We start from the raw sequence: 57671 nt of genomic DNA on the forward strand, positions 1-57671 counted from the left end.
GCGGTGCCTTCGTCGATCGTTCCCGCTTTCGAGCCGCCAGTGACGCGTCTACTCGCCCCATAAATGGGACTCACCCTTCGGGCCAGCACAAGTGCTGTTCAAAAACGTTTCTGACGTTTTTGTCCGACGCGGCACAGGCTTTCGCGGCGTCCATGCCGCTCACTCGGCGGTAACGCTCACCTCAGCGCAATTTTTACGCCGGGCAAACCTGCCCGAAACCATCGAATCAATTCAGCATAAAACGATGAAAAAACAACAATGCTGATGCTTGTTTGAAAATAAGAAGGCCAGAATCAACGTTCTGGCCTTCTTCACAAGAGAATTAATACAGCAGCGAATAGAGCTGCCGACGGTAGCGGGCGGCGAGGGCGTCGCTGGTGCCGAGGGCGGCCATGATGTCCATCAGCGTTTTACGTGCGCTACCGTTAGCGACAGCCAGATCTTTCTTCAGGAATCCCATCAACAGTTCAAGCGCTTCTTCATTACGGCTGACCTGATGTAGTTGCAGGGCCAGCTGTACCGCCAGATCCGCATTTTGCGGGTCAGCATCCAACTGCTGCTGCAAATGCTGGATTTCTGGCGTATCTGCTGCCTGTTTCAGCAACTCAATCTGAGCAACGAGGCTGTGATAGCGAGTGTCTTGATCCTGCAAAGGAATGGCGGCCAACACGGCTTCGGCATCTTCACTGCGTTTAATTTGAATCTGCACTTCGGCCAGCATCAGGCCGATGTCGCTGCGCTGCTGGCTGAGTTGCCAGGCGTCTTTCAGCAACTGCATTGCTTCCGGCAGTTTGTCTTCCTGTATCAGCTGCTGTGCCTGTGCGACTTTTAGCTCCTCTTCTTTCGGCAGTGCGCGTTTCAGCAGCTCACGAACCGCTTCTTCCGGCTGTGGGCCTTGAAAACCGTCTAACGGTTGCCCGTCTTTAAACAGATAAACGGTTGGGATTGAGCGCAGACCAAACTGCGCGGCTACGCGCTGCTCGGCATCACAGTCAACCTTCGCCAGAACAAACTGTCCTGCGTATTCCTGCGCCAGCTTGTCCAGCACCGGCTCCAGTTCCACACAGTGCTGGCTACGCGCCGACCAGAAGTAAAACAGGACGGGCAGTGTCGCGGAGTGTTCCAAAACCTGATTTAGGTTGGATTCGTTAACGTCAACGATAGTCGCTTGTTGTTCTAACATGAGTATTCTCTCTTACTTCTTGAATTCGTTTGATCTTTAGATGGGGCCTGTTGGTGTGACTTACAAGCCTCGTGCAGAGGTGAGTGCGCAATACGTCACCTTCTGCTGCCTTATCCTCGTAATACCTTATCCAGCAGACACCCCGGTAGCAGACGACGCAGCCAGGTTAAGGCGTGAGCCACCAGCGTCACGGGATAGCGTAATTTAGGCCGTGAACTTTCTAGCGCATGATGGAGTTTCGGCAGTATCGCTTCCGGCGGCAGCGTGAAGCGTTTGGCGATACCGGGATTGGTGACCGGTTTGTCCGTCTGCGTTTGTGCCACGTTATCAGTAAAGCGTGTGCTAATCGGGCCGGGTTCGATCAGGCTGACGCACAGCCCGCTGCCGTGCAGCTCCATGCGCAAGGCATCCGACCAGGCTTCCAGTGCGTATTTGCTGGCGGCATACGCGCCGCGTCCCGGCGTGGACACCAGTCCCATGACCGAACTGGTCTGGATGATGCGGCCTTCGCCGTGCGGCAGCATCGCGGGCAATAGCAACTGCGTGAGTTGATGCGTACCGAACAGATTGCTGGAAAACTGCTGTTCGAGCTGCTGGCGTGAAATCGTATTCAGTGGCCCATACAGGCCGTATCCGGCGTTATTAAACAAGCCATACAGACGGTTATCGGTCAGTCTGATCACGTCCGCAGCGGCCTGTTCAACGCTGGTACTGTCATCCAGATCGAGCGTAATCGCTTCCAGACCCAACGCAGTCAGACGCGCGACATCCTCTGCGCGACGGCAGGCCGCAATCACGCGATAACCGCGTTTTTGCAAATCCTGCGCGGCAATCAGGCCAATGCCGCTGGAGCAACCGGTAATGAAGACCGTTTTTTGCATAACTTTACCTAATTCAAAAGCCTATTTATTAAGACTCATGGTTAACTAAGGGTTCCAGCTGCTTCGCCATCCATTCTGCGATAAACGGTTGGGCATCACGGGTTGGATGGATGCCATCTTCCATGATCCACTCCGGTTTAAGATACACCTGCTCCATAAAGAAAGGCAGCAGAGGAAGCGCAAACTGCTCCGCGAGTTTGGGGTAAATGTTGCTGAATGACTCGGTGTAGCGGCGGCCATAGTTGGTTGGCAAACGAACCTGCATCAGCAGAGGCTTAGCGTTAGCCTGTTTGACTAGCGTAATGATTTTCGCCAGATCCTGCTCGATATTGGGTGCCGGAAACCCCCGAAGCCCGTCATTGCCGCCCAGTTCAATCAACACCCAACGCGGCTGATGTTGTTTCAGTAAGGCAGGAAGTCGCGCCAGCCCCTGTGCGGTGGTGTCGCCGCTAATGCTGGCGTTAACCACGGCGATGCCCTTTTTCTGCGTCTGCCACTGCGTGTTCAGCAGCGTTGGCCAGGCGTTAGCGGCCGGCATCTGGTAGCCCGCACTGAGGCTATCACCCAGAATTAATAATGTATCAGCGGCGAAAGCGCGTACGCTGCATAATCCCAGAAGCAAAAGGACGAAAACATGTTTGCGAAGACCAGCCCAGCGAGTGCTACGCCAAGCAAAACTGCGCACGTAGAAAACATTCTTGAAGTTCATCATCTTAGTAAGCACGTTGGTCAGGGAGAGAATCGGCTTTCCATCCTTACCGGAGTTGAGCTCATTGTCAAACCTGCGCAGACAATTGCCCTGATTGGCGAATCCGGTTCGGGGAAGTCAACGTTGCTGGGGATTCTGGCCGGTTTGGATGATGGCACAGAAGGTGACGTTAGCCTGATGGGCAAATCGCTGAACGCGCTGGACGAAGAAGGTCGGGCGGCACTGCGAGCCCAACATGTCGGTTTTGTCTTCCAGTCTTTCATGCTGGTGCCGACGCTGAACGCGCTGGAGAACGTGCAATTACCCGCGTTACTGCGCGGTGAAAGCGACAGCCACAGCCGCGGGCAGGCCGAACAGCTTTTACAGCAGCTCGGGCTGGGTGAGCGCTTACATCATCTTCCCGCCCAGCTTTCTGGCGGTGAACAGCAGCGTGTGGCTTTGGCACGTGCGTTCAGCGGCCGTCCTAACGTGTTGTTTGCCGATGAGCCAACTGGGAATTTGGATCGTAAAACGGGTGAGCGCATCGTTGATTTGCTGTTTTCCCTCAATCGCGATTATGCCACCACGTTGATTCTGGTGACGCACGATGAGCAACTGGCGGCACGCTGCGAGCGACGTCTGCGGTTAGTCGACGGCAAACTTAGGGAGGACGCATGATCTGGCGGTGGTTCTGGCGCGAATGGCGCTCTCCTTCCTTACTGATTGTCTGGCTGGCGTTAACGCTGGCGGTGGCCTGCGTGCTGGCGCTGGGTACGATCAGCGACCGTATGGAAAAAGGGCTCAGTCAGCAGAGTCGTGATTTTCTGGCGGGTGACCGCGTGCTGCGTGCTTCTCGGCCTGTCGCGGAAACCTGGCTTCTGGATGCGCAGCAGCGCGGGCTGACGCTCAGCCGGCAGATCTCCTTTATGACCATGACGTTCGCGGGCGATACGCCACAGCTGGCGCAGGTTAAGGCTACCGACCAGCGCTATCCGCTGTATGGCGATTTGCAGACGCGTCCTGAGGGGCTGCATGCCGAAGCGGGAACGGTGCTGGTGGCTCCGCGCCTGCTGGCCTTACTTGGGTTGAAAGTCGGTGACATGCTGGACGTCGGGGATACCTCGTTGCGTATCAGCGGTGAGCTGATTCAGGAGCCGGATTCCGGTTTTAACCCGTTCGAAACCGCGCCGCGCATTCTGATGAATCTGGACGATGTCGAGAAAACGGGAGCGATTCAGCCGGGTGGCCGCATTACCTGGCGCTACATGTTTTCCGGCAATGAAAAACAAATTAGTGAGTTCAGCAATTTCATCAAGCAACAGCTCAAGCCCGATCAGCGCTGGTATGGCATGGAAGATTCTGAAGGTGCGCTGAGCCAGTCGTTAAAACGGTCACAGCAGTTCCTGTTGTTGTCGGCGCTGCTCACGCTGCTGTTGTCTATCGCCGCCGTTGCGGTGGCGATGGGGCATTACTGCCGCAGCCGCTATGATTTGGTCGCTATCCTGAAAACATTAGGAGCAGGCAAACAAGCGCTGAGGCGCTTAATCATCGGCCAATGGCTCTCTGTGCTCGGGCTGGCGGCGGTTTGCGGTAGCGTGCTTGGACTAGGGTTTGAAGCGCTGTTGATGAAAATGCTGGCACCGGTGCTACCTGCCGCACTGCCAGCCTCTGGGCTATGGCCGTGGGTATGGGCGTTGGGATCGCTGGTGTTGATCTCGCTGTTGGTTGGGCTGCGGCCGTATCGACTGCTGCTGGCGACACAGCCGCTGCGCGTGTTGCGTCAGGATGTGGTGGCGAACGTGTGGCCGCTGCGCTACTACCTGCCGATTGTTGTACTTATTGTCGTCGGCCTGCTGGCCGTGTTATCTGGCGGCGGCGTGTTGCTGTGGTCGCTGCTCGGCGGTGTGGCAGTGCTGTCGCTACTGCTGGGTGTTATCGGTTGGGGCGGGCTGCTGCTGTTACGGCGTTTGACGGTTAAACGACTGGCGTTGCGTCTGGCTATTAATCGCCTGTTGCGTCAGCCGTGGTCGACGCTCAGCCAACTGGCCGCGTTCTCGCTGTCCTTCATGCTATTGGCGCTGCTGTTAGTGATGCGTGGTGATTTGCTGGATCGCTGGCAGCAGCAGTTGCCTCCGGGTAGCCCGAACTATTTCCTGCTGAACATTACGGCAGAACAGGTGCCGCAGGTGAGGGATTTTCTCTCTCAGCATAACGTGATGCCGGAGCAGTTCTTCCCGATTATTCGTGCGCGGCTGACGGAGATTAATCAACAGATCGCGACGGAAGTGATCCATGAGGACGATCCCGGCGGCAACACGGTAAACCGTGAATTGAACCTGACCTGGATGAACGGGATTCCACCGCACAACGTGCTGGTGGAAGGGGAAGCGCCGAAGGCGGGCGAAGTCTCGATGGAAGCGAAAGAAGCCAAAGAGATGGGCATCAAGATTGGTGATACGTTGACCTTTACCGGCGACACGCAGCCGTTTAGCGCGACGGTAACCAGTTTCCGTCAGGTGGATTGGGAAAGTCTGCGTCCGAATTTCTTCTTTATTTTCCCCGTGGGGGCGTTGGACAACCAGCCACAGTCTTGGCTGACCAGCTTCCGTTACGATGGCGATGAGAAGATGATTACCCAATTGAATCGTCAGTTCCCGACGGTGAGCGTGATGGATATCGGCAGTATTCTGCGTCAGGTGGGTCAAGTCTTGCAGCAGGTCAGTCGTGCGCTGGAGATTATGGTCATACTGGTGCTGTTCTGCGGTGTGTTGCTGTTACTAGCACAGATTCAGGTCGGGATGCGTCAACGGCGTCAGGAGTTGATGGTGTACCGGACGCTGGGGGCGGGATTACGCTTGCTGCGCACTACGCTGTGGTGTGAATTCGCGGTACTGGGGCTGGTGGCGGGAACGGCGGCAGCAATTGGTGCAGAATCGGCTCTGTGGCTGTTGCAGCGTAAGGTCTTTAACTTTGCCTGGGAACCGAATGTCGCGATGTGGATAACGCTTCCGTTAATCGCGGCGTTCCTCCTCTCGCTCTGCGGTGGCTGGCTGGGTGTGAGGCTACTACGCGGTAAAGCGCTATTCCGGCAGTTCTCTGGATAACGCATCGCATACCGCCATACTTCAAGCTGCATAGGCGTTGGTTTTGTTACCTGGCCCATTCGTGGGCCTTATCCTAAAGGGGTAAAGCTTTGCGTTATTCAAAACGTTAATGTTTTGCCCTGCACTTCGAATTATTTAGAATATATAACGTCAAACGCTCGATATTAGCGATGCGCTGATTTCGTGGCTAGAGCTAATTATTTCAGGCCGGTTTTATTTTAAAGTAGCGGTATTATCGTTGGCAGAAATAATAACGACGAAAGTGTAATTCTTATAAATTCGCCTCTTTTTATTTATCAAACGGGAATGCTTTTTATTTGAGGATCATAAGATTCTGCGATAAATGACGCCCATGAAATAATAATGATTATTATTTCCTTCCGATAGTGCTTTCCGTGTGTCAACACCAGTGAGATAACTGAAGCGATCTTACTCATGTTTTTATGAATAATAAATTTTTGATGATTAAAAAATGATGTAAATCAATTCGATATTATGTGCAAGGAGTAATCAGTATTGCCATTAAGTTTGTAGTGAGGTGCTCACTGGCTAACTGAAGGTATGTAAGAATAATGACTGAAGAAAATAAAATGTTTTTCCGTGAGGGTGTCAATCGTCGTGATTTCATGAAGCTGTGCGCTGCGCTGGCTGCCACCATGGGGCTGAGCAGTCGAGCGGCTGCTGATATCGCTTCCTCTGTGAGCGCTTCTGCTCGGCCACCCGTTATCTGGATTGGAGCACAGGAGTGTACTGGCTGTACGGAGTCTTTATTACGGGCGACTCACCCGACTATTGAGAGTCTGCTGTTAAACGTTATCTCTATGGAATATCACGAAGTGCTTTCGGCGGCGTTTGGTGAGCAGGCGGAGGAAAATAAACACCACGCTATTGAGAAATACAAAGGCCAGTATGTGCTGGTCGTGGATGGATCTATCCCTATAAAGGATGGTGGAATCTACTGCATGGTGGCCGGTAAGCCGATAGTTGACCACATTCGTGACGCGGCGCAACACGCGGCAGCGATCATCGCGATTGGGTCTTGCTCCGCATGGGGTGGGGTTCCTGCAAGCGGTGTTAATCCTACCGGTGCGGTCAGTTTGCAGGAAATCTTGCCTGATAAAACGGTCATCAACATCCCTGGTTGTCCCCCTAATCCGCATAACTTCTTGGCTACCGTCGCCCACATCATTACCTACCAGCGTCCCCCTGCGCTTGATGCGAAAAACCGCCCTGAGTTTGCCTACGCCCGTCTGATTCATGAGAATTGCGAGCGCCGTCCGCATTTCGATGCGGGGCGTTTTGCCAAACAGTTCGGTGATGACGGCCATCGGCAGGGCTGGTGTCTGTACCACCTCGGCTGCAAGGGGCCGGAAACGTATGGTAACTGCCCGACTCTGGAGTTCTGCGATGTCGGTGGTGGCATATGGCCAGTCGGGATCGGTCATCCGTGTTATGGCTGCAATGAGCAAGGTATCGGTTTTACCAAAGGGATAGCTCAACTGGCCAACGTCGAAAACCCCACGCCGCGTAATGCCAAACCAGACGTGATGAGTAAGGAAGGGGGAAATGTCAGCCTGAGCACGGTCGGGTTGCTTGGCGGTGTTGTGGGGCTGGTGGCTGGCGTCAGTTTGATGACGGTGAAAGAGCTGGGGCGGCAACAGAAGATGAATCGTAACGATGGTGATCAGCCCTCGCGCAAGGAGTGAGCCGTGGACAGACGTAATTTTCTAAAACTGGCTACTGGCGGGGTGATGACGGTCGGCATCGCCCCCTCTGCGTTGGCTAAAGCAGAGAACAAGCCGCCAATTCCGAACTCGCTTGGCATGCTGTATGACTCAACGCTGTGCGTGGGGTGTCAGGCATGCGTCAGCCAGTGTCAGCGCATCAACCACAGTGATGCACCGCATGGTGCGACATACGCCTACGCGGGTACGGAACCGATGTGGTCTAACAACGATAAGCTCAGCCCCTACACCAACAACATTATTCAGGTGTGGAGTGATGGGAGCGGCGTACATAAAGACCAGACGGAAAATGGTTACGCCTATATCAAAAAACAGTGCATGCACTGTGTGGATCCCAATTGTGTATCCGTCTGCCCGGTGCAAGCATTACGCAAAGACGCCCATACAGGCATCGTGCATTACGATCCCGATGTGTGTACCGGTTGCCGTTACTGCATCGTGGGGTGCCCGTTTAATGTGCCGAAATATGACTATGACGACCCGTTCGGAAAAATTCACAAGTGTGAGCTTTGCAATCAGAAGGGCGTTGAGCGGTTGGATAACGGAGGGTTGCCGGGGTGTGTTGAAGTCTGCCCGACGGGGGCGGTGATTTTCGGCACGCGGGAGCAACTGCTGGATGAAGCTAAAATGCGCCTTGCAGGGAAAACAGGCGAGCCTTACCGGTTCCCACGCCAGACATTGCAGGGGAACGACCGGTACGAACATCCTCTTCCACATTACCAGCAGCATGTATACGGCGAGTTGGAGGGGGGCGGAACACAGGTGCTGGTGTTGACTGGCGTACCGTTTGAAAACTTAGGGTTGCCACTGCTGGATAGCCTATCAACGGGGGCGCGTTCCGAACATGTACAGCACTCCTTGTATAAAGGCATGGTTCTGCCGTTTGCTGCACTGGCCGGGATCACTTTCCTGGTGCAGCGCAACATGGGTAAGCACGATCAGGACGAAAAAGAGGATGAACATGACGATGCATAAAACGAGCCCCCTAGGCGGGCGGCTGGTGAGTTGGCCCGTGATGTTGCTGGCACCTTTCATTGTGTTGTGCCTGTTATTGATCGTGAAAAGGCTGGTGCTGGGGATTGGTTCCGTTTCCGATTTAAATGGTGGCTATCCATGGGGTATCTGGATTGCTTTCGATCTGTTGGTCGGAACCGGTCTGGCGTGTGGTGGCTGGGCGTTGGCCTGGGCTGTCTATGTTTTTAACCGCGGTGAATATCATCCATTGGTGCGTCCTGCGCTGCTGGCTAGTCTGTTCGGTTACTCACTCGGCGGGTTATCCATCACGATCGACGTGGGGCGTTACTGGAATCTGCCTTACTTCTTCATTCCCGGCCATTTCAATACGTCGTCAGTGCTTTTTGAAACGGCAGTGTGTATGACGATATACATCGGCGTGATGGTGTTGGAGTTTGCTCCGACGCTGTTAGAGCGCTTGGGGTGGAAGGTCTCACTCAGGCGTTTGAATAAGCTGATGTTTTTTGTTATTGCGCTGGGGGCTTTGCTACCATCAATGCATCAGTCGTCTATGGGGTCGCTGATGATTGCCGCGGGTATCAAGGTGCACCCGCTATGGCAAAGCTACGAAATGCTGCCGCTGTTTTCGCTGTTAACCGCTGCTATTTTGGGATTCTCAATTGTGATTTTTGAAGGATCTCTGGTTCAGGCGGGGCTTAGGGGAAAAAGTGTTCAGGAGACACCGTTATTCACTCGGTTGACCCGCACCATCGATATTCTGCTGTTGTTGTTTATTGTACTGCGCTTCGGGGAGCTTATTGCGCGCGACAAGACCGCGTATTTGTGGCACATCGATCGTTTCGCCCTTTCATTCTGGGTGGAAATACTGCTGCTGGCGATCCCTCTGCTGCTTTTTCGTCGGAAGAATAATCGTCGCGACCCTCGCTTGTTGTTTATCGGTGCGCTGTGCATGGTCTTCGGTGCAGCGTTCTGGCGTCTGAATTATTCCCTATTGAGTTACAACCCAGGCAACGGCTACGGCTATTTCCCAACATTCAGCGAGCTGCTGATATCCATCGGTTTTGTGGCAATAGAAGTCTGTGCCTACATCCTGTTGATCCGGTTGTTGCCAGTGTTGCCTGTGCATCAACACAAAAATGAAAATAAATCGTTAGAGGTAGAGCATGAGCCAACGCATCACCATTGATCCCGTCACCCGTATTGAAGGGCATCTGCGCATCGATTGCGAAATTGAAGACGGCAAAGTGGTTAAAGCCTGGTCATCCGGCACCATGTGGCGCGGTATGGAGGAGATAGTCAAAGGCAACGATCCGCGCGATGCGTGGATGATTGTGCAACGTATTTGCGGGGTGTGTACCACCATTCATGCGTTGGCTTCTGTGCGGGCGGTGGAAAATGCGCTGGGGATGGAAGTGCCGATCAACGCCCAATATATCCGTAACATCATCGCGGCGGCGCACAGTATTCATGACCATATCGTGCACTTCTACCAACTTTCTGCGCTGGATTGGGTTGATGTCACTTCTGCACTACAGGCCGACCCGAAAAAAGCCGCCGATCTGCTAAAAGGCCTGTCAAACTGGCCGCTGAACAGTGAAGCGGAATTTGCTCAGGTGCAGCAGAAGATTAAAAATCTGGTCGGTAGCGGTCAGCTCGGTATTTTCGCTAATGGCTATTGGGGACACCCGGCGATGTCGTTGCCGCCGGAGATTAACCTGATTGCCGTCGCTCACTATTTGCAGGCGCTGGAGTGTCAGCGTGACGCCAACCGGATAGTCGCGATTCTGGGGGGAAAAACACCGCATATTCAGAATCTGGCCGTTGGCGGCGTGGCAAACCCTATCAATCTTGATTCACCGGGCGTGCTGAATCTGGAACGCCTGATGTATCTGAAATCCTTTATCGATCGTCTTGGTGATTTCATCGAACAGGTTTATCTGGTCGACACTGCGGTTATTGCTGCTCATTATCCTGAGTGGTTCACCATGGGGCGAGGAGCCGACTGTTATCTCTGTGTGCCGGAACTGCCTGTCGATCGTAAAAGTGAGACGTTCCTGATGCCGGGCGGGTTTCTGGATAATGGAAAATTTCGTCCGATAAACAATCCGCATGATGAATACCTGCTCAAGGGGATCGAGGAAAGTGGCAAACATGCCTGGTATCAGGATGATCAGCCGCTGGCTCCTTGGGAGGGGTTGACCCGCCCGAATTACACCGGCTGGCAGGATGACGGTAAATATTCCTGGGTGAAATCGCCAACCTTCTACGGCAACGCGGTAGAAATGGGGCCTTTGGCGTGGCTGCTGTGTAATCTGCGAGCTGGCTATCAGCCCGCACAGCATTATTTCACACGCGCCAATGATATTTACAAAGCGCTAACCGGTAACGTAATGACGGAGGAGCAACTGCCATCAACGTTGGGCCGGGTTTTAGGGCGCACCGTGCATGCCTGCGTGCTGCATGACACGCTGGCACAGCAGTGGCAGGCGCTGGTAACGAATATCGGCAATGGCGATCATGAAACGTTTATTCCCCCCAACATCCCAGAGCAAGGTGAATTCCGCGGTGTGGGCTTTATTGAAGCACCGCGCGGTGCGCTGTCGCACTGGGTGGTTATTAAAGATGGAAAAATAGCCAACTATCAGGCGGTTGTGCCTTCAACGTGGAATGCGGGGCCGCGCAATTTTAACAATGAGCCAGGCCCTTATGAACGCTCTCTGGTGGGGACACCGGTGGCAGACCCGTACAAACCGCTGGAAGTCGTGAGAACGATTCATTCGTTCGATCCCTGTATGTCCTGCGCCGTGCATCTTGTCGATACATCAGGTCAGGAAGTGACCAAGGTTCGGGTGCTGTGATGAGCATTCTGGTGCTGGGGATTGGCAACCTGCTGCTGGGCGATGAGGCCGTGGGGGTTCGTATTATTGAAGCGCTTGAGCAGCGCTACCGTTTGCCGGAGCACGTCGAGGTGTTGGATGGTGGCACGTCAGGCATGGAATTGATGGACGTAATGGCAAACCGCGATCACCTGATTGTGGCCGATGCGGTTCTGGCTGATAGCCCACCGGGCAGTGTCGTGGAACTGCATGATGAGGAAATCCCCGCGTTCTTTACCCGCAAAGTGTCGCCCCATCAGCTCGGGCTTTCCGATGTACTGATGGCGCTACGGCTGACGGAGGAATTCCCACGCCGGTTGACGCTGGTGGGCGTTGTGCCTGCATCGCTTGAACCCGGTATCGGCCTGACAGCCTTGGCCAGTCGGGCGATTGAGCCTGCGCTGGCTCAGGTTCTGGCGGCGTTGCAGTCTAGCGGCGTGGTCGCCGAACTGCGGGAGGCGTCTGATGCCGGATTTTGTTAACGGGTTTCAGCACAATCCAGCCGCACAGTTAGAAACGGCTTTTCAGGCGATCGCGGAGAGGGAAATGCAGTCTTTGCCTTTTTTTCAGCCTCAGATTCCGGTGTCCGCGTGTGGATTTCAACTGTTTGAGCACCAGTGGATTGGCTGTATGTTGACGCCTTGGATGCTGAGCTTACTGGTATTGCCCGGCCCGGATCAGTGCTGGCTACGACGGACTGTCGGGGAATCGCTGGGGCTGAGCCTGCCTTGCGGCGATATCCGTTTTACTGTGGGTTATGTTGACGGATGTGGACAATATCTGGCCTCATCTCTGATGTCGCCGTTGAATAAAACCTTGACGGCGGAATCGATGCTGTCGCTGGCAGAACAAACCGTTCGTATGGCACTTTCCTTACCTGTGGTGGACGGAAATATGCCCGCCAGTCGAGGACGTAGGGCATTTTTTCATCTCTCGTAGGCGTGCATAAATCAGTAAAAACGCTGGCGGATGACGCCAGCGTTTTCACGATGTGCGTGCTAACAAATACGCGGTAAAGGTTCCGCATGAGGAAGATCTAGCGTGCGCTTCACGCTGTAAAGCCCGGTTATGCGTACACCTTTCCGTTCAGTTACTTCGCCAATCAACGCCGCATCACATCCCAATGGGTGTTGATGTAGGGCTTCCATCACGGCGGACGCAGATTCTCGGCGGGTAATAATGACCAGTTTACCCTCATTGGCGAAATTTAGCGGATCCAGTCCCAGCAGTTCGCACACGCCGCGGACAACGGGTTTTACTGGCAGCTGTGCCTCGATAATGTCCATTCCATACCCGCTGCTGGCCGCAAATTCATGTAGCACGGCATTCACGCCACCGCGCGTGGCATCGCGTAGCGCTTTGACGCCGGGTATCGGTAGCAGCGTTTGAATCAGGGGGGTTAACACCGCACAGTCGCTGGCTAGCTCACCTTCCAGACCAAGCTGTTCGCGCAGATTGAGAATCGTCGCCCCGTGATCGCCCAGCGTTCCGCTGACGATAATGACATCGCCTTTGTCGATCTGATTGGTTCCCCAGCACACCTGATGGGGAATGGCACCGATGCCAGCGGTGTTAATGAAAATCTTATCCGCCGCGCCGCGTGGAACCACTTTGGTGTCGCCGGTGACGATATCTATACCTGCTTCCTGAGCGGTTTGCGCCATGCTGCGCACGATAGTTTCCAGCATCTCCAGACTTAATCCCTCTTCGAGGATAAAGCCGCAGGAGAGCCAGCGTGGTCGCGCACCGCTAACGGCAATATCATTGGCTGTGCCACAGATTGCCAGTTTTCCAATATTCCCACCGGGAAAGAATAACGGATCAATGACATAGCTGTCGGTAGAGAAAGCCAGCCGGTCGCCGCTGGCAGTGAGCTCTGCCAGCGATAAGCGTGCCGCATCTTCTTGCTCTGCGAGCCATGGATTAGAGAAGGCCTCTATAAACAGGCTGGAAATCAACTGTTGCATTGCTCGGCCGCCGCTGCCATGGGCGAGGGTAATGGTTTTCATCATGCAGTCTCCTGTGCGCGATATTGATACCAGGCGGCGCACGCGCCCTCGGAAGAAACCATCAGCGCACCGAAGGCACTTTGTGGCGTGCAGATTGTGCCGAAGAGCGAACATTGGTGGGGTTTACAGCGCCCGGTTAATACGTCTCCACAGCATGCCCGCGGATCGTCACTGGTTTCTTGCGGCTGTAGGCGAAAATAACGTTCCGCATCGAACTGCTGGTAATCTGGGGTTAATGTCACGCCGGATTCACCAATAATCCCCAAACCACGCCATTCGGCGTCACCTTTCAGCATGAAAACATCCGCTATCGCTTTTTGCGCTAGCGTGTTGCCTGCATCTGGCACCACACGGCGGTACTGATTTTCAATATCAGGTTGACCGGCGAGTTTTTGCTCGATCAACATGAGAACACTTTGCAGCAGGTCAACCGGTTCAAATCCTGCTATGACCAACGGTCGCTGGAATTCAGTGGCGATAAACTGGTAAGCATCAACCCCGATTACCATGCTGACATGTCCCGGCGCGATAAAAGCGTCAATGCTGTTATCCGGCTGTAACAGCAGGCTGCGTAGGGTGGGGATGATAGTAATGTGCTGACAAAAAAGGTAAAAATTGTCGACGCCATCGGCCTTGGCTTGTTGCAGGGTGAGTGCGGTTGCTGGCATGGTGGTTTCAAACCCCAGGGCGAAAAATACCACTTTGCGCTGCGGATTATCGCGAGCCAGTTTTAGTGCATCCAGAGGGGAGTAAACCACGCGGATGTCTGCTCCGTGGGCGCGGGCATCCAGTAAAGAGCCATTTTTCCCCGGAACACGGATGGCGTCACCGAAGGTACAAAAAAGCGTTTCTGGATGGCTGGCTATCTCAAGGCAGTTGTCGATACGCCCCATCGGCAGGACGCACACCGGGCAGCCTGGGCCGTGAATAAATTCAATATTTTCCGGCAACAGTTGATCAATACCAAAGCGGTATATCGCGTGCGTATGGCCTCCGCAGACCTCCATAATGCGCAATGGACGCTGTTTGGTATAAGAAAGCATCGGGGCCCGCTGGTTAAGGTGGGCAATAAGCGCCATCACTTTCTCGGGATCGCGGTATTCATCGACAAGATGCATTAGCGCTGATCCTCACCGTACAGCAACACGCCGACATCCGGTTCGACGCCAAACATCTTTTGTAATATCTCCAGCGTGTTGAGGGCTTCCTGTTCGTCAATCACGCTCATGGCGAAGCCGACATGTACCAATACCCACTGATCAATTCGTGACTGGCCATCGTCGTCATATGCACCGACTAATAACATGTTCACTTCGCGGCGAATGCCGCAAACATCGACCCATGCAGCACTGTCGCCGATAAGCTCTTTTACCTGACCGGGAACGCCTATGCACATTGTTGTTGCGCCTCCAGCCACGTTAACCACTGCTCTATACCGTCCCCTTTGGTGGCGGAAACCAGCAGGATTTCAATATCCGGGTTAACCTCACGGGCGTAGTCCAGACATTTTTCAACGTCAAAATCGAGATACGGTAGCAAATCCACTTTGTTCAGTAGCATCAGGGAGGCTGCCGCAAACATATGTGGATATTTTAGCGGCTTGTCTTCTCCTTCCGTGACGGAAAGTACCACCACCTTGTGACGTTCGCCCAGATCGAAACTTGCAGGGCACACCAGATTGCCAACGTTTTCGATAAACAGTATCCCACTATTCGCCAGCGGCAGACGCTGCATGGCGTCATGGATCATTTGTGCATCCAGATGGCAGCCTTTTCCCGTGTTTACCTGAATGGCAGGCGTACCGGTTTCGCGTATCCGGGCGGCATCGTTACTGGTTTGTTGGTCGCCTTCAATAACGGCACATTCCGCGCGACCACGCAGGCGCAGCAGCGTTTCCGTCAAGAGCGTGGTTTTGCCGGAACCGGGGCTGGATACCAGATTGAGCACCAACTGCTGTCTGGCGGAAAACTGCGTGCGATTGTGGGCGGCGATCTGGTTGTTTTTATCAAGAACATCGATTTCTATTTGCAGCATTCGGCGCTGCGTCATTCCCGGTGCGTGAGTTCCCGCTTCTCCATGTCCGTAGTGCAAATCACCCGAACGGGTTTCCTTAGGCATAAAAGAGGGCGTTTTCAGTCCGGTAATCTTTATGGCTGGATGCACGGCTGGTGCAAAAGGGGCGCTGCGAAAAGCGGAATGGGGATTATGTTCATCCCCTTCGATATAGCGGTTACCTTCGCCGCAACCACAGGTTGTACACATATTAAATCTCCTGTTCTATTTCCATGCGTTTGAGCTGGATGCCATCGTCTGCCACAATTCGCAGGTTATCGCCCTGACATTGCGGGCAGCGACGTACCTGGATGGTTAACAGCGTGACAGACTGTTGGCAGTCGTAACACCAGCACTCAGCTTCCTGCTGGTGGAGGTGGAGCTGGCATCCTTCCGCCAGTGTGCGGCGACATACCATGCCAAAACAAAAATCGAGGGAGCTGGTTTCAACGCAAGAAAAAGCGCCAATCTCCAGCCAGACTGCAGTGACCTTTTTGGCCCCGTGTTGCTGGGCTTGCTGTTCAATAATTTCGATGGCGCGCTGACAAAGCGTGAGTTCATGCATTAATGTCTCCGAAGCAAAACCATACCGCCGTAAACGGTATGCCATACTTGTCCGGCTGCTTTTTCTGCTTTAAGAAGTTCTATTTTCTCAGCTACTGAAAGCCTTTTTTTTGATGCTGTCGGGTATTGTGATGAGATTTCGCCCAAATCTTTCCAACTGTGGGATGGAAAGTAAGGCGAATAAGAGACTCATGGTCAAAGAGGTATGTGGGAAGGTTGCTTTTGACGGCATTCTATTATTGCTCATCAATATAAGGATGTGCAGTATGTGAGGATTTAATTATATTCTCGGTAATATGCATCGATGATTTCATAATAAATGAGTTTTTTATGACTGGTTGGTATATATGCTTCATGTTTAAGGTCTATGAAAATTCAATATTATCGTCGCGCCGGTGTATTATTCTCTATGATTATAAAAAATTAATATATCGATGGTTATAGAAATAACGCTATGATATATAGCGAATGACATTATCCTACTTCTAAGGCAGAGTAATATTTCTTAGTGAATGTTTTATTAATAATTATTTATCATGCTATGTGTGTTACTACACGAAAATGTAGGCGCTAAGCGTGAGGAAATAAAAATATTGTGTCAGATCAAAGTACCGGGTACTGTCGATTTTATTATTTTTACACCCCTTTATAATTAGTGCATCTTAATTCGGAAGTGGTAGCTAAATCCCCGATGATTTCACTAAATACTTCCCGAGTTGCTGGCACCTGGGATATCCGGCGAGAGAAACTGGTCGATATCGCGGAGGCGTTACTCCGCCAGCAGGATCCACTCTCCGTTTTATCGGTTCTGGCAGCCCTATCCTCTGAATTCGTTTTCTTCCAGTCGGTTACGTTGTCGTTGCCCAGCTATGGTGTCTGGCAGCAGGATGTCACGCAGGAAACCCCGCCGCAGGGCGAGTGTTGTTCCGGTGGCGGACACTGTACGATGCCGCTAAACAGTACCAGCCCGTTGCAGGGGGAATTGAGTTTTATTCGTTCCCGTGGTGGACATTTTACGCCAGAAGAGCTTGGTTTTCTGCGTCAGGTGGCCTGCCTTGCTGGCGGAGTGCTTTCCCATATTTGCCACAACAAAACCTTGCTGGATGAGTCCCAGCAGATGCGCCATCAGCGCGATCATTTCCGCATTCTGGTCGATATTACGAACTCGGTGCTATCTCATCTGGATATGGATGCGCTGGTGCAGGAAGTTTCGCGGGAGATCCACCGTTTTTTTGGCGTTCAGTATATTGCGATGGCGCTCAGCAACAGTGAAAAACCTGCTGATTTCCGCCTATGGTCGACCTATTATGCCCCAGAGTCCCCGGTATCCCGCCATCAGTGTACGTTTCCTCGTGCGAAATCGTTAACTGAGCACGTTCTACAAAGCCACGAGGTCGTCGTGCTCAATCTTGACGACGATCGCTGCCAACAGGCTCGCGATACTTTTTTTGATGAATTGCGTTCCCGCCAGTTGTCTACGGTGTGTCTGTTGCCGCTTTCTTTCAATAGTGAGCCGTTAGGTGTGCTGGTTCTGGCCTATGAGCAAGCGGATTTTTTTCATGACAATCATCTGAATCTGTTGCAGCAAATAGCGGCTCGTATCGGCATCGCTGTGGATAACGCCGATGCTTACGGTCAGATTTCGCGTCTGAAAGATACCTTAAAGAATGAAAATATCTGGCTCAATGCGCGTATTCAGAACACGGATGCCGAGGGCGATATCATATATCAAAGCGCTCAGATGCGGTCGGTATTGGAGCAAATGAGTATGGTGGCGACGAGCGACAGTACCGTACTGATCCTCGGGGAAACCGGTACGGGTAAAGAGCTGATTGCACGGGCTATTCATAAGATGAGCTATCGGCACAAAGGGTCGATGGTCAAAATGAACTGCGCCGCCGTGCCTTCAGGTCTGTTGGAAAGCGATCTGTTTGGGCATGAAAAAGGGGCATTTACCGGGGCTTCCACGGTTCATATCGGGCGTTTTGAAATGGCGGAAGGCGGCTCGCTGTTTTTGGATGAAATTGGCGATATGCCGCTTGAGCTTCAGCCCAAGCTGTTGCGGGTGCTACAGGAGAGGGAAATCGAGCGACTGGGTAGTAATAAGGTCATCCCAGTAGATGTACGCCTGATTGCCGCAACCAATCGCGACCTGAAGCAGATGTCGATGGATCGCGAATTCAGAAGCGATTTGTATTACCGGCTGAATGTTTTCCCGATCTCTATTCCGCCGCTACGCGAACGGCCTGAAGATATTCCTCTGCTGGCGAAATTCTTTGTCCAGAAAATTGCGCATAGAATGAAACGTAGCATAGACAACATTCCGGCGCAGGCGCTGCGCCAGCTCTGCCAGTACCCCTGGCCGGGAAATGTGCGCGAGCTGGAAAATGTCATCGAAAGGGCGGTGATCCTGACCCGAGGTTCAACGCTGAATTTGCAGATGCACGAGCTGAATGTGTCTGTACCGTCGGTATCGGTGAAAGAGAATAAAATTGCTCTGACACCGCCGCCGGAAAACGATGAGAATGAACGTCAGCGCATCATCCAAGTGCTGCGAGAAACCAACGGCGTGGTGGCTGGGCCACGTGGTGCGGCCCTGCGGTTAGGGCTGAAACGCACCACGCTGCTTTCGCGTATGCAGCGGCTAGGGATTTCGATATACGATTTATAACAGTCTGACGGGTAAATTGCCGGAGCGTTGCTCCGGCATCGTGTTAGCAGGCTAGGCTTCTTCAACCGTGAGCTGCGCAAACGGGCCGTTACCTTCCCATTCAGGCAGTTTCCGATACACGGTTTCCACTGCCTGTTTGATTTTTTCCGTCATCGGGTAACAGAACCCAACAATATCTGGCTGAATCCCCAGAAAAATGACGTCTGGAACCGTCTCTTTTAACCGCTCGATTAAAAAGTTAAGCGGCATGTTGTGCGTGCTCATCATAAACATTTCGGCAATGTCGTCTGGATCGATAAGACGTATGTCGCCCGGCATTAACCCCATATCGGCAGCATCCACAATGAGTACCCGATCGGGGTGTAATGCCTGAATGTGATGCGTCATATCTTCCGGCGTGGCACCGCCATCAATGGGAATCCAGCCCGTAATCGGGCCGGCCGCCATCATTTCCGCAAGCAGCGGGCCGGCACCGTCGTCACCCATCATTTTGTTACCGACGGTCAGAAGGATATCAGGTGTGGTATTGGTCATCGGTTCATCCTACTTTATTGGCAATCTGTTTTTTTACGATGAGATAAATAGCAGGCTCTTGCTGAATTTCTGCCAGCAGACGCAGTAGTGTGGTACTCCAGGTTTGAAACGGCTCCAACTGCCCGGTTTGCGCCAACGGGGCCAGCGCGTGGGCCAGCATGTCGACGTGCGTGCTATCGATATAAATTTCTCCGAAGGTCAACAGACCGTTCATTTTGCGCTGTGCGTCTCCGGTGCCGAGCATGGCTGTCCACTGCGGATAGCGATCGAGATCGCAGGTCAGCTCGGCTTTCAGGCAATCGATCACGCCGACATGATGGCCAATCGCCAGTGAGTAATACATCACCTGCTGGGGCTGTTCGGGTACGGATTCGCTGTCGAGAAATTTCTGGCGCAGCGACCAAAAGATAACCTGATCTTCAGACATTCGGTGCCTCCCGCAATAGCTGCATCAGGCACTGTACGATTTCACGCAGGCGCGGGTCGTTTTCCTCGCTGAGCCAGACATCCAGTTTTTTGGCGGCAGTGGAGAGATCGGAACCCGCTAGCAGATTCAGTAACCGATCGCTGATTTCGCGGCCTTTCCGATATCCAGCCAGTCGACGGGCCTCCCGCTCAACCATAACGCGTGTCGCCAGCGGTATGGTGGGCAGCAGAGTTTCCGCACGCTCTCCCGGCAACTGAATGTGGTCTTGTCCTTTCAGTTTTTGCTCCAACAGGCCGAGTGCTACGGCAAAGCCGTGGATCGTCGCGGCGGGTGTCGGCGGGCAGCCAGGGATCCAGACATCGATAGGGACAATGCTTTCACTGCCGCCCCATACGCAATACAGGTCGTGGAAAATTCCACCGCCGCAGCCGCACGCCCCGTAGGAGATACAAATTTTAGGGTCCGGCGCAGATTCATAGGCTCGTATGGCTGGAACCCGCATTGCGCGGGTGACCGCGCCAGTAAACAGTAAGATATCGGCGTGACGCGGCGAGGCTACCACTTTGATACCGAAACGTTCGGCATCAAAGAGGGGCGTAATCGCGGCGAAGATTTCGATTTCGCAACCGTTACAGCCACCACAGTCAACGCGGTAGACGTAAGCCGAACGCTGAATATCTTTCAGCAAACGACCTTTCAACTGGGCAGCCTGCTCATCGAGGGTAATGGGTTGGCTGACATGATGGTTTATTTTCATTTCTGGCTGGCTCATTTTGCCTCTCCAATGTGATAACTCAGATTGGTGCGACCGTGATGATTCAGACTTTGTTCACGTTTGCAGGCCGGACAGGTTTCAAACTGGGGTCGCATTTCTTCTATGCTCTCAGCATCAATACCTGAATGGGCCAGCAGCGCCATGGCATATTCCACCGATTTCTCTGCGGCGAAGGGCTGACGGCACACTCGGCACTTCAGCAGAGTAAAGGTGGCTCGGGTGTATAAGTCCGGCTTGTGGGTTACGGCCAGTTCAAAATCTGCTGATAGCTGAATTGCGCGGGTCGGGCACACTTCTTCGCAGCGGCCGCAAAAGATGCAGCGCCCAAGAAACAGCTGCCAGGTGCGGGCACCTGTCTCAATGTCGGTTTCCATGGTCAGCGCGTTGGCTGGGCAGGCGATGGTGCAGGCACCGCAGGCGATGCATTGCTGGGCGTCGTATTCCGGTTTACCGCGAAATCCAGGGCAAACCTCCAGAGGCGCAAACGGGTATTTGACGGTGACATCGCCAGCCTGCCAGATGGTTTTAAATAATTTCAGCATCATTCATCCCTCATTTCAGCGGCGAATTCTTACGCTCAATGCTGTAACGCTCGATCTCTTTGTAAGGCACCGTAGTGGATTTGCGTTTTTTAATGTCCACCAGCGTAACGCGGTCGGTGCATGAATAGCAGGGATCGAGACTACCGATAATAAGCGGCGCATCGGATATGGTGTTACCGCGCAGCATATAGCGCAGTACCGGCCAGTTGGCGTAAGTTGCCGCGCGGCAGCGCCAGCGGAACAGTTTCTGGTTGTCGCCTAGCATGCTCCAGTGAACGTCTTCTCCGCGTGGGGCTTCGGTATAGCCCAGTGCGAACTTATACGGTCGGTAGGTAAATCCTTCGGTTAACAGGGGACCTTCCGGCAGGTGATCCAGACCGAACTCCACCATGGACAAAGATTCCAGCGTCTCTTGCACCCGTACCATTACGCGGGAGAACACATCGCAGCCGTCCAGTGTGAACAGCGTTTTCGGCAGTGCGCTGTAGCCTGCGTAATCATGGTCGAAACGCATATCGCGGGCAAAACCACTGCCGCGAATCATCGGGCCAACCGGGCTGTAGTCACGCGCGATCTTACGATCCAGCAGGCCGATGCCTTGGGTACGTTGCTCCATATTGGGTGTGTTGAGCAGCATATCGACCAGTTGGGTCACTTCGGCCCGCATTTCCTGGACCAGTTTTATCCCTTTCTGGCGCTGTTCTTTCAGGATGTCACGGCGGATACCGCCGATCAAATTGAGTCCGTAGGTTTTCCGCGCGCCAGTTAGCAACTCCGCCAGTGCCATGGATTTCTCTCTGACTCGGAAGAACTGCATAAACCCAGTATCGAAGCCAATAAAGTGGCTGGACAACCCGATATTGAGCAGGTGGCTGTGCAGGCGCTCCACTTCCAGCAATATACTGCGGATAGCGTGAGCGCGCGGTGGCACGTAGATGCCCAGAGCGTTCTCCACCGAGGAGGTATAAGCCACGCTGTGCGCGAAACCACAGATCCCACATACCCGATCAGACAGGAAAGTCACTTCGTTATAGCCCATGCGGGTTTCCGCCAGTTTTTCCATGCCGCGGTGGACATAGAATAGGCGGTAGTCCGCATCGACAATACGTTCTCCGTCAACAAAGAGGCGGAAGTGGCCCGGTTCATCGGAGGTAATGTGCAGCGGACCGACGGGGACGATCCGTGCCTCGCTGCCGCCTTCGTTTTTAAACTGATAGGTTTCAGTTTGAGTCGTTGGCTCTGGGCGTAGTCGATAGTCCATGGTGTCTTTACGCAGCGGGTAGAGATCGTCGGGCCAGTCATCCGGCAGCACCAGACGGCGCTCATCCGGTAGCCCTACGGGTATCAGGCCGTACATGTCTCGAATTTCGCGCTCCCCCCAGACGGCGGCGGGAACTCGCGGTGTGACGGAGGGGAATTCCAGCGTCAGGGGATCCACATACGCCTTAACCACGATCCAGCACTTCTCCCCCTGTTCCATGGAGAGTGCATAATAGACCGCATAATTACCGTTTAACGTTCGTTCGTCGTTGCCAAACAGCACCGGCAGCCAGCCGCCTAACGGGTAATAAATAAACTCTACAACGTCTGGCAGCGACTCGGTTTTTATCGTAATAGTCAGTTGATCGTGAGTTTGCCACTCCTCATCGAGTACCGCCGCCGGGAATTTTTGGCGAATTTGCGCCAGGTAGTTCCCCCCCAGTTTTTGGTCGCTCTGAATGGCCCTGACGTGATTATCGTAAGTCACTTTTCTCTCCTGATGAGGTATTAACAGCACGGCGGCCAGCGGTACTCACGGTATTATCGGAACCACTTGCCCAGGGCCAGGTGTAATGCGGCTGTACGGCACGGCTGTCGCGTTGCAGCACGACGCTGGCCGCGTTTTCGAGCATCTGTACTACCGGATGTGGAATGTAGGTTCCCATGATCAGCATGAGCACTAACAGGATCGCCATGGGCAAGGTGGTGAGAAGTCCGAGTTCACCTCGGCTGACCTGCTGCGGCGCGGAACCAAAAATGATGGCCGAGATCATGCGTACCAGTCCTCCCATCACCAGCGTTAACAACAACAGTAGAACGAGGGTCAGCCAGAAATGATCGGCGCTCAGCGCCGCGACCACGGTCATGAATTCGCTCAGGAATATGTTGAAAGGGGGCATTCCACCCAGCGCCAGCGCACCGCCAGTCATCAGCACGGCTGAGAAGGGCACGACGTTCAGCATGCCTTTGACGACGGTAATATCACGCGTGCCGTATTTCAGCAGGACATTACCGGAACAGCAGAACAGCAGGGTTTTGCCCAAACTGTGGTTTAGGGTATGAAGCATCGCAGCCAGCACGCCCAGCGGACCGCCAATCCCCAATGCCACGGCGATAAGCCCCATATTCTCTACCGAGGAGTAGGCCAGCAGACGTTTTATGTCGGTTTGTACCAGAATAAAGAATGCCGCGACTGCAATGGAAAGCAGGCCGAAAACGATAAGCAGTGTGCTGGTAAAGCGGCTGCCGATGGTGCCGTTAATAATGATGTTGTAGCGGAGAATGATCAGTAATGCGCAGTTCAGCAGCACCGCAGATAGCAGGGCGCTAACCGGACTTGGCGCTTCGCTGTGCGCATCCGGCAACCAGGCGTGCATAGGAAACAGGCCTGCTTTAGTACCAAAGCCAATCAGAACAAACACGAACGCCAATTGCATCAATACCGGATCCAATAGGGCGGCATGTTGCAGAACATCGGTCCAGAAAATGGCGTCGTCTGGGTTGGCCAGAATGTTGGTGGCGTTGGCGTAGACTAGAATAGTACCGAACAGGCCAAACGCGACACCGACGGAACAGATGATAATGTATTTCCACGCGGCTTCTAGAGAGGAACGCTGATTGTAGGTACCGACCAGAAAGGCGGAACTTAACGTGGTGGCCTCAACCGCAGCCCACATCATAATCAGATTATTACTGGTGATGGTCAGCAACATGGTGAATACGAACAGATGGAAGAAGCCGTAATAGTTGCACAACCCAGAAACGGACACCTCGCCATCGTCCACTTCATGGCGCATATATCCGATGGAGTACAGCCCTGTAATAAAGCTGACTATACCGAGAATGGCCAAAAACAGGAGGCTCAGGGCATCCATATGCAACCATTTGTGCGCAGCCAGAATGTCACCGTGATAATAAATCAGGGAAACCACCCACAGCGATTCCACTAACAGCGCCGCAATCCCGATAGCATGCAGTGTTGTGACCAATCTTCGTGCGGCAGATCCCGCCAGATGGCAGCTAAAATTCAGCACGGAGATCCCGAGTGGTGTTAGCAGCAGCAATAAAAGTACGGATGTATCGCTCATCCTATTACCCCTTCAGCGCGGTCAGTTGGTCGACACTCAGCGTATTGAGAGTGCGCCAGATCTTACGGGCCAGTATCGTCATGATGATGACGGCAAAGATTGCGTCAGTGGCGATACCAATTTCCACTAGCTCTGGTGCCTTACTCGCCAGCAGAGCCAGAGTGAGATGCGAGCCGTTCTCCATCAGGCAATAGCCAAATACCTGTTTAAGGATGTTGCGCTGTGTGACGATGCAGAGCAGGCCCACCATAAAATGGCCGAGCGAAACCGCCAGCGCCGGTTTTAGCGTCGCAAGCAGCGGTAGCTGAACGGGTTCTGCGACAAACCAACACAGGATGACGATGGCGGCGGCGAGGATCATCAGTACCGGAAGGCTTATCACACTGCCTTCGTGGGCGGGATCGCGCATGGTGCGAAACGCGAAATACAGGATGGCGGGGACGAGTACAACCTTCGTAAAAAAGGCGCTAATTGCCCATGTCCTCAATTCGTGGGCGTCCAGCGTATAAGACAGCGTTAAAAACAGCAGTACCAGTATCAGCGCCTGAAGTGAATATAGCCAACAGGATGCCGTAGGACGTTTTACGCCGATGACCATCAGCGAGGTGAACATCATCAGCCCCGCCAGATTATTGACGATAAGTGAACCGGTCATAATCAATCTCCCTTATCCAAGCCAGATTACGGCAATGACGCTGGAACAGAACGACATCACGATCAGTACCAACAGTACCAGTCGCATCGTTATAGGCAGCGGTGAAGCCTGAACCAGTTCTTCACTCGGTTCTCCGGGGACAACCTGGCCGAACCAGTAGATAAGCCAGGCGAAGCTGGCGACAGACTCGATCAGCACCAACACCATCAGCGGCGTCATTACCCAGAATTCGTGAGACATGGCGAACCCTGCTGCAAAGATGGGGAATTTGCTGAAAAAGCCGTTAAGCGGCGGAACGCCAGCGATAGCCAGTGCCGCGATACAGAAACCGATACCCACGATGGGCATTTTGTTGATCACGCCGCGTAAACGCGGTAACAGGCGGGTGCCGCAACAGTAGCTGAGGGAACCGGCCACCAGGAAGAACAGGCTCTTCGCAAAGGCGTGGTTGAAAATGTAGGCAATCCCACCCTCAAAGGCTTCACGGGAGCCAAAAATGGCGATGGACAAAGCAAGGAAGATGTAACCCAACTGGGTGATGGTGGACCACGCTAACAGGCGTTTCATATCTTTCTGCGGCAGGTACATCAGGAAACCGTAGACGATAGTCAACGTGGCCATGCCAATGCCTACCCAGCCAATCACCAGCGGGATATGCCCAGATTCAACAATCGCGCGGGCATAGATATATACCCCGACTTTCACCATTGAGGCGGCGTGCAGATAGGCACTGACTGGCGTCGGTGCTTCCATGGCATCCGGTAGCCACGCCTGTAACGGCAACTGGGCCGATTTGCCCCAGGCCGCGAACAGAATACCGCCGAACACCAGCAGCGCTGGGGTGCCGCTAAGCTGGGACAAGGCACTCAACGCAAACGTACCCGTTGAGATAAATAGCATGGCGGCAGCAATAAACAGGCCCAGAGAGGCGACGTGGGTTATCAGCAACGCTTTCAACGCTGAGCGCTGTGACTTCGCCGTCTGATAGTAGCCAATCAGCGCCCACGAGCAGCCACCCGTTATTTCAAAAAATAATAACTGGCCGAGGATCGTGGAAGACATGACCAGCCCAACCATGGCACCAATGAAGATCAGCAGGAAAGCATAATAGCGGTTGGTCCCCTCATGCGGATGTTCGCGGTTGCCTGTATTCAGATAGCCGATTGAATAGAGGCTGACCAGTAGGCCGAGGAAGACGACGGCAAAAACGATCAGCGTACTGATGCGATCGACCGTAAAACCAAACAGCGCCACGTTGCCATAGTTCAGAAGGGGAAGCGTGACGGCTACTTTCCCGTGTGCCAGAAAGCCCCAGCCCAGCACCAGCGTGCCAAGCGTCGCCAGCAAAGCGAACCCTGTGCAAAGCCATTTCGCGTTGCGCTTCGGCGAACATGCCGTCAGCAACGCGCCAATAAATGGCAGTAACAACGTTGCGAGGGCCGTATTGGTCATAAAGGATGAACTTTCCATCATGATTTTTCAGACTCCTTACAGACCAGTCAGATAAAACACAAATGACAGTGTGGCAACGCCAAATCCTACCCAGGTGACCCGGTGGGTCAGCAGGAAGCGTCCGCGGGCCAGACTGTTTTCAAATAGCGACGCCAGTACAAAAATCACCAGCAGTTTGATCAGCATCAGGACAAGCGCTAGCAGCAGGGAGCCTGCGGTGATCTCCGACGCTTTACCGAATGGCATAAACACAGCCAGAAACAGTGCGGCAACCACCACCTGCTTCAGGCCAATGCCCCACTTCACCAGCGCCAGAGCGCAGCCGGAATATTCGGTCAGCGGCCCTTCCTGCAATTCCTGCTCCGCCTCTGCCACGTCAAACGGGATTTTTCCCATCTCGATAAAACTGGCGAAGCCGCAGGCCAGCAGTGCCAGCAGCGTTGCCGTCGGTGAGACCCAAGCGTCCGTCAGCGTGGCGCTGATAGTCCCGATGTTTGTGGAACCCGCTATTAGGGCGACAACCAACAGGCCAAGAATGAGTGTCGGTTCAACCAACACGCCTAGCGTCAGTTCACGACTGGCACCGATACCCGCGAAGGTGCTGCCAGTGTCGAGACCGGATAGGGAGAAGAAGAAACGGAACAGCGCAAACAGATACAGTAGGGTGATGATGTCACCCGCACCGCCAAAGGGTGACGTGCGGGTCAATACTGGTAGCGTCATTGCAATCAGTAACATGCTGCCCAGTAACACCCAGGGCATTGCGCGAAAGATTATGCCGGATTGCGCCGGAGCGACGTCCTGACGTCCGAGCAGTTTGACTATATCGCGGTAGTCTTGCCAGATGCCCGGCCCACGGCGTGAGTGCATGCGGGCGCGGATCTGGCGGGAAATACCGGTAAATAAAGGTGTCAGTAACAAAAGGATCCCTGCCTGTATCAGCGCAAAGATACCCATCATTAGCGACGGAGTTTCTTGCATCGTCATGATCTTTCCCTCACACCGCGACAATCAACAGCAGTACGGTCAGTGCCGCAACCACGTACAGACAGTAGAGGCGGAAGTCGCCGCCCTGTAACCGCTGTAGCTGTGCACCGATACGCCGTACCAGACGCACCAACGGGTAAATAATTTTTTCATCCCAGAACGGTTCGATGATGGTGGCTCCCTGAGTGATGCCTTGTAGCGCTCTGGATAGCTGAGGAGCTGGATTAAGCCGCTGGCGCATGCGATAGAGCCCGCCGAACATCGCGCGCAGCGGTTGCGTAAAGCCGCTGGCCGAGACGGCCATCTGCGGTTCCCAGGCGTAACCACACGCCCATGGGTCACCATGGCGGCGAAACGCGGGACGATTACCTTTCAGGAATAACCAGATCAACAGCGGCAGCACCGGCAACGCGATGAGCAGGATAAAGACGAGCGCAGGGGAGAACATCGCCTGCTCGGCCTGAGCCGGAATCAGCAAGTTTCCCTGAGCGACTGCCACGTCCTGAGCACCGCTCAGCGACATCGCAACCTGAGCAATAATGGGCGCTACCTTGCTTGCACCAAGGCCTAGCGCTACGCAGCACAGTGCTAGCAGCAACATGGATAACGTCATTTGCCACGGTACTTCTCGGGCCTGACTGGCTTCCTCGCTACGTGGCGCGCCGCAAAAACTGACGCCATAGACTTTGACGAAGCACATCGCGGCTAATGCCCCCGTGATGGCCAGCATCACAATGGCTACGGGTGCACTGAGGCGCATGAGAACATTGCCGTCGTGGCTCATGCTGAACAGTGACTGGTAGGTGTACCATTCACTGATAAGGCCATTGAGCGGCGGCAGGGCGGAGATGGACATGCAGCCAATCAGAAAGGCCAATGCGGTTTTGGGCATGAGTTTGCCGAGGCCGCCCATTTTTTCCATATCACGGGTATGCAGGCGGTAGATGACGGCACCCGCGCCTAAAAACAGCAGCCCTTTAAACACAGCGTGATTCAGCAGGTGATAGAGCGCCCCCAGCAAGCCGAGCGTCGCTAATACCTGATGCTGAGTGGCGATGCCAACCATCCCTACGCCAACACCCATCAAAATGATCCCGACGTTTTCGACGGTATGCCAGGCCAGCAGGCGCTTAATATCGTGTTCTGCCAGCGCATACAACACACCCAGTACGGCGGAAATGGATCCGAACGCCAGTACCACAATCCCCCACCACAGCTGTGGCGCCGCCAGCAGATCGATACCCACTTTGATGATGCCGAAGATACCTATTTTCACCATGACGCCGGACATCAACGCAGAGGCGTGAGACGGCGCCGCGGGATGGGCGCGCGGTAGCCAACTGTGCAATGGCAGCATGCCCGCTTTGGCACCGAAACCGAAAAAGGCCAGCAGGAAGACGACCGAAGACAGCACTGGGGAGAGCGATAATCGGCGGAATGCCGCAAAATCCAGGCTGCCGCTTTCTCTCCACATCAGGAAGAACGCGATCATGATCAGCACCGATCCGGCATGGGCGATAAAGAAGTAGAGCAGGCCTGCGCTGACGGATTCACGATCCTGTTCAGAAATAACCAGAAACCAGGAGGCTAGCGACATGGCTTCAAACAGGATGATGAAGTAGAACGCATTATCCATCACGACCAGACCCACCATGGAAGCGATAAACAGATTCATAAAGCCCCCCATACTGCCGGCGCCTCGTCCTATATATTCACGGACATAGGCGATGGAGTAGAGCGAGCAGACTGTGACCAGCAGCGAGATGACCGTCACCATAAAGGCGGCCAACATATCGAGACGCACAGTAAAGGCAGCAAAGTGAAATAGGCCCTGCGTAGCGTATAGCTGAATCTGCCCGCTCAACAATACGGGCACGGCGCTGCATAATCCCAGTACGCCACCGCAGATGGCGGTAATGGCGGCGATGATGATTGACGCGTTTTCTTTACGCGCCATGAGCAGAGATAACACGGCGCCTGCGAGGTAACAGATCGCTGACCACTGAAGCAACTGAAGTGAATCCATGATTATTCGTCCCCTTCCTGTTGCACGGACATGAAACCCTGTTCATGAAAGGATGACAGCAGGGTTTTCAAACGTCTGGACTGGCTGTTGGTACTGATGGATTGGCTATCCACCAGAGAGATGGATTTGGTCGGACAGACCCGGATACATTCAGGACCCGTATCTTGAAAATCACACAGATCGCATTTCACCGCGATGGCGCGAATACCGGCGTTCCAGGCGATAAAAGGGTTAGCTCCGGGCGCGCTACCGGGAACGTCACGCAGCAGCGCTTCGGGAATCATGTTTTGTAGCAGCGCTGGGGTATTAACCGGCGTGCTGCCGGACGGGGTAATTGCGCCGAAAGGGCAAACCAGCCCGCAGAGTTTACAGCCGATGCACAGACTTTCATTCAGCACGATGGCGGCATTTTCATGCGTAATAGCATTGACCGGACAGACGCGGGCGCAGGGGGCATCTTCGCACTGGCGGCACATTAACGGGGCGGTTTTATCCTCGGTTTTCACCACGGTTAGCCGGGGTAGTCCCTGTAACCCCTGTGCTTTATGTACTGACGTACATCCGGCCATGCAGGTATTACACCCGATACACAGTTCGGGGTCCGCAATAACAAAGCGGTTCATGTTCAGTCCTCAGGTTCAGACGACGGAAAATAAATTATCACCTGTACCATAAGCATAATTCGTACCATTATTTTATTTTGCTTTAATTCAACGACTTATGTTTTTTTAGGAAGGGAGGTGCCGCGAGTGTCGAACGTCATACCTTGAATATCGTCACTTTTGTCTACGCGTATGACAGTGAAAAGGGAGGGGCGATTGCTGATGGCGTGGCAAAACCGTGGCGTGGTTTCCCTATGGCAGGGAAGTACAGAAAAACTCTGCAAAAATGTGAAGATAAATAAAATCAGCCTGACAAGCGTCAACGTTTTCACACCCGGATTATGAATAATCACATAAAGAATATGGATATTGGTCAGGATGAATCAGGAGCCTATTCTTTGCTTGTATTCTTGCAGGTCGCATCGTCATAAGTGTCGAGATCGCTTTTCCTGACAAGATTATTTAAAAAAACCAATTAAAAACAAATAATTATAAATTGGCACGTTTTATGTATACCTGACTAAGTACGATTAAAAAAATAACCTCGTAGTCGGAGAATATGATGAACCGTTTTGTCATTGTTGATTCGAGCAAATGTATAGGCTGTCGCACTTGCGAAGTGGCCTGTGTCGTGTCGCATCAGGAAGCGCAGGATTGTGCCTCCCTGACGCAGGAAAACTTTTTACCCCGCATTCACGTCATCAAAGGGGCGAATGTCTCAACGGCCGTCATGTGCCGGCAGTGCGAAGATGCTCCCTGTGCCAATGTCTGTCCGAATGGGGCGATTACTCGTGAAAAAGATTTCATACATGTCCAGCAGGCGCGCTGCATCGGTTGTAAAACCTGTGTTGTTGCCTGCCCCTACGGTGTCATGGAAGTGGTTTCCCGCCCGGTGATGAAGAAAAGGATCACCGGTGAACCCTTCCTGTCATACAAGGTGGAAGCCAACAAATGTGACCTTTGTGATGGCCATGCGGAAGGCCCAGCATGTATCAACGTCTGTCCGACCAACGCAATTGTCAGTATTGACAGGGATAAGCTGGAATACATGAACGTCGAAAAACGTCGCCGTGCCGCGCTCAATTCGATTGAAATCCTGAATTTCTGACGATACCTGACTTCGGTCAGGCCCGAATTCTTTCACTTTTAACAGGCCTGTTATTAATGAAAAAGATCACTAGCGTATGTCCGTACTGCGGTGCGGGTTGCAAACTCAAACTTGTTGTTGAAGACAACAAAATTATCCGAGCTGAAGCGGCTGACGGCGTCACGAACCAGAATGAACTGTGCCTGAAAGGGTATTACGGGTGGGATTTTCTCAATGATACCCAACTGCTGACTCCCCGCCTGACGCAGCCCATGATCCGCTATGAGAAAGGGGGGAGACTCACTCCCGTTTCCTGGGACGAAGCTATCCGCTATACCGCACAACGTTTTAGCGAGATTAAAGCGAAATATGGCCCGCGCTCCATTATGACCACGGGGTCATCACGCGGGACGGGTAATGAAACAAACTACGTGATGCAGAAATTTGCCCGTGCGGTGCTCAACACCAATAATGTGGACTGCTGCGCACGCGTTTGTCACGGCCCTTCCGTGGCGGGGCTTCAGGAAGTGCTGGGTAATGGCGCGATGAGTAACTCCATCAGCGATATCGAAAATTCTAAATGTCTGCTGATCTTTGGTTACAACAGTGCGGACTCGCATCCGATTGTAGCCCGTCGCGTGGTGAAGGCTCATCAGAATGGCGCCAAAATCATCGTTTGCGACCCGCGCCGTATTGAGGCTGCGCGTATTGCCGATCAGCACCTCCAGTTGAACAACGGTAGCAACATGGCGTTGGTGAATGCGTTCGGCTATGTCCTACTGGAAGAGAAACTCTACAACCAGCACTATGTTGACCGCTTTACTGAGGGGCTAGACACCTACCGTGAAATCGTCAAGGACTATGCGCCGGAAGCAGTCGAACATCTCACCGGTGTACCGGCGGCGGATGTGCGCCAAGCAATGAGAACCTTCGCGGCGGCGCCATCAGCGACCATTATGTGGGGAATGGGTGTCACCCAGTTCGGTCAGGCTGTTGACGTTGTGCGTGGGCTGGCGGGGTTGGCGCTGTTGACCGGTAATTTGGGCCGTGAAAATGTGGGAGTCGGCCCGATTAGAGGCCAGAACAATGTACAGGGGGCCTGCGATATGGGGGTGCTGCCGAACATGTTCCCCGGCTACCAGTCTGTAACGGATCCCGATGTCCGCGCGAAGTTTGCCGATGCCTGGGGAATTTCACCGGCTGTGATGGATGAAAACATCGGAACCCGCATCACCGAAGTGCCGCATATGGCGCTGGAAGGAAAAATCAAAGCCTACTACATCATGGGAGAAGATCCGTTACAGACCGAGGCCGATCTCAGTCTGGTCCGTAGAGGGGTCGAAGCGCTGGATTTTCTGGTAGTTCAGGACATCTTCATGACCAAAACTGCTGAAGTGGCTGACGTGCTGCTGCCAGCTACCTCTTGGGGTGAACACGGCGGCGTATTTACCTGTGCGGATCGTGGTTTCCAACGTTTTGAAAAAGCGATTGAACCGAAAGGCAATGTAAAACGCGACTGGGAGATTATCAGCCTGATCGCCAGCGAAATGGGCTACCCGATGCATTATGCTGATAACCAGCAAATCTGGGACGAAATGCGTAGCCTTTGCTCGTTGTTCTATGGCGTCACCTACGAAAAAATGGGCGATATGGGCCATATTCAGTGGCCGTGTCCGACATTGGATCACCCAGGGACACCCTATCTGTATCAGGATAGCCACTTTGATACACCGAACGGCAAAGGCAAACTGTTTGCCACGCAGTGGCGTGCGCCAGCGGAAGTGCCGGATGAAGCGTACCCGCTGGTGTTGTGTACCGTTCGTGAGGTCGGGCATTACTCCTGCCGTTCCATGACGGGTAATTGTGCTGCGCTACAGGCGCTGGCAGATGAGCCGGGGCGTGTGCAGATGCACCCGCAAGATGCAAATCGACTGGGGATTAAGGATAGAAATCTGGTCTGGGTCAGTTCACGCCGCGGTAAAGTGATTAGTCGTGCTGATATCAGCGAGCGCATCAATAAAGGCACTATCTACATGACCTACCAGTGGTGGATCGGTGCCTGTAATGAATTGACTCAGGACAATCTGGATCCGATATCCAAAACACCGGAAACCAAGTACTGCGCGGCGAAGGTTGATGTTATTGAGGATCAACGCTGGGCGGAAGACTTTGCCAGTACATCCTATAACGATATGAAAGCACGCCTGCGCGCAGCCGTGGCGCATTGAGGCAAGGGGACATGCGGGGCGCAATGGATAACACGGGCGTGGTGCTGAGTATTCGGGGCAAGGTTCAGGGGGTTGGCTTTCGCCCCTGGGTCTGGCAACTGGCGAAACAGATGCATCTGTATGGCGATGTCTGTAATGATGGCGCTGGCGTGCAGATTCGCCTGATATCGGCACCGCAGGCGTTTATCCATGCGCTTCATACACAGTGTCCGCCGCTGGCGCGTATTGATGCGCTGGAGCAGTCTGTCATGTGCTGGAAAACGTTACCGACGGATTTTACCATTCGCCCCAGTCATGGCGGCACCATGAATACCCAGATAGCACCGGATGCCGCCACCTGCCCATTTTGTCTCGCTGAAATGAACGATTTGGCGCAGCGGCGCTATCGCTATCCCTTCATTAACTGCACTCACTGCGGGCCGCGTTTTACCATTATTCATGCTATGCCCTATGACCGTCCGTTGACGGTGATGGCGGCGTTTCCGCTTTGTCCAGCCTGTGAGTCGGAATACCGTAATCCCCGAGATCGGCGTTTTCACGCTCAGCCAGTGGCCTGTCCGGATTGCGGCCCTCATGTCTTTTGGCAGACGGTTGATCGGCGCTGCGAGGGTGAAGCGGCCCTTCAGGCTGCGGTAGCAATGTTGAAGGCGGGGGGAATTGTTGCGATCAAGGGGATTGGCGGCTTTCATTTGGCCTGTGATGCCCAAAACGATGAGGCTGTCCGGTTGTTACGTTTGCGTAAACACCGTCCAGCGAAACCGCTAGCAGTGATGGTGGAGAATGCCAGCGGCCTGCCCGAGTTGACGGCAGCGCGGTTGAGCAGCCCGGCAGCGCCAATTGTTCTGGTAGACAAGCAGATAATGGGCTTCCTTAGCAAAGACATCGCCCCTGACCTGAATGACGTGGGGGTTATGTTGCCATCTAACCCATTACAGCATCTGCTGATGCAGGATATCGGACGTCCGTTGGTGATGACGTCTGGAAACCTCAGTGGGCGTCCTCCGGCGCTAACCAATGAACAGGCGTTGAGTGAACTGGCTGGTATTGCCGACGGTTGGCTAATGCACAACCGCGATATTACGCAGCGCATGGACGATTCGCTGCTGGATACGCGCGGCATGATGATACGACGGGCCAGAGGGTTCGTACCCGATGCGATCTCCTTGCCTTCTGGCTTCAAGAATATCCCGCCTATGGTGTGTTTGGGTGCGGACCTGAAAAACACGTTCTGTCTGGTGCGTGGCGAGAGTGCGGTATTGAGCCAGCATTTGGGCGATTTAAGCGACGATGGCGTTGAATCGCAGTGGCACCGTGCGTTTGATCTGATGTGCCGGGTTTATGACTTCACTCCTCAGCAGGTCGTGGTGGATGCCCACCCCGGTTATCACTCTCTCCGATTGGGGCAGCAGATGGGGTTGCCGTGCCACTACGTTTTGCATCACCACGCCCACATTGCTGCCTGTCTGGCTGAACACGGTTGGCCGTTGGACGGCGGAGCCGTTATTGGTCTGGCGCTGGATGGCGTGGGAATGGGGGCTGAAGGGCAGCTTTGGGGCGGAGAGTGTCTGAAGGTGGATTACCGCGTCTGCGAGAGATTGGGCGGGTTACCGTCGGTCGCTCTGCCGGGGGGCGATCTGGCTGCACGGCAGCCGTGGCGCAATTTGCTGGCGCACTGCCTGGCTTTCGTTCCTGACTGGGAGACTCTACCGGAAACGGATAGCGTTCGCCGTCATCCTTGGGGGCCTCTGGCCAAAGCGATCGCTCGGGGGATCAATTCTCCTACTGCATCGTCCGCTGGGCGGCTTTTTGATGCTGCGGCAGCAGCGCTGGGATGTACGGCCGAGGTTCAACACTATGAGGGAGAGGCGGCTGGCCGGCTGGAGGCAATGGCTACGCGGTGTGGCGGGGTTGATCATCCGGTGACGCTGCCCTGCGTTGCGGGTCAACTGGATATGGTGACCTTCTGGCGGCAGTGGTTGAACTGGCGTGCGGAGCCAGAAGCCAGAGCATGGGCTTTCCATGACGTGCTGGCAGCCGGGCTGGCTTCTCTGGTCCGGCATCATGCACAACGACTGAATATCGGTACCGTCGCCTGCGCTGGCGGTGTGTTCCACAACAAGCTGTTATGTCAACGGCTGGTGTCTCGTCTTGATGGCCTTAACGTGCTGTTACCTACGCGACTGCCTGCTGGCGATGGTTCAATTTCTTTGGGGCAGGCGGTGATAGCCGCCGCACAGTTACAATCGACTATAAAGGATAAACTTGATGTTACTTCCCGTTCTGCGCAACCATCCCCGTAGCGCGATGCTGTTAATATTGCTGTTGTCGGCAAATCTTGTTTCATGGTGTTGGGCACTGGTTGTGTTCCAGAATAATGGTGCACTGATAGCGGCCTGTTTGCTGGCTTGGTCTTACGGTTTGCGGCACGCGGTGGATGCCGACCATATTGCCGCGATTGATATCGTCACCCGTAAAATGATGCAGCAGGGACAGCGTCCGTTAGGGGTAGGTGCCTGGTTTTCACTCGGGCATTCAACGATTGTGATCTTGGCTACAGTAGCGATTGCGGCGACAGCGGCGGCGTTTCAGAAAGATATCGCGTGGTTCCACGATGTTGGCGGCATTATCGGAACATCGGTTTCTGCCTTTTTCCTGTTGGCGATGGCGCTGGTGAATCTGGTTATTTTGCGCGGCGTCTGGCGAAATTTTCGGGCCTTAAAACGTGGTGAACCGCTGCAAAACCGTGATGAGATGGGCGCTTCTGGCGGGATGATGAGTTGGCTTTTCCGCTCCACCTTTCGGATGGTCGATAAAAGCTGGCATATGTATCTGGTCGGTTTTTTGTTTGGGTTGGGCTTCGATACCGCAACGGAAATTGGCGTACTGGGTATCTCCGCTGCCAGTGCTTCTCTCGGTGTATCCATCTGGTCAATTCTCATCTTTCCAGCCTTATTCGCTAGCGGTATGGCGCTGGTCGATACTCTGGACAATATCCTGATGGTAGGGGCATATGGCTGGGCATTTAACAAGCCACAGCGCAAACTGTATTACAACATGACCATCACTGGCGCTTCGGTGGTAGTGGCTCTATTTATTGGCGGTATTGAGGCTCTGGGGCTGCTAGTGGACAAGTTTGATTTGCAAGGCGGGGCATGGTCTGTGGTCAGTGGCCTCAATGATAGCCTTGGCAATGCTGGCTTTATCGTGATTGGTATATTTGTTGTCTTCTGGTGCATATCAATGCTGATTTATCGCTGGAAAGACTATGATTCATTGGTGGTAAGCTAATATTGCTTGTTCTGCGTGGGTCGCGTTTTTTGCCAGTTGCGGCAGAATGACCCGATCGGATTTTAACGGTAACAGCATTTCTGCGTTCATTGCTTGCAGGTTGCTGTTACCGAGCAGTGGAAGCTGATTTAGCTGCGGGAATTTTTTGGTAAGAGAAAGACAGAAGTTGTAAGGCTCTACAGGAGAGCCTTACTGAGGTGACGTGCTTGTGGCCTACTAGGCGGCATAACCCTGTGGAGGAATACGCACGCTATCCAGCCAGGCTTCATTATCACGCATCACCAGTCTTCCGTTCAGGAACCAGTTAATGACCATCGGATAAATCGTGTGCTCGTGCGTCTTAACGCGTTCGCTCAGGCTTTCTTCCGTGTCGTCACTAAATACAGGTACCTTCGCTTGCAGAACTGACGGGCCGCCATCCAGTTCATCGGTGACAAAATGTACGGACGTACCGTGTTCCCTATCGCCATTTTCCAGCGCCTTACGATGCGTATGTAGTCCGGGATATTTCGGCAGCAAGGAAGGGTGGATATTCAGCATTTTGCCTGCAAATTGAGCGACAAATTCCGGGCTGAGGATTCGCATATAGCCCGCTAAGACCACCAGCGCCGGTTCATATTGCTCAATTTCGTTTGCCAGTGCAGCATCAAATGCTGCGCGGTCGGCAAAGTCTTCAGGATTCAGGACGCATGTAGGGATCGCGGCATCCTGTGCACGTACTAACCCATAAGCCTCCGCATTGTTACTGAATACGGCGACGATCTTTCCTTTAAGGCGTCCGTTCTTACAGGCGTCAATCAACGCCTGTAAGTTGCTTCCATGACCTGAAACCAAGACAACGATGTTTTTCATCAGTTAATAACCACTGCGTCTCCGGCATCGGTTTGCGTAATGACGCCGATTTTCCATGCGTTTTCGCCGCTGCTATTGAGTAATGCAACGGCCTCGTCTGCCTGTTCGGCTGGCAGTACGATGATCATACCAACACCGCAGTTGAAAGTACGATACATTTCGTGGCGGCTGACATTACCAGCCTGCTGCAGCCAGTTGAAAACCGCAGGCCATTGCCAGCTGGATTCGTCAATAGTCGCCTGCATACCTTCTGGCAGCACGCGTGGGATATTTTCCCAGAAGCCGCCGCCGGTCAGATGAGAAATCGCGTGGACATCCACTTTCTCAATCAGGGACAGGACAGATTTCACGTAGATTTTAGTCGGTGCCAGCAGGTGGTCGGCCAGCGATTTGCCTTCCAGCTCGAACTGTTCTGGATCGGTCTTGCTGACTTCAAGCACTTTACGCACCAGCGAATAGCCGTTTGAGTGCGGGCCGCTGGCGGCGAGGGCAACCAGAACATCACCGTGCTGAACTTTGCTGCCGTCGATGATTTCCGATTTTTCTACGACACCGACGCAGAAGCCGGCAACATCGTAGTCTTCGCCGTGATACATCCCCGGCATTTCGGCAGTTTCACCACCGACCAGCGCACAGCCTGATTGCTTACAGCCTTCCGCGATACCGGTAATCACGCTGGCAGCGGTGTCGACATCCAGCTTGCCCGTTGCGTAATAGTCGAGGAAGAACAGCGGTTCAGCACCTTGAACGACCAGGTCGTTTACGCACATTGCAACCAGATCGATACCAATCGTATCGTGGCGCTTCAGGTCCATCGCCAGGCGCAGTTTGGTGCCGACTCCGTCAGTGCCGGAAACCAGAATCGGTTCGCGGTATTTTTGCGGTAAGGCGCACAAGGCACCGAAACCACCCAATCCACCCATAACTTCCGGGCGACGGGTCTGTTTCACTACACCTTTGATACGGTCTACCAATGCATTACCCGCATCGATATCCACGCCTGCGTCTTTATAGCTGAGAGAGGTTTTGTCGGTCACTGCTGAGTCCCCACGAAGGTTACAGGTTGTATTCAGAAAAGATGGTATTCAGAAAACACGGTATTGAGAAAACATACTGTGGTAAAAATAATGCGCGCTAATTCTAACAGTGTAGGCAATCGTTTGCGAGTGATGAGTCATCGGCTGGCTATTTTTCGTTAATGGCGACAATATCTCTTCTCGGTTGATCTGGATCAGGCTTAATCGTATGGCGCTAAGTAAAAAAGGCGGTATAATCTCGCGATTTTTTTTACGACGGGCTCTCATGCCCGCCGCTCTGCGGGCCGCCGCAAGCGGTGTTTAAAAACGCGTTTAGCGTTTTTGTCCGCCCACTAGCCGATGGGGAGATAATGATGAAGATCGTCGAGGTGAAACACCCACTAGTCAAACATAAACTGGGTTTGATGCGTGAGAACGATATTAGCACTAAGCGTTTTCGTGAGCTGGCTTCCGAGGTAGGAAGTTTGCTGACTTATGAAGCGACGGCCGACTTGGCAACCGAAAAAGTCACCATTGATGGTTGGTGCGGTCCGGTTGAAGTCGATCAGATCAAAGGCAAGAAAATTACCGTCGTACCGATTCTGCGTGCAGGATTGGGGATGATGGACGGCGTGCTGGAAAATGTCCCTAGCGCGCGTATCAGCGTTGTCGGCATCTACCGTGATGAAGAAACGCTGGAGCCTGTTCCTTATTTCCAAAAGCTGGTTTCCAATATCGAAGAGCGCATGGCGCTGGTTGTTGACCCCATGCTGGCAACTGGTGGTTCAATGATTGCGACGATCGATCTGCTGAAAAAAGCAGGTTGTCACAGTATTAAGGTACTGGTGTTGGTCGCGGCGCCGGAAGGGATTGCCGCACTGGAGAAAGCCCACCCGGATGTCGAGCTTTACACGGCATCAATCGATAAAGGCCTCAACGAGCAGGGTTACATCATGCCGGGGCTGGGTGATGCGGGCGATAAAATATTTGGTACGAAATGACAGGTAAGCCGACTTGATAGTCGGCTTTTTTTTGGGCGCCAACCTACGTATTTCCTATGGTTCTCTACAGCCTGTATTACGTCACACGCGGTTCTTTATTACATCAGCAGTCAACATATTCTGCTTCACTACGGTGGGGCGGGGTGAGTCTGGCTGTTATAAGAAGTGCGGGTCTACCTGCACATATAAATAGCAACACTACAGAGGATATTGAAGATGACTCGTCGCGCCATCGGGGTGAGTGAACGACCCCCCTTGTTACAAACCATCCCGTTGAGTTTCCAGCATCTGTTCGCGATGTTTGGCGCTACCGTTCTGGTACCCATTCTGTTCAAGATCAACCCGGCAACCGTGCTGTTATTCAACGGTGTAGGTACGCTGCTTTATTTATTCATTTGTAAGGGAAAAATCCCGGCGTATTTGGGATCGAGCTTCGCGTTCATTTCTCCCGTTTTACTGCTGTTACCGCTGGGATATGAAGTCGCACTCGGTGGTTTCATCATGTGTGGCGTGTTGTTCTGTCTGGTAGCGCTGATTGTTAAGAAAGCGGGTACTGGCTGGCTAAATGTACTGTTTCCGCCTGCGGCGATGGGGGCGATTGTCGCTGTTATCGGCCTTGAGCTGGCAGGTGTCGCGGCAGGAATGGCTGGGCTGTTGCCTGCCGATGGCGCATCGGTCGATTCCACTGCGGTGACGATTTCACTGGCGACGCTGGCGATCACCATTCTGGGATCGGTGCTGTTTCGCGGTTTTCTGGCGATCATCCCGATTCTGATTGGGGTACTGGCTGGCTATGTGCTGTCATTTGCGTTTGGTGTGGTTGACTTGACCCCAATTCGTGAAGCGCACTGGTTCGCGATGCCGACATTCTATACGCCGCGTTTTGAGTGGTTTGCCATTCTGGCTATTCTGCCTGCGGCGCTGGTGGTGATTGCGGAACACGTGGGCCACTTGGTCGTGACGGCGAATATCGTGAAGAAAGATCTGATGCGCGATCCGGGGCTGCATCGCTCCCTGTTCGCCAACGGAATTTCTACCGTGCTGTCTGGTTTCTTCGGCTCTACACCGAATACGACCTACGGCGAAAACATCGGCGTGCTGGCTATTACCAAAGTGTACAGCACCTGGGTTATCGGCGGTGCGGCAATCCTCGCGATTCTACTTTCCTGCGTGGGCAAACTGGCCGCGGCGATTCAGGCTGTACCGGTTCCTGTCATGGGCGGCGTGTCGCTACTGCTGTACGGCGTGATCGGTGCGTCCGGTATTCGCGTGCTGATTGAATCCAAAGTGGATTACAACAAAGCGCAAAACCTGATCCTGACCTCCGTGATTCTGATCATCGGCGTCAGCGGCGCGAAAGTGCATCTTGGCTCGACCGAGCTGAAAGGCATGGCGCTGGCGACAGTGGTTGGTATCGGTATGAGTCTGGTGTTTAAGGTCATCAGCCTGTTCCGCAAAGAGGAAGAGATCCTCGATGCGCCCGAAGAGAACGACGCGCGTTCATAACCGCGTCATTCTCCCTGTTGAGGCCGTGCATATCGCGGCCTCAACAGGGCCAGGTTTCTGTGGTAAACTCGATCCGTTTTCCTGCCCGTTTTGCTTGAGGTGATTCTGAACACGCCGGCACAGCTTTCATTGCCACTCTATTTACCCGATGACGAAACATTTGCCAGTTTCTATCCGGGTGAAAACGCGTCTCTTCTTGCCGCCGTCAATAATGCTTTGTATCAGGAGCATGGTAGCTATATCTATTTCTGGTCACGCGAAGGGGGCGGGCGCAGTCACCTGCTGCATGCAGCCTGCGCTGAGCTGTCGCGTCAGGAACGCGCGGTGGGCTATGTGCCGTTAGATAAACGTGCCTACTTTGTGCCGGATGTGCTGGAAGGCATGGAACAGCTGGCACTGGTGTGTATCGACAACATCGAATCGATTGCAGGCGATGAAGCGTGGGAAATGGCGGTATTCAATCTGTATAACCGCATTCAGGAAACGGGACGAGCCCGGCTGTTAATTACCGGCGATCGTCCGCCGCGTCAGTTGAATTTACGTCTGCCCGACCTTGCTTCTCGTCTCGACTGGGGACAAATCTACAAGCTACAACCGTTGTCGGATGATGAAAAGGGTGAAGCGTTACAGCTGCGTGCCAGACTGCGCGGGTTCGAATTGCCGGAAGACGTGAGTCGTTTTCTGCTTAAGCGCTTGGATCGGGAAATGCGCACGTTATTTATGACGCTCGATCAGCTCGACCACGCTTCCATAACTGCACAGCGCAAGCTGACCATTCCCTTTGTGAAAGAGATCCTCGGGCTGTAGCTGGAATTATCGTTCACAGCACTCTTTCACAACTATCGTTCACAATTACAAAATCTCCAGTACCTGTTCTGGTGGACGACCAATGCGTGCCTGACCCTGTGCCACGACGATAGGACGCTCGATGAGCTTCGGGTTATCGACCATCGCCTGAATAAGCTGAGCTTCTGTCAGTGCGGCGTTGGACAACCCCAACTGCTGATAAATCTCTTCTTTGGTTCTCATCAACTCGCGCGCACTGCTAAAGCCCAACTGTTGGATAAGCTGATCCAGCGTCGCGGCATCGGGCGGCGTGTCGAGATAGAGCACGACGTCGGGGGTAATATTGTGCTCTTGCAGCAGCGCCAGCGTTTCACGGCTCTTGGAACAACGTGGGTTGTGGTAAATCGTCACGGATGCTTTGGTTGAAGGCTGTGTCATCGTCATGCTCCTTATCAGGATTTCTGGTACTGGCGGAAACGCTGCTGCAACTGACGGAGCTGGTCGATACGGGCGTCGTAGCGCGCCTGCTCCAGGCTCCCCAATTTGACCAGTGAACTCGCGTTGCTCAGTAACCGAATAGATTGATCGAGCTGACCGTTAAGCGCCAGACTTTCTGCGCGTGCAGCCAACTCTTCTGCGCGCTGTCCTTGGGCTGCTGCGGTTTGCGCCAGCAGATCCCAGCCGTTCGGATCGTCAGGGTGCGCATAGGTGTAGCGATACAATATTTTGCCGGCAGCAGCAGGCTGTTTCCCTTCAACATAGGCATTGGCCAGATTAAGCTGAAGTACTGGGTTAGCCTGCATTCCGGGCACGTTTTGTAAACGGGCGATAGCCTGCGCGGCACGATTTTGTCCCAGATCGATGTCGGTCATCATATCCAGAAACCACGGATTGTCTGGTGCGCTGCTTAGCAGCGGTTGCAGCACATTACGCGCTTCATCGTACTTCTTCGCCTGATAAAGCTGAATCGCACGGCCATATTTTGCGGCCAACTGTTCCCGTACGTTACCCTTTTCCCATTGCACCAGCAGATCGTCGTTTAGTGGGCGATCCGGTGAGCCATACATACCAAAGGTGCGTATTTTGGCGAACAAGAAATCCTGAGAAGACTGCACTGGTGTCGGGCGCATCTGGTTGGCGCGGTTACGAGCGTCAGACAGGCGACTTTCCGGCAATGGGTGAGTCAGCAACATTTCCGGTGGTCTTGAAGCATAACGCGATTGATCAGCCAGCTTTTGCAGGAAATTCGGCATGGCTTGCGGATCGAACCCTGCACGCTGCAGCACCTGAATCCCGATGCGGTCTGCTTCTTGTTCATTCGATTGCGTGAAGGTAATCATGCCTTGCTGCGCGCCAGCCAGCGTACCGCTGAGCGCTGCCATTCCTAACTGTGGATTGGCCATCGCCAGCAGGATGGAACCGAGTGCGCCGACCCAAGTGAGCGGAGCGCTGCGCTGCTGTGATTCCATGCTGCGCGCTAAATGCCGCTGGGTAACGTGAGAGATTTCATGCGCCAGCACGGAGGCCAGTTCGCTCTCGCTATCGGCATAGCGGAACAGTGCGGAATGCAGTACCACATTGCCGCCGAAGAAGGCGAAGGCGTTGATGTCGTCATTACGGATCAGATAAAAATGGAACGGCGTGCGCACGGAATCGGCCTGTTTGACCAATCTGTTACCGAGCTGATTAATGTAATTGGACAGCAGCGGGTCGTTGATAAGCGGCGCACCGGCTCGTAACTGACGGACGTAAAAGTCGCCCATTGCCAGCTCCTGATTGATACTAAGCGTACCGCCTGCGGTGGTGCCGATATCCGGCAGCCGATCCTGCGTGTCAGCCTGAGCAGGAAGCAGGTTGCCAGCCAGTAGCGTCCCAAGCAGGACGGACATGACCGTTTTTCTTAACCGAATAGACATAACGGAAGATAACCTTATCAACAGCTAACGTGAAAGCATTCTGCCGACTATCTTAGCCAGCGATGGCAGACAAAGAAATGCCCGAACGGGAAAAACGTGGTGAAGAGGGATAATGATAGGAAAAACCGGCACCTATTACGGTGCCGGTGGACGATCTGAAAACCGCGAATCAGGCGCTTTTCAGATAATCGAGAACGATGTCGTGGTGGTTGCTGGTTTTGAAGTCGTCAAAAACCTTCTCTACCTTGCCGTTTTCATCGATCAGGAAGCTGATGCGATGAATCCCGTCATAGGTTTTCCCCATGAACGTTTTTTCTCCCCAAACGCCAAATCCTTCTGAAACCTGATGATCTTCATCAGAAAGTAGCGTGAAATTTAAGACCTCTTTTTCGATAAAGCGGGACAATTTTTCTGATTTATCCGTGCTAATACCGAGAACTTCAACACCATGTTTTTTCAAATCATCCATGTTATCGCGCAGGCCGCAAGCCTGAACGGTGCATCCTGGCGTCATCGCTTTAGGGTAGAAATACACCAACACTTTCTGTCCCTGGAAGTCGGTTAAATTTACTTGTTCGCCATCCTGGTCGGGCAAGCTAAATTTCGGTGCAATATCACCGGCTTTCAGTGTGTTCATCACGACTCTCCGTCTTATTTCTCTTCATGCTGTGGATATACCCATAAATAGACTATCGGGCATAGTTAACGACGCTAATACTGCCTTGTGCGTGCAATTCTGTACATAGCTGATGAAAGGCTGGCTCAATAATTGAGCTATCAAGCGTTGCAGAACTGTGTGCGGCAATCTGAATATACAGCTGCGGCGGTTTGCCACCCTCGGCGGGCTGCGTTTTGGAAACCAGCTCGGCAATGTTTAACTGGTGAGAATCGAACAAATCGGTAAAGCGCTCAATGATGTGAGGGGAGTCGGCAACGTCGACCTTTACCCAAACGGTTGAAGGCGTTGGCTGACTAGCCTGTGACTCCGTCCGCTTCATCACGATCAGTAAATCCATCTCTGCGCCTTTCAGCGGCAGGGTAGATTCGATCAGCGTTATCGCATTCCAACTGCCGGACAGCAGCATAATAAACGTGAACTCTTTGCCCAGCATGGCAAGACGGCTATCTTCGATATTGCAGCCACAGCTACTGACGTGACGGGTAATCGCATTGACGATACCGGGGCGATCAACCCCCATCGCGGTAATAACCAGATAGTGTTCTTGTGAGCTTGGCAACATCATGCTTCCTGTCTTTTTTCCCATTAATACATGGTAAACATAAAAAATTGCTTGGAGCAATTTTTAACGCCGCTTGCGGCGGCCCGAAGGGCGGCGGGCAGGGATAGCCTGCCGTAAAAAAAACGGAGCAATTTTTAACGCCGTTTACGGCGGCCCGAAGGGTGGCGGGCAGGGATAGACCGCCATAAAAAACGGGAGCAATTTTTAGCTCGATTTACGCGGCCTATTTTCCCAAAACATCAGAAGCATTTTTAATTTCGTTTGCTGCGTCATAAAAAAACCTGCGTCAGACGCCTACAACGCCCTTGTCCGCTTGCTTTTGCATAGAGGTCAAAAGTACCATGAAGCACTTGTTTGTGGAGGGGATGGCCAATGTTTACGGGAAGTATTGTTGCGCTAGTTACGCCGATGGACGCCAAAGGCGCCGTTGACCGGGCGAGCTTGAAAAAACTGATTGATTATCATGTCGCTAGCGGTACATCGGCGATTGTCTCTGTCGGCACGACGGGTGAGTCTGCCACGCTGAGCCATGACGAACATGGCGATGTCGTGCTGCTGACGCTGGAACTGAGCGACGGACGTATTCCTGTTATCGCTGGAACGGGTGCTAATGCTACTGCCGAAGGCGTTTCTCTGACCAAACGGTTTCATGGCACGGGTGTTGTTGGCTGCCTGACGGTCACACCGTACTACAATAAACCGACGCAAGAAGGTCTATACCAGCACTTCAAAGCGATCGCCGAGCATACCGATCTGCCGCAAATCCTGTATAACGTACCTTCCCGTACTGGCTGCGACATGTTGCCGGAAACTGTTGCCCGTTTGTCCGAAGTGAAAAATATTGTCGCAATTAAAGAAGCGACGGGGAACTTAAGTCGGGTAAGTCAGATCCAAGAGCTGGTTAGTGAAGACTTCATTTTGCTGAGCGGCGATGACGCCAGCGGTCTGGATTTTATGCAACTCGGCGGTAAAGGTGTGATTTCCGTGACAGCGAATATCGCTGCGCGTGAAATGGCTGAACTTTGCAGGCTGGCGGCGCAGGGCAATTTTGTCGAAGCGCGCCGTTTAAATCAGCGCCTGATGCCACTGCATCAGAAATTATTTGTTGAACCCAATCCTATCCCAGTGAAATGGGCTTGTAAGGAATTGGGACTCATGGCGACCGATACGCTGCGCCTGCCGATGACACCGTTGACTGATTCCGGTCGTACGGTGATGGGGCAAGCACTTAAGCAAGCGGGTTTGCTGTAATCGTTAGGGAGATTTAATGAGTTATTCATTACAAAAGTCGATGGTGGCGAAAGTCGTTGGCTTATCACTCGTGATGTTGCTTGCGGCTTGTTCCAGCGATCAGCGCTATAAGCGTCAGGTCAGTGGCGATGAATCCTATCTAAAGGCACCAGCGCAACATGTGCTGAATACGCCTGCCGGGATGATTTTACCGGTGCAGAACGGGGATTTTGATATACCGCCAGTTACCCTGAATGGTGCAGTTGGCAAAGAGCTGGATATTCGTCCTCCAGTGCAGCCATTGGCTTTGTTGAATGGTTCCCGTACCCAAACCTCAGGTGATACGGCAACGCTGTTGTTAGAAAACAGTGCGCAAAACAGCCAGATCTGGTCTCAGGTTATCCGCGTGCTGCAAGACAACGCGTTTACCATTGCCAACCGTCAGGATGCCAGCCAAACGCTGACGACCGACTGGATCTCATGGCCGCGTGAAGATGAAAACGTTCCGTATCAGGGCCGTTATCAGATTTCTGTGCAACAGCAGGGTTACCAGGTTGCTCTAATCGTGAAACTGCTGGGCTTACAACTGAACGGTCAGCCAGTGACGACGAGCGATCAGACGCAGCGCTACGCTGGCCTGATGCTGAATGTCCTCAGTAATGGTCTGGACTCTCAGGCAACGGCACGCGAAAATGCGCTGGCAAACCGCACCATTGGTTCGCTGGACGTGCAGAGCGGTGCGGATGACACTGGTCTGCCGCTGCTGATTGTGCGCGGTCCGTACACTGTTGTGTGGGATCGTCTGCCTGTCGCGTTGGACAAAATCGGCATGAAGGTTAACGATCGCAGCCGTCCGCAGGGTTCTGTTTCTGTGACGTATCGAGCACCAAGCGGCGGAACCTGGGATGATCTGGGCGCGAAAAACCCTGAACTGCCTAACGGCGATTACAAATTGCAGGTCGGCGATTTAGATAACCGCAGCAGTCTGCAATTTATCGATTCCAAGGGGCATACGCTAACCCAGTCGCAGAACGATGCACTGGTGGCCGTATTCCAGGCGGCGTTCAGTAAATAACGCATAAAACAAGGGTCGGATTATCCGGCCCTTCTTCATTCAACAATATCTACCCGAATTGGCGGGCGCTATCGGCAAGCGTTCGGGGAAGCGTTAAATATCGGGTCGTATTTTTTGACCCTCACTGTGTGGAGTAATTAAAGATGCAAAAGCTAGCTGAGCTGTATCGTGGAAAGGCGAAAACCGTCTACACCACCGAAGATCCCGATCTACTGGTGCTGGAATTTCGCAATGATACATCAGCAGGAGACGGTGCGCGCATTGAGCAGTTTGACCGTAAAGGGATGGTGAATAACAAGTTCAACCATTTCATCATGAGCAAACTGGAAGAAGCCGGAATCCCAACCCAAATGGTGAGCCTGCTGTCTGACAATGAAGTGCTGGTGAAAAAACTGGAGATGGTGCCGGTCGAGTGTGTCGTGCGCAACCGCGCGGCGGGATCGCTGGTAAAACGTCTGGGTATCGAAGAAGGTATCGAGCTGAATCCGCCGTTGTTCGATCTGTTCCTGAAAAATGATGCCATGCATGACCCGATGGTGAACGAATCTTACTGCAAGACGTTCGGTTGGGTGAGCGAAGAGAATCTGGCCCGCATGAAGGAACTGAGCTACAAAGCGAACGATGTGCTGAGCAAACTGTTTGGCGACGCCGGGCTGATTCTGGTCGACTTCAAGCTGGAGTTTGGTCTGTTCAACGGTGAAGTGGTGCTGGGCGATGAGTTTTCACCAGACGGTAGCCGCCTGTGGGACAAAGAAACGCTGAACAAAATGGATAAAGACCGTTTTCGTCAGAGCCTCGGTGGCTTGATTGAAGCGTATGAAGAAGTTGCGCACCGTATCGGCGTAAAATTAGACTAACTGCGCAATCGTTTACGTTCAGGCCGCCAGTCGGCAATAGGCTGGCGACCTGAATGTTTTAACTATTTTCCTTTCAGAAAACGCCCTTTTATTCCTCATCTTTGCCTGCGTGATTTGCTGGTCTGCCCCTTATCTCGATTAATGTTATCATCGCGGTTTGCTTAACGCGCAACCTGACTACTTTCGACAGACTCGAATCCATGGCTTACATCGATCCAACATTGTTAATTCTGCTCGTCCTGGCGGGGCTGGGTATCATCAGCCACAACATGACCGTCACACTGGCGATTCTGGTGCTGCTGGCGATACGTATCACACCCTTAAACAGCTATTTCCCGTGGGTAGAAAAATACGGTCTGAGCATCGGTATCGTCGTTCTGACGATTGGCGTGATGGCACCGATTGCCAGCGGAAAAATTACCGCCAGTGAAGTGATGCATTCCTTCCTGCATTGGAAATCCCTGCTGGCGATTCTGATTGGTGTCGCCGTGTCCTGGCTTGGCGGACGTGGTGTGTCGCTAATGAGCAATCAACCCTCCGTTGTGGCGGGGCTGCTGGTGGGAACGGTCATGGGCGTGGCGCTGTTTCGCGGTGTGCCAGTCGGGCCGTTGATCGCCGCAGGGCTACTTTCTCTGCTGATTGGCAAGACCTGACTGAGCTGGCGCGTGTGATGATATTGCGTGATTTTCTCCACAGCCAACAACAGCAGCAACGCTATGGTATCCGACGATTGCTGGTGCTGAGCGGTGAGTCGAGCTGGTGTGAAGAGCAGGCGATGGTGCTTAGCAGCCAGTCAGCTGGCGACTGGCTGTGGGTTAGCGAACACGCACCTGACTCCGTCGCCTCGTTGCCAGCCAGTCGTGTTCGGACGCTGCTAGGGCGAGAGTTTCATCACGCGGTGTTTGATGCGCGCAGCGGCGTGGATGTCGAGGCGCTGGCGATGCTGTCCGGCACGCTACGGGCCGGGAGCTGGCTGATTATGCTGGTTCCGTCGTGGCAAGTGTGGTCGACGCTGCCGGATGAAGACAGCCTACGCTGGAGCGAGCACGCACAGCCGATTGCTACTCCGCACTTTATTCAGCATTTTCAGCGGCAGTTGCTGGCCGATGACGATGTGGTTCTCTGGCAACAAGGTCAGCCGTTGGTGATTCAGCCACTGGCTGTAAGATCCGACTGGCAGCCTGCGCAGGGCGAACCGACTGCGCGACAGCAGCAGATCCTGCATGAACTGAGTGCCGCAGAATCTGGCGTATTTGTGATTACCGCACCTCGCGGGCGGGGAAAATCGACGCTGGCTGGAATGCTGACGCAGCGTAGTCGTGGAACCTGTTGGATCACTGCACCTTCCCGTTCGGCGACGGATATTCTGCAACAGTACGCGCGCAGCGATGCGCCATTCTGGGCACCGGATGCGTTGTTGGCATACTGCCGCCTTCATGGTGCACCTGATGTTGATTGGCTGCTGATTGATGAGGTTGCTGCGATTCCGTCTTCTGTATTGACTGCGCTGTTGCCCTATTTTCCCCGTATTTTAATGACCACGACGGTGCAGGGGTATGAAGGCACGGGACGGGGTTTTCTGCTTAAGTTTTGTGCGGCATTGCCGCAGTGTCGCGTATTTTCACTGGACGATCCTCTGCGCTGGGCCGCTAATGACCCGCTGGAACGCGTGTTGGATCAGGCGCTGCTGTTCAACGAACCTGCCTCTCTTCATTTTCCGCTGAATCCCACTGATGGCGCACTGACTCTGCCCTCTGCCAAACTGGATATTCGAACCGAATGTGCCGACGACTGGCTGACACATCCCGAACGCCTGACGTGGTGCTATGCGCTATTGTGCAGCGCACATTACCGTACCTCGCCGCTGGATTTACGCCGTCTGATGGATGCACTGGGCATGCATATTGTCAGTGCACAGGTGGCGGGTGATATTCGTGGCGTGTTGTGGCTGGTGGAGGAAGGCGGGCTGTCTGATTCACTGGCTCATGACGTTTGGGCTGGCAGGAGGCGACCGCGCGGTAATTTGGTGGCGCAATCGCTGGCGGCGCATGCTGGCCTGTGGAATGCGCCGACGCTGCACGCGCGTCGCGTAAGCCGGATTGCGGTTGCCTCGTCATCTCGCCGACAGGGAATAGGGCGAGCATTAATCGCAGATCAGACTCGTGAGGCACAAAAGCAGGCGCTGGATTATCTGTCGGTTAGCTTCGGCTATCAGCCAGATCTGTGGGCGTTCTGGCAATCGTGTGGGTTTCAATTGGTGCGTATCGGCAGTCATCTTGAGGCCAGCAGCGGCTGCTATAGCGCGATGGCGGTACTGCCGCTGAGTGAGGCCGGGCATAAACTGGCGCAGCAGGGAAGCCAGCAATTGGCGCGCGACTGGCACTGGCTACAACGCATGATTCCGCTGAGCCTCGCGCTGCCACAGACGGAAAATACGGATCTGGGTACAGAGAATATTGAACTGAATGACGACGACTGGCGTGAGCTGGTGGGATTTGCGTTTGCGCATCGGCCTATGGAGGCGAGCTTCGCTGCGATCTGTCGTCTGCTGATTCACACCTCGTTGCCGCTGCCTGCGCTACGTCTGTTGGCGGAAACACCGGGTGAAGGCGAACAGACGGCTGCTACGTTAGGGCTAACGGGCAAGAAAGCGCTCCTGAAACGCTGGCGAGAAGAAACCGCCAATGCGCTAATCGATCTCGATGCGCAACGCGGTGAGCGCTGGCGGCTGTGGGTGCTTCCTGACGATGCAGCGGAGGATGCGCTTCATCCCTGAAACGCATCGTTATGGATAGGCAGACTACGGTATCAGTTCAACTGTGATTTGAAGGCGGGCGCACGACGAAGTAATTCCCACAGCGTTTCCTGCAAGGGGATTTTCTGCGCTTCTGACAGCTGCGAGTAGCGCTGATAAAATGCATCCTCTTTCGCGGAAAAATCCGGGTTTTCCTGAAGCCATTGTTCACGTAGCGCGGTAATTTGCTCATCCGTTAGCTTTTTGCTCGGCGTGGCGTCTTCCTGTGCCTGAAACCAGCGGAAGCGCTTATCTGGCGTTGCGCGTTCTTCTCTGCTCCATCCGTCTTTAATTTGCAGGATCTGCGCCAGCGCGAAGCCAAGAGTGGTACTGATGCTGCGCCAGCTATCAGCGTCGGACGCGGCAGGCGGCGGCGATAGGCTGGCGAGTATTGTGGCAATATTCTTTTCCAGGCCCAGTTCGGTAGCCGCTTTTTCTTCCCAGCTTATTGCCTGCTGATGCAGTGCCGTCCATTCGCTTTCTGCCACGGCTTCACCCGCTAACAGCCGTGAAATTGCCTGAACCCACTGCTGACGCAAGCCGTCTACGGTTTCATCTACCAGCCAGTCAGACCACGGATTTCCTTCGTGACTTAACCAGTGGTGCAGCCATTGCAGCGCAACGCCATCTACCGTTTTTCCCGGAGCGAGAGCCGCAAAGAGGGCATCAACCTGTTCTGGTGTGGTGCTCGGCAGTTTTTCCAGCAGCAGGCCGAGCGAGGCCGGTAATCCGGTGATGCGTTCAAAGATGCGAATGTCTGCATTGTGCGCTAGCGCAGCAGAGACTGAGCCTTTGTTGTCCTGCCAGTAGGGGGAAAATGCGTGTTCGATATTACCGTCCGCCGCATGCTGACGTAGCCGCTGGTGGAGGAATGTGTGCAACGAAGCATCACCATAGAACGTGCTCCACGTAACGTGAGTGTCTGCCAGCGGCTGTGCGGTGTTCTGTATCGCAATCTCGTGCGATTCCAGCCAGCCGCGTAGCTGCGCCAGCGTTTTCACACCGATCTGCCGTGAAATCTCCTGCCCATTTTTAAACAGCAGCAGCGTAGGAATACCTCGTACCCCAAAACGCTGCATGAATGCCGGATATTGCTCCACATCCAACTTGGCGACGGTTAGGTTGTCTGGCGTGTTATCGGCAATCGTGTTTAGCAGAGGAGCTAGCGTTTTGCACGGCTGGCACCAGGGTGCCCACAGGTCGAGCAAAATGGGCTTGTCACTGTTATTGAGCAACGTATCCAGCGAGGTGTCGCTGGCAGTAATGATGGCGTCTGACATGGTGTCTCCGTTCAGAGAAAATAGTGAGTAAGTTGAGTAGGGGGCAGTGAACCGTGACAACACGGCTTACTGTGAGCCGCCTACGGTCATGTTGTCGATACGAAGCGTTGGCTGGCCGACGCTGACGGGCAGGGATTGGCCTTCTTTGGTACAGGCGATATTGCCGTCATCCAAAGCCAAATCGTTACCCACCATCGCGACGTGCAGCAATGCTTCTGGCCCGTGACCAATCAGCGTGGCACCTTTAACCGGGCGGGTGACGCGTCCGTTTTCAATCAGGTAGGCTTCGGTGGTGGAAAAGACGTATTTCCCGCTGCTGATATCAACCTGCCCGCCGCCGAAGCCGACGGCGTAGAGGCCGTTTTTGACCGATGCGATCACTTCTTCGGCTGGATATTGTCCTGCCAGCATGTAGGTGTTGGTCATGCGCGGCAGCGGTAGCGCAGAGTAGGAAGCCCGACGCGCGTTGCCCGTCAGGGCGGTATTCATCAGTCTGGCGTTGAGGCTGTCCTGTAAATAGCCGCGCAGGATGCCGTCCTCGATTAATGTCGTGCACTGTGACGGTGTGCCTTCATCGTCCACATGCAGCGAACCCCGCCGGTTGGCGAGCGTGCCGTCATCCACGACGGTAATGCCCGGCGCGGCAACGCGTTCTCCTAACAGACTAGAGAATGCGGAACTGCCTTTGCGATTAAAATCGCCTTCCAGCCCGTGCCCGATAGCTTCGTGCAGCAAAATGCCGGGCGAACCTGCACCAAGGATCACGCTGTAAGTTCCTGCTGGCACCGGGCTGGCGTCCAGATTATTCAGCGCCTGATCGACAGCCTGATTAACCCACTGGCTGACCGTCTCGTCAGCAAAGAATCGGTAGTCGAGGCGTCGCCCACCACCGCTGGAACCATTCTCCCGACGACCCTGCTGTTCGACGACGACATTGATGACCAGATTCACCAGCGGGCGAACGTCGGTGGCGAGCCGACCGTCATGTCGGGCGATCAGAATGGTTTCGTGTGAAGCATTCAGGTAGGCCGTGACCTGCGTCACGCGGGGATCGCGGGCACGCGCCTGTCTGTCGATCGAGAGCAGAAGCTGACGTTTATGTTCTTCGGTTACGGCAAGTAAAGGATTGTCTGACGGATAAAGCGCGGTCGTGCCGTGCGGCAGCGACGCGGGTAGTGCCACACTGGCGGTCTGTCCCCGACGACTGATTTCTCTTACGGTATTGGCTGCTTGCAGAATAGCCTGCGGGCGGAGGTCATTGGTGTAGGAGAACGCCGTTTTCTCGCCGCTGACGGCGCGGACGCCAACGCCCTGATCGCGGCTAAATCCTGTTGGGCGCACAATGCCGTTTTCTAACTGCCAGCCTTCCTGCTGGCGGCGCTGAAAATAGAGATCGGCATAGTCCACCTGACGCTGCATGATGTGGTTCAGCGCGTGCGTTATCTCCGTCGTTTCCAGCGAAAATGCCGACAGCGCAGGTGAGACTCCCGCTCTGGAAGCGTGTATTGCCATGATAATGATCCTGTTTCTGTGACGCGATGTGGGATTACTGCCCGGCGATCTGCATCTCTTCAATCAATAGGGAACCGCAGGAGAGATTGCCCTGCGTGTGGATGTCCGCTCCGAGCGCGACACAGTGCAGGAGCAGCGTTTTCAGGTTGCCTGCAATGGTGATTTCTTCGACCGGATACTGAATTTCGCCGTTTTCGACCCAAAAGCCCGCCACACCCTGCGAATAGTCGCCCGTCATTGGATTCAGTCCGTGCCCTAGCAACGTGGTGACCAGCAGTCCTGTGTGCATCTGGCGCAGCAGCGCTGGCAAGTCATCGCCAGCGCGACTCTGGTTGCTGCTGACGCTCAGATTATAGGCTCCACCTGCGTGTCCGGTCGTCGTGAGCCCCAGGCGTCGAGCGCTGTAGCTTGAGAGAAAATAGCCTTGTGCAATGCCGTCGTGGATGACATGACGCGGAGCAGTTGCGACGCCTTCAGCATCGAAGCAGGCGCTGGCCAGTGCGCCGGGAATAAACGGATTTTCATACAAGCTCAGGTGCGGTGCAGTGATGGCCTCACCGAGGCACTGACCCAGAAATGACGTGGATCGATAAAGCGCCGCGCCGCTCAGCGCACCGACCAAATGATGAATCAGGCTGTGCGCCACGGGGGCCTCAAACAGCACTGGACTGCGGCGGGTTGAGAGTTTTCGTGCACCTAGCTGTGCCACCGCACGTTGCGCGGCGGTATGTCCGATAGCCTCTGGCGAGGCCAGCAGCGACGGCGCTCTGCCGGAGGTGTGCCAGAAACCCTGCTGACGTTGCGTATCGTTACGCGCAATCGCATGGCTCCACAGGGTGTGTAACGATGTTGGGTAACCTGCCGAAAAACCGGCAGAGTTCGCCAGAATAAAGTCTCCCTGCTGCGAGGTGATTTCCGTGCTCTCGCTGTAGCCATGTTCATGTGTGGTATTGGCGGCCTGCTCGGCGCGCAGCGCCAGCGACAGCGCTTGCTCAACCGTCAGCGTATCGGCGTTGTGAAGCGCAAGATCGTAAATATTACGGGCGAAATGCTGTGCTTCCGGCAGACCGCTACACGGATCCTCATCGGCATATTTTGCCAGCGTGCTAGCGGCATCAACGGCATCCTGCAACGCTTCCTTGCTAAACAAGGTCGAAGAAACGGTGCCTGCGCGCTGGCCGAAGTAGACCGTAACGGACAGGAAGTTGCTTTGGTTTTGCGTCAGCGTATCAATATCGCCGTTCCTGACGCGGATCGTACGGCGGTTTCCCTGCGAGATGCTGACGACTGCCTGACTCGCGCCTTTTGCGGCCGCGAAGTCCAGCACGTCTCCGGCCAGCGACTGAAGCGTGTCGGTCTGCGGCGTAGCAAGAACGGGGGATTCATCAAGAGAAGGCATTATTCGGTATCCATGCGTGACAGTGTTCTACTCATGATGTGCAACGAAGAAAGAAAAGCGTCACCGCACGCCGAAACTTTTTTTACGCTGAGGAATTTGGATGATGGAGAAGATGATGCGCTCTGATGCTGGCGAGGCTTTCAGCACCAGAGCGAAAGAGGAAGTCAGGGGGCTTTGACGGGTTGCAGGACGAAATCGATTTTGCTCAGGCCACGCTGCTGGGCATTCGTCATGACATACGCTACCCGACCATATTCGACGGCCTGATCGGCAAACAGCCGTATATTCGGGTGAGTGCCTTCGGCTGAGGCCGCATCGAGTTTGGCGATCAGTTGGGCATCATCGACCGCTTCTTTATTCCAGTTAATTTGTCCGGTTGCGGTAATCGCGATATCCACAGCTTGTGGATCTTTTTTGATTTTTTCGACGCTGGCGCGCGGTAGATCCACTTTGACGGCGTGATTAATGACCGGCAGGGTGATCATGAACACGATCAGCAGCACCAGCATGACATCGATAAACGGCGTCATGTTGATGTCGTTAAGCAGGGCGTCTTCCTGACTTTCAAACGGGGATGACATACTCATGGCTATGTTCCTCTTCAGGCGGAGCGCTCAACGGGGTGAGTCGGCTCATACCGCGCTGCACTATTCTGGTCGGTAATACTGGTCAGATCGGTAATACTGGTATCCACGCGTGCGCCAGTCAGCAGGTAAGCGTGCAGATCGTGCGCAAAGCGATTCATGGCATGCAGGACGATGCGATTGCGGCGGTTGATTGCGTTGAATCCTAATACGGCCGGAATCGCCACGAACAGGCCAAACGCCGTCATGATCAAGGCTTCGCCGACAGGGCCAGCAACCTGAGCCAGATCGGGCTGGCCGATGGTACTGATGGTTTGCAGCGCGTGAAAAATGCCCCACACGGTGCCTAGCAGGCCGATAAACGGCGCGGTACTGCCGATAGACGCCAGCGTGCCGAGGCCGGATTGCAGTTTGCCTGAGTTGGTGTCCAGCGTGTTGCTCAGGCCGCGCACCAGCCAGTCGCTGAGATCGACGTGTCCGCCCAGCGTGGAAGAAAATTTGTGCGGGTGTTTCAGCAGCGCGTGCCCTTCGATCACCAGATCGCGGAACGGGTTAAAACGCTGCTTACCGAATTTCTCGACGCTCTCTTGCAGGCTGGTCGCCTGCCAAAAGGTATTCCGACTGTATTGCACGCTTTTGTTCAAGGCGAATAACTGCCGCGCTTTAAGCAGCATGACCGTCCATGACAGCAGCGACATGATGAGCAGAATGATGGCTACCGAGTGGGTGACCACGTCGCCCTGCTGCCAGAAATGATGGATATCTAACGTGTTCATGTGTGACCTCTTATGCAATAACCTGATTCGGGCGTGTTTGCGAAACGGCGGATGCGCTATGTCAACGCGGGTGCTTTCTTAGTGAGTCAGCCGGAAATTAACGGGCTGAATCGTCATGACAGTAATGGCCTGTCCATTTTCGCGGTAAGGCGTACAGCGTGCCTGCGCTACGGCCTCAATCGCGGCCTGATCGAGTGCGTCATAGCCGCTACTGCGGGCAATGTCGTGTCGAATCAATCGCCCCTCTGGGCTAATCACCAGACGAACCAGCACGTTGCCTTCCTGCTGGAGACGCTTGGCGCGGCGAGGGTAGTCAGGTTGCGGGACGACACAGCCAACGGATGCAACCTGCTTAGGCTGCGCACCCGGGCTGTTCTGCATCAGGTTGCCCTTGCTGGCGGTCGTCAGTGTGCCTGGCGTCGCTTCCGGTGCGGTGTGAGACGGCTCCGGTGCCGGACGCGCCGCAGGCTGACGCTCAGCGGTGGTTTTTGGGCGGATGGGCTGTGGTTTTACCACTGGCTTAACCGGCGGCTGGTGAACCTCTTTTTTGACCGGAGGCGGCGTTTGCTGTTCCTCAACGACTGGTTTTTCAGGAACGGGCGCAATTTCACGTTCACCCTGTTCTGATGTCAGCACGGGTGGCTCCGGCGACGGTTCAGGAATCGGTTCGGGTTCTGGCGCGTCAACCATCGTGGCCTGAATGCTTATGCTGGCTGCTGGATTGAGCAGGTTGATCGGTGTGTATTCAGTGGTTCGCGTGATGAGTAAGGCAGCGACACCGGCATGGATCAGCGCGACCGTCAGAAAGCTGAGCGCAATCCTCCCCATTTCTCCCCGGTCGGGCGCCGCCACCGCCATGCTGCGCGACGGCTGTGCGGGTGCGACGTCACGCCGTGCGGCGGGTGCCGCATCAACGCGCGCGTTTAACGAAAGGTGTTGCACGGATGCCTGTTGCACGTTTTCCTCTGCTGCTCTTACTTACGGTGTCGGACGCTTTATGCCGCCCTGAACATCGGGATTGTGATGACCTCTATTAACGATGTGCAACGAGGCAGGAAAAGTGTCACCACGTGCGTGAAATTTTTTGCGGCTTGCCATCCTTGACTACCACCTTTGCGAGCCATCGCTTATACGTGTCTGGCGTCGGC

Annotated in this window: 53 protein-coding genes (1 of these 53 only partly in view); 21 read left to right on the top strand and 32 right to left on the bottom strand. The window is 54.0% G+C overall.

Annotation, left to right across the window (positions count from 1 at the left end; genetic code table 11):
* Positions 1-322 precede the first annotated feature (322 nt).
* The 3 genes from DCX48_19740 to tesA form a co-directional block, all read right to left on the bottom strand.
* The gene (locus tag DCX48_19740; GenBank protein ID QXE16551.1) at positions 323-1183 is read right to left on the bottom strand and encodes a co-chaperone YbbN; all 861 of its coding nucleotides are present in this window, start codon (positions 1181-1183) and stop codon (positions 323-325) included.
* Between the two features lie 110 nt (positions 1184-1293).
* A complete protein-coding gene (locus DCX48_19745; protein QXE16552.1) occupies positions 1294-2064 on the bottom strand; it encodes an SDR family oxidoreductase in 771 nt (256 codons plus the stop codon).
* A gap of 28 nt (positions 2065-2092) precedes the next feature.
* The gene (gene tesA, locus DCX48_19750; GenBank protein QXE17319.1) at positions 2093-2773 is read right to left on the bottom strand and encodes a multifunctional acyl-CoA thioesterase I/protease I/lysophospholipase L1; all 681 of its coding nucleotides are present in this window, start codon (positions 2771-2773) and stop codon (positions 2093-2095) included.
* On the opposite strand from tesA, the gene DCX48_19755 reads away from it, so the two are divergent.
* The 8 genes from DCX48_19755 (at position 2699) to hybE (ending at position 12391) form a co-directional block, all read left to right on the top strand.
* Complete coding sequence (locus DCX48_19755) at positions 2699-3430, top strand: ABC transporter ATP-binding protein (protein QXE16553.1); 732 nt, start codon at positions 2699-2701, stop codon at positions 3428-3430. The genes tesA and DCX48_19755 overlap by 75 nt on opposite strands.
* Positions 3427-5856, top strand: a complete 2430-nt coding sequence (locus tag DCX48_19760; protein ID QXE16554.1) for an ABC transporter permease — start codon at positions 3427-3429, stop codon at positions 5854-5856. The genes DCX48_19755 and DCX48_19760 overlap by 4 nt, the downstream gene beginning before the upstream one ends.
* A gap of 572 nt (positions 5857-6428) precedes the next feature.
* Positions 6429-7562, top strand: coding sequence for a hydrogenase 2 small subunit (hybO, locus tag DCX48_19765; protein ID QXE16555.1), 1134 nt, complete (start codon positions 6429-6431; stop codon positions 7560-7562).
* A 3-nt stretch (positions 7563-7565) separates the two neighbouring features.
* Complete coding sequence (gene hybA / locus DCX48_19770; GenBank protein ID QXE16556.1) at positions 7566-8576, top strand: hydrogenase 2 operon protein HybA; 1011 nt, start codon at positions 7566-7568, stop codon at positions 8574-8576.
* Positions 8569-9762: a Ni/Fe-hydrogenase cytochrome b subunit gene (gene hybB / locus DCX48_19775; protein QXE16557.1), complete on the top strand. Its 1194-nt coding sequence runs from the start codon at positions 8569-8571 to the stop codon at positions 9760-9762. The genes hybA and hybB overlap by 8 nt, the downstream gene beginning before the upstream one ends.
* Entirely contained in the window at positions 9740-11434 is a 1695-nt protein-coding gene (gene hybC / locus DCX48_19780; protein QXE16558.1) for a hydrogenase 2 large subunit, read from the top strand. Before hybB ends, hybC begins: the two co-directional genes overlap by 23 nt.
* Positions 11434-11934 (top strand): HyaD/HybD family hydrogenase maturation endopeptidase, encoded by a 501-nt coding sequence (locus DCX48_19785; protein QXE16559.1) that lies wholly within the window; start codon positions 11434-11436, stop codon positions 11932-11934. The genes hybC and DCX48_19785 overlap by 1 nt, the downstream gene beginning before the upstream one ends.
* A complete protein-coding gene (gene hybE / locus DCX48_19790) occupies positions 11918-12391 on the top strand; it encodes a hydrogenase-2 assembly chaperone (protein QXE16560.1) in 474 nt (157 codons plus the stop codon). The genes DCX48_19785 and hybE overlap by 17 nt, the downstream gene beginning before the upstream one ends.
* 59 nt (positions 12392-12450) lie before the next feature.
* Here hybE and hypE read toward each other — a convergent pair whose 3' ends face one another.
* Genes hypE through hypA form a run of 5 tightly spaced genes read right to left on the bottom strand, consistent with a single transcriptional unit; the run spans position 12451 to position 16078 of the window.
* Positions 12451-13461, bottom strand: a complete 1011-nt coding sequence (hypE, locus tag DCX48_19795; GenBank protein ID QXE17320.1) for a hydrogenase expression/formation protein HypE — start codon at positions 13459-13461, stop codon at positions 12451-12453.
* The gene (hypD, locus tag DCX48_19800; GenBank protein QXE16561.1) at positions 13461-14579 is read right to left on the bottom strand and encodes a hydrogenase formation protein HypD; all 1119 of its coding nucleotides are present in this window, start codon (positions 14577-14579) and stop codon (positions 13461-13463) included. The genes hypE and hypD overlap by 1 nt, the downstream gene beginning before the upstream one ends.
* A complete protein-coding gene (locus tag DCX48_19805) occupies positions 14579-14857 on the bottom strand; it encodes a HypC/HybG/HupF family hydrogenase formation chaperone (GenBank protein ID QXE16562.1) in 279 nt (92 codons plus the stop codon). The genes hypD and DCX48_19805 overlap by 1 nt, the downstream gene beginning before the upstream one ends.
* Complete coding sequence (gene hypB, locus DCX48_19810) at positions 14848-15723, bottom strand: hydrogenase nickel incorporation protein HypB (GenBank protein ID QXE16563.1); 876 nt, start codon at positions 15721-15723, stop codon at positions 14848-14850. Before hypB ends, DCX48_19805 begins: the two co-directional genes overlap by 10 nt.
* A gap of 1 nt (position 15724) precedes the next feature.
* Complete coding sequence (gene hypA, locus DCX48_19815; GenBank protein QXE16564.1) at positions 15725-16078, bottom strand: hydrogenase maturation nickel metallochaperone HypA; 354 nt, start codon at positions 16076-16078, stop codon at positions 15725-15727.
* A 690-nt stretch (positions 16079-16768) separates the two neighbouring features.
* On the opposite strand from hypA, the gene DCX48_19820 reads away from it, so the two are divergent.
* Positions 16769-18748, top strand: coding sequence for a GAF domain-containing protein (locus tag DCX48_19820; GenBank protein ID QXE16565.1), 1980 nt, complete (start codon positions 16769-16771; stop codon positions 18746-18748).
* 51 nt (positions 18749-18799) lie between these two features.
* Here DCX48_19820 and hycI read toward each other — a convergent pair whose 3' ends face one another.
* Genes hycI through DCX48_19875 form a run of 11 tightly spaced genes read right to left on the bottom strand, consistent with a single transcriptional unit; the run spans position 18800 to position 30116 of the window.
* Positions 18800-19282 carry a hydrogenase maturation peptidase HycI gene (hycI, locus tag DCX48_19825; GenBank protein QXE16566.1) on the bottom strand — a complete coding sequence of 161 codons (483 nt, stop codon included), beginning with the start codon at positions 19280-19282 and terminating at the stop codon, positions 18800-18802.
* A gap of 4 nt (positions 19283-19286) precedes the next feature.
* Complete coding sequence (gene hycH, locus DCX48_19830; GenBank protein ID QXE16567.1) at positions 19287-19709, bottom strand: formate hydrogenlyase maturation protein HycH; 423 nt, start codon at positions 19707-19709, stop codon at positions 19287-19289.
* Entirely contained in the window at positions 19702-20481 is a 780-nt protein-coding gene (gene nuoB, locus DCX48_19835; protein ID QXE16568.1) for an NADH-quinone oxidoreductase subunit NuoB, read from the bottom strand. The genes hycH and nuoB overlap by 8 nt, the downstream gene beginning before the upstream one ends.
* The gene (hyfH, locus tag DCX48_19840) at positions 20478-21026 is read right to left on the bottom strand and encodes a hydrogenase 4 subunit H (GenBank protein QXE17321.1); all 549 of its coding nucleotides are present in this window, start codon (positions 21024-21026) and stop codon (positions 20478-20480) included. Before hyfH ends, nuoB begins: the two co-directional genes overlap by 4 nt.
* A gap of 10 nt (positions 21027-21036) precedes the next feature.
* On the bottom strand, positions 21037-22773 hold the full coding sequence (locus tag DCX48_19845) for a hydrogenase large subunit (protein ID QXE16569.1): 1737 nt from the start codon (positions 22771-22773) through the stop codon (positions 21037-21039).
* The gene (locus tag DCX48_19850) at positions 22760-24373 is read right to left on the bottom strand and encodes a hydrogenase 4 subunit F (protein QXE16570.1); all 1614 of its coding nucleotides are present in this window, start codon (positions 24371-24373) and stop codon (positions 22760-22762) included. The genes DCX48_19845 and DCX48_19850 overlap by 14 nt, the downstream gene beginning before the upstream one ends.
* Positions 24374-24377: 4 nt before the next feature.
* Positions 24378-25028 (bottom strand): hydrogenase 4 membrane subunit, encoded by a 651-nt coding sequence (gene hyfE / locus DCX48_19855; GenBank protein ID QXE16571.1) that lies wholly within the window; start codon positions 25026-25028, stop codon positions 24378-24380.
* A gap of 12 nt (positions 25029-25040) precedes the next feature.
* On the bottom strand, positions 25041-26498 hold the full coding sequence (locus DCX48_19860) for a hydrogenase 4 subunit D (protein QXE17322.1): 1458 nt from the start codon (positions 26496-26498) through the stop codon (positions 25041-25043).
* A gap of 18 nt (positions 26499-26516) precedes the next feature.
* On the bottom strand, positions 26517-27467 hold the full coding sequence (gene hycD / locus DCX48_19865; GenBank protein ID QXE16572.1) for a hydrogenase 3 membrane subunit: 951 nt from the start codon (positions 27465-27467) through the stop codon (positions 26517-26519).
* A gap of 10 nt (positions 27468-27477) precedes the next feature.
* Entirely contained in the window at positions 27478-29493 is a 2016-nt protein-coding gene (hyfB, locus tag DCX48_19870; protein ID QXE16573.1) for a hydrogenase 4 subunit B, read from the bottom strand.
* A gap of 2 nt (positions 29494-29495) precedes the next feature.
* A complete protein-coding gene (locus tag DCX48_19875) occupies positions 29496-30116 on the bottom strand; it encodes a 4Fe-4S dicluster domain-containing protein (protein ID QXE16574.1) in 621 nt (206 codons plus the stop codon).
* Positions 30117-30657: 541 nt separating this feature from the next.
* Here DCX48_19875 and hydN point away from each other — a divergent pair.
* The 4 genes from hydN to DCX48_19895 are packed head-to-tail and all read left to right on the top strand — an operon-like array spanning position 30658 to position 36698.
* Positions 30658-31203: an electron transport protein HydN gene (gene hydN / locus DCX48_19880; protein ID QXE17323.1), complete on the top strand. Its 546-nt coding sequence runs from the start codon at positions 30658-30660 to the stop codon at positions 31201-31203.
* 56 nt (positions 31204-31259) lie between these two features.
* Entirely contained in the window at positions 31260-33410 is a 2151-nt protein-coding gene (locus tag DCX48_19885) for a formate dehydrogenase subunit alpha (protein ID QXE16575.1), read from the top strand.
* Positions 33411-33433: 23 nt separating this feature from the next.
* Positions 33434-35710, top strand: a complete 2277-nt coding sequence (gene hypF / locus DCX48_19890) for a carbamoyltransferase HypF (protein ID QXE17324.1) — start codon at positions 33434-33436, stop codon at positions 35708-35710.
* A complete protein-coding gene (locus tag DCX48_19895) occupies positions 35676-36698 on the top strand; it encodes a HoxN/HupN/NixA family nickel/cobalt transporter (protein QXE16576.1) in 1023 nt (340 codons plus the stop codon). Before hypF ends, DCX48_19895 begins: the two co-directional genes overlap by 35 nt.
* Positions 36699-36914: 216 nt before the next feature.
* Here the strand turns inward: DCX48_19895 and DCX48_19900 are convergent, their stop codons facing one another.
* Both DCX48_19900 and DCX48_19905 read right to left on the bottom strand, forming a co-directional pair.
* Complete coding sequence (locus DCX48_19900; GenBank protein ID QXE16577.1) at positions 36915-37550, bottom strand: phosphoribosylglycinamide formyltransferase; 636 nt, start codon at positions 37548-37550, stop codon at positions 36915-36917.
* On the bottom strand, positions 37550-38587 hold the full coding sequence (locus tag DCX48_19905) for a phosphoribosylformylglycinamidine cyclo-ligase (protein QXE16578.1): 1038 nt from the start codon (positions 38585-38587) through the stop codon (positions 37550-37552). The genes DCX48_19900 and DCX48_19905 overlap by 1 nt, the downstream gene beginning before the upstream one ends.
* Positions 38588-38940: 353 nt before the next feature.
* Between DCX48_19905 and DCX48_19910 the strand changes: the two genes are divergently transcribed.
* The 3 genes from DCX48_19910 to hda all read left to right on the top strand — a co-directional run bounded on the left by DCX48_19910 (position 38941) and on the right by hda (position 41880).
* On the top strand, positions 38941-39567 hold the full coding sequence (locus DCX48_19910) for a uracil phosphoribosyltransferase (protein ID QXE17325.1): 627 nt from the start codon (positions 38941-38943) through the stop codon (positions 39565-39567).
* 216 nt (positions 39568-39783) lie between these two features.
* On the top strand, positions 39784-41073 hold the full coding sequence (locus DCX48_19915; protein ID QXE16579.1) for a uracil permease: 1290 nt from the start codon (positions 39784-39786) through the stop codon (positions 41071-41073).
* 99 nt (positions 41074-41172) lie between these two features.
* Complete coding sequence (gene hda, locus DCX48_19920) at positions 41173-41880, top strand: DnaA inactivator Hda (protein QXE16580.1); 708 nt, start codon at positions 41173-41175, stop codon at positions 41878-41880.
* Between the two features lie 45 nt (positions 41881-41925).
* Here the strand turns inward: hda and arsC are convergent, their stop codons facing one another.
* From arsC to DCX48_19940, 4 genes are all read right to left on the bottom strand, one after another.
* Positions 41926-42297, bottom strand: a complete 372-nt coding sequence (arsC, locus tag DCX48_19925) for an arsenate reductase (glutaredoxin) (GenBank protein QXE16581.1) — start codon at positions 42295-42297, stop codon at positions 41926-41928.
* Between the two features lie 14 nt (positions 42298-42311).
* Positions 42312-43775 (bottom strand): M48 family peptidase, encoded by a 1464-nt coding sequence (locus tag DCX48_19930; GenBank protein ID QXE16582.1) that lies wholly within the window; start codon positions 43773-43775, stop codon positions 42312-42314.
* 169 nt (positions 43776-43944) lie between these two features.
* A complete protein-coding gene (locus DCX48_19935; protein QXE16583.1) occupies positions 43945-44412 on the bottom strand; it encodes a thioredoxin-dependent thiol peroxidase in 468 nt (155 codons plus the stop codon).
* A gap of 52 nt (positions 44413-44464) precedes the next feature.
* The gene (locus DCX48_19940) at positions 44465-45013 is read right to left on the bottom strand and encodes a glycine cleavage system transcriptional repressor (protein QXE17326.1); all 549 of its coding nucleotides are present in this window, start codon (positions 45011-45013) and stop codon (positions 44465-44467) included.
* 375 nt (positions 45014-45388) lie between these two features.
* Between DCX48_19940 and DCX48_19945 the strand changes: the two genes are divergently transcribed.
* The 5 genes from DCX48_19945 (at position 45389) to DCX48_19965 (ending at position 50954) form a co-directional block, all read left to right on the top strand.
* Positions 45389-46267, top strand: a complete 879-nt coding sequence (locus DCX48_19945) for a 4-hydroxy-tetrahydrodipicolinate synthase (GenBank protein QXE16584.1) — start codon at positions 45389-45391, stop codon at positions 46265-46267.
* 16 nt (positions 46268-46283) lie between these two features.
* Complete coding sequence (gene bamC / locus DCX48_19950) at positions 46284-47321, top strand: outer membrane protein assembly factor BamC (GenBank protein ID QXE16585.1); 1038 nt, start codon at positions 46284-46286, stop codon at positions 47319-47321.
* A gap of 143 nt (positions 47322-47464) precedes the next feature.
* Positions 47465-48178: a phosphoribosylaminoimidazolesuccinocarboxamide synthase gene (locus DCX48_19955; protein QXE16586.1), complete on the top strand. Its 714-nt coding sequence runs from the start codon at positions 47465-47467 to the stop codon at positions 48176-48178.
* 200 nt (positions 48179-48378) lie between these two features.
* Positions 48379-48831 (top strand): DUF441 domain-containing protein, encoded by a 453-nt coding sequence (locus tag DCX48_19960; GenBank protein ID QXE16587.1) that lies wholly within the window; start codon positions 48379-48381, stop codon positions 48829-48831.
* Positions 48832-48848: 17 nt separating this feature from the next.
* The gene (locus tag DCX48_19965) at positions 48849-50954 is read left to right on the top strand and encodes a tRNA(Met) cytidine acetyltransferase (GenBank protein ID QXE16588.1); all 2106 of its coding nucleotides are present in this window, start codon (positions 48849-48851) and stop codon (positions 50952-50954) included.
* Positions 50955-50986: 32 nt separating this feature from the next.
* Here DCX48_19965 and trxA read toward each other — a convergent pair whose 3' ends face one another.
* The 7 genes from trxA to DCX48_20000 form a co-directional block, all read right to left on the bottom strand.
* Positions 50987-52252 carry a thioredoxin gene (gene trxA / locus DCX48_19970; GenBank protein QXE16589.1) on the bottom strand — a complete coding sequence of 422 codons (1266 nt, stop codon included), beginning with the start codon at positions 52250-52252 and terminating at the stop codon, positions 50987-50989.
* Positions 52253-52318: 66 nt separating this feature from the next.
* Complete coding sequence (tldD, locus tag DCX48_19975; protein QXE16590.1) at positions 52319-53764, bottom strand: metalloprotease TldD; 1446 nt, start codon at positions 53762-53764, stop codon at positions 52319-52321.
* 34 nt (positions 53765-53798) lie between these two features.
* Positions 53799-55163 carry a peptidase U62 gene (locus tag DCX48_19980; GenBank protein QXE16591.1) on the bottom strand — a complete coding sequence of 455 codons (1365 nt, stop codon included), beginning with the start codon at positions 55161-55163 and terminating at the stop codon, positions 53799-53801.
* Positions 55164-55327: 164 nt separating this feature from the next.
* Positions 55328-55750, bottom strand: a complete 423-nt coding sequence (locus DCX48_19985; protein QXE16592.1) for a biopolymer transporter ExbD — start codon at positions 55748-55750, stop codon at positions 55328-55330.
* Between the two features lie 14 nt (positions 55751-55764).
* Entirely contained in the window at positions 55765-56523 is a 759-nt protein-coding gene (locus tag DCX48_19990) for a MotA/TolQ/ExbB proton channel family protein (protein ID QXE16593.1), read from the bottom strand.
* 78 nt (positions 56524-56601) lie between these two features.
* Positions 56602-57480, bottom strand: coding sequence for an energy transducer TonB (locus tag DCX48_19995; protein QXE16594.1), 879 nt, complete (start codon positions 57478-57480; stop codon positions 56602-56604).
* A 170-nt stretch (positions 57481-57650) separates the two neighbouring features.
* Positions 57651-57671, bottom strand: the end of a protein-coding gene (locus DCX48_20000; protein QXE17327.1) for a FecR family protein. It continues 939 nt past the right edge of the window; the window shows 21 of its 960 coding nt (coding positions 940-960); its start codon lies beyond the right edge, outside the window — the gene reads right to left on this strand; it ends in the stop codon at positions 57651-57653.

The sequence above is a fragment of the Pectobacterium atrosepticum genome, from assembly GCA_019056595.1.
GTDB lineage: Bacteria > Pseudomonadota > Gammaproteobacteria > Enterobacterales > Enterobacteriaceae > Pectobacterium > Pectobacterium atrosepticum.

What these genes read in the sequence shown, in the direction of transcription:
- DCX48_19740 (QXE16551.1), bottom strand. Translation starts at nt 1,183, where the DNA reads ATGTTAGAACAACAAGCGACTATCGTTGACGTTAACGAATCCAACCTA.
- DCX48_19745 (QXE16552.1), bottom strand. Translation starts at nt 2,064, where the DNA reads ATGCAAAAAACGGTCTTCATTACCGGTTGCTCCAGCGGCATTGGCCTG.
- DCX48_19755 (QXE16553.1), top strand. Translation starts at nt 2,699, where the DNA reads ATGTTTGCGAAGACCAGCCCAGCGAGTGCTACGCCAAGCAAAACTGCG.
- tesA (QXE17319.1), bottom strand. Translation starts at nt 2,773, where the DNA reads ATGAACTTCAAGAATGTTTTCTACGTGCGCAGTTTTGCTTGGCGTAGC.
- DCX48_19760 (QXE16554.1), top strand. Translation starts at nt 3,427, where the DNA reads ATGATCTGGCGGTGGTTCTGGCGCGAATGGCGCTCTCCTTCCTTACTG.
- hybO (QXE16555.1), top strand. Translation starts at nt 6,429, where the DNA reads ATGACTGAAGAAAATAAAATGTTTTTCCGTGAGGGTGTCAATCGTCGT.
- hybB (QXE16557.1), top strand. Translation starts at nt 8,569, where the DNA reads ATGCATAAAACGAGCCCCCTAGGCGGGCGGCTGGTGAGTTGGCCCGTG.
- hybC (QXE16558.1), top strand. Translation starts at nt 9,740, where the DNA reads ATGAGCCAACGCATCACCATTGATCCCGTCACCCGTATTGAAGGGCAT.
- DCX48_19785 (QXE16559.1), top strand. Translation starts at nt 11,434, where the DNA reads ATGAGCATTCTGGTGCTGGGGATTGGCAACCTGCTGCTGGGCGATGAG.
- hybE (QXE16560.1), top strand. Translation starts at nt 11,918, where the DNA reads ATGCCGGATTTTGTTAACGGGTTTCAGCACAATCCAGCCGCACAGTTA.
- hypE (QXE17320.1), bottom strand. Translation starts at nt 13,461, where the DNA reads ATGAAAACCATTACCCTCGCCCATGGCAGCGGCGGCCGAGCAATGCAA.
- hypD (QXE16561.1), bottom strand. Translation starts at nt 14,579, where the DNA reads ATGCATCTTGTCGATGAATACCGCGATCCCGAGAAAGTGATGGCGCTT.
- DCX48_19805 (QXE16562.1), bottom strand. Translation starts at nt 14,857, where the DNA reads ATGTGCATAGGCGTTCCCGGTCAGGTAAAAGAGCTTATCGGCGACAGT.
- hypB (QXE16563.1), bottom strand. Translation starts at nt 15,723, where the DNA reads ATGTGTACAACCTGTGGTTGCGGCGAAGGTAACCGCTATATCGAAGGG.
- hypA (QXE16564.1), bottom strand. Translation starts at nt 16,078, where the DNA reads ATGCATGAACTCACGCTTTGTCAGCGCGCCATCGAAATTATTGAACAG.
- DCX48_19820 (QXE16565.1), top strand. Translation starts at nt 16,769, where the DNA reads ATGATTTCACTAAATACTTCCCGAGTTGCTGGCACCTGGGATATCCGG.
- hycI (QXE16566.1), bottom strand. Translation starts at nt 19,282, where the DNA reads ATGACCAATACCACACCTGATATCCTTCTGACCGTCGGTAACAAAATG.
- hycH (QXE16567.1), bottom strand. Translation starts at nt 19,709, where the DNA reads ATGTCTGAAGATCAGGTTATCTTTTGGTCGCTGCGCCAGAAATTTCTC.
- nuoB (QXE16568.1), bottom strand. Translation starts at nt 20,481, where the DNA reads ATGAGCCAGCCAGAAATGAAAATAAACCATCATGTCAGCCAACCCATT.
- hyfH (QXE17321.1), bottom strand. Translation starts at nt 21,026, where the DNA reads ATGCTGAAATTATTTAAAACCATCTGGCAGGCTGGCGATGTCACCGTC.
- DCX48_19850 (QXE16570.1), bottom strand. Translation starts at nt 24,373, where the DNA reads ATGAGCGATACATCCGTACTTTTATTGCTGCTGCTAACACCACTCGGG.
- hyfE (QXE16571.1), bottom strand. Translation starts at nt 25,028, where the DNA reads ATGACCGGTTCACTTATCGTCAATAATCTGGCGGGGCTGATGATGTTC.
- DCX48_19860 (QXE17322.1), bottom strand. Translation starts at nt 26,498, where the DNA reads ATGGAAAGTTCATCCTTTATGACCAATACGGCCCTCGCAACGTTGTTA.
- hycD (QXE16572.1), bottom strand. Translation starts at nt 27,467, where the DNA reads ATGACGATGCAAGAAACTCCGTCGCTAATGATGGGTATCTTTGCGCTG.
- hyfB (QXE16573.1), bottom strand. Translation starts at nt 29,493, where the DNA reads ATGGATTCACTTCAGTTGCTTCAGTGGTCAGCGATCTGTTACCTCGCA.
- DCX48_19875 (QXE16574.1), bottom strand. Translation starts at nt 30,116, where the DNA reads ATGAACCGCTTTGTTATTGCGGACCCCGAACTGTGTATCGGGTGTAAT.
- hydN (QXE17323.1), top strand. Translation starts at nt 30,658, where the DNA reads ATGAACCGTTTTGTCATTGTTGATTCGAGCAAATGTATAGGCTGTCGC.
- DCX48_19885 (QXE16575.1), top strand. Translation starts at nt 31,260, where the DNA reads ATGAAAAAGATCACTAGCGTATGTCCGTACTGCGGTGCGGGTTGCAAA.
- hypF (QXE17324.1), top strand. Translation starts at nt 33,434, where the DNA reads ATGGATAACACGGGCGTGGTGCTGAGTATTCGGGGCAAGGTTCAGGGG.
- DCX48_19895 (QXE16576.1), top strand. Translation starts at nt 35,676, where the DNA reads ATGTTACTTCCCGTTCTGCGCAACCATCCCCGTAGCGCGATGCTGTTA.
- DCX48_19900 (QXE16577.1), bottom strand. Translation starts at nt 37,550, where the DNA reads ATGAAAAACATCGTTGTCTTGGTTTCAGGTCATGGAAGCAACTTACAG.
- DCX48_19910 (QXE17325.1), top strand. Translation starts at nt 38,941, where the DNA reads ATGAAGATCGTCGAGGTGAAACACCCACTAGTCAAACATAAACTGGGT.
- DCX48_19915 (QXE16579.1), top strand. Translation starts at nt 39,784, where the DNA reads ATGACTCGTCGCGCCATCGGGGTGAGTGAACGACCCCCCTTGTTACAA.
- arsC (QXE16581.1), bottom strand. Translation starts at nt 42,297, where the DNA reads ATGACACAGCCTTCAACCAAAGCATCCGTGACGATTTACCACAACCCA.
- DCX48_19930 (QXE16582.1), bottom strand. Translation starts at nt 43,775, where the DNA reads ATGTCTATTCGGTTAAGAAAAACGGTCATGTCCGTCCTGCTTGGGACG.
- DCX48_19935 (QXE16583.1), bottom strand. Translation starts at nt 44,412, where the DNA reads ATGAACACACTGAAAGCCGGTGATATTGCACCGAAATTTAGCTTGCCC.
- DCX48_19945 (QXE16584.1), top strand. Translation starts at nt 45,389, where the DNA reads ATGTTTACGGGAAGTATTGTTGCGCTAGTTACGCCGATGGACGCCAAA.
- bamC (QXE16585.1), top strand. Translation starts at nt 46,284, where the DNA reads ATGAGTTATTCATTACAAAAGTCGATGGTGGCGAAAGTCGTTGGCTTA.
- DCX48_19955 (QXE16586.1), top strand. Translation starts at nt 47,465, where the DNA reads ATGCAAAAGCTAGCTGAGCTGTATCGTGGAAAGGCGAAAACCGTCTAC.
- DCX48_19960 (QXE16587.1), top strand. Translation starts at nt 48,379, where the DNA reads ATGGCTTACATCGATCCAACATTGTTAATTCTGCTCGTCCTGGCGGGG.
- DCX48_19965 (QXE16588.1), top strand. Translation starts at nt 48,849, where the DNA reads ATGATATTGCGTGATTTTCTCCACAGCCAACAACAGCAGCAACGCTAT.
- trxA (QXE16589.1), bottom strand. Translation starts at nt 52,252, where the DNA reads ATGTCAGACGCCATCATTACTGCCAGCGACACCTCGCTGGATACGTTG.
- tldD (QXE16590.1), bottom strand. Translation starts at nt 53,764, where the DNA reads ATGGCAATACACGCTTCCAGAGCGGGAGTCTCACCTGCGCTGTCGGCA.
- DCX48_19980 (QXE16591.1), bottom strand. Translation starts at nt 55,163, where the DNA reads ATGCCTTCTCTTGATGAATCCCCCGTTCTTGCTACGCCGCAGACCGAC.
- DCX48_19985 (QXE16592.1), bottom strand. Translation starts at nt 55,750, where the DNA reads ATGAGTATGTCATCCCCGTTTGAAAGTCAGGAAGACGCCCTGCTTAAC.
- DCX48_19990 (QXE16593.1), bottom strand. Translation starts at nt 56,523, where the DNA reads ATGAACACGTTAGATATCCATCATTTCTGGCAGCAGGGCGACGTGGTC.